We start from the raw sequence: 44,505 nt of genomic DNA on the forward strand, positions 1-44,505 counted from the left end.
ACGGATGGCGTAGGCCCCCGGTGCCTCCTGCTCGTCGAGGGCCAGCAACTGCCGGGGGCCTACGCCATCCGTCCCCTCACCCCGCTGTCCGAGACATCGCTACTGACGAACTCGCCCGAGGACTTGAGCCTCGGCGCCGAGCTGCGCGCCGAGCTCGCGACCGCGGACCGCATCGATCTGCTCTGCGCGTTCGTGAAGTGGTACGGCATACGGGTCCTGGAGGACGCTCTCCGCGCCGCCAAGGAACGGGGCGTACCCATCCGGGTCATCACGACCACGTACATGGGCGCAACCGACCGCGACGCCCTGGACCGCCTGGTCCGCGACTTCGGCGCGACCGTCAAGGTCAACTACGAGATCCGCTCGACCCGCCTGCACGCCAAGGCCTGGCTGTTCCGGCGCAGGACGGGCTTCGACACCGCCTACGTCGGCAGCTCGAACCTGTCCAGGGCCGCACTGCTCGACGGCGTGGAGTGGAACGTGCGCCTGTCGTCCATCGCCACGCCCGCGGTGCTGGACAAGTTCGAGGCGACCTTCGACGCCTACTGGAACGACACGGCCTTCGAGACGTACGACCCCGACCTGCACCGTGAGCGTCTGGACGGGGCGCTCGCCCAGGCGGGCGGCAGCACCCGGTCAACCGACCTGAAGATCAACCTCTCCGGGCTCGAGGTACGTCCCTTCCCACACCAGCGGGACATGCTCGAGCGGCTCAGGGTCGAGCGGGAGATCCGCGGGCGGCATCAGAACCTGCTGGTGGCCGCCACCGGTACGGGGAAGACGGTGATGGCCGCCCTCGACTACCGCAACCTGTGCGGGGAGTCGGCCACCGGGCGGCCGAGATTGCTGTTCGTGGCCCACCGCAAGGAGATCCTCAACCAGTCCCTGCGCACGTACCGGGAAGTGCTGGACGACGCCTCGTTCGGGGAGTTGCTGCACGCGGGAGAGGACCCACGCGACTGGAACCACGTCTTCGCCAGCGTCCAGTCACTCAACGTCCGACGGCTGGAGCAACTGGCCCCCGATCACTTCGACATCATCGTCATCGACGAGTTCCACCACGCCACGGCCACCACATACCGCCGGGTGATAGAGCACTTCGCGCCCAAGGAGTTGCTGGGCCTGACCGCGACTCCCGAGCGCATGGACGGGCTCAACGTCCAAGACGAGTTCTTCGAGGGGCGTATCGCGGCCGAGATGCGGCTGTGGGAGGCACTGGAGAACGACCTGCTCTGCCCCTTCCACTACTTCGGCATCCCTGACGGCACGGATCTGACGAACCTGGGCTGGCAGAGGGGCGCATACGCCGATCAGGACCTCGACAACCTCTACACGGGCAACGACGCCCGTGCCCGGATCGTGGTGAAGCAGATCAGGGACAAGGTCTCCAGCCCCGGGGGGATGCGGGCCTTGGGTTTTTGCGTGAGCAAGGCGCATGCCCGTTTCATGGCGGACTTCTTCCGCAGGGCCGGCTTCAAGGCCGTGGCACTCGACAGCGACTCAGCCCCCGACGTCCGTGTCCAAGCCCTGCGCGACCTGCGAGACCGCAGGCTCCAGGTGATCTTCTCCGTCGACCTGTTCAACGAGGGGCTCGACATTCCCGACGTCGACACCCTGCTCCTTCTCCGCCCCACCAGCAGTGCCACGATCTTCCTCCAGCAGCTCGGCCGAGGGCTGCGGCGCACCGAGACCAAGCCGGTGCTCACCGTGCTGGACTTCATCGGGCAGCACCGGGCGGAGTTCCGCTTCGAAGAGCAGTTCCGAGCTCTGACCAATCTGTCGCGGAACCGGCTGGTCGACCACATCGAGCGTGACTTCCCGCAACTGCCGTCCGGCTGCCAGATCCTCCTGGAGGGCAAGTCCAAGGAACTGGTCCTCGACAACATTCGCGCCCAACTGGGCGCCACGGTGAAGACGTTGGTGAACGAGGTCAGGGCGTACGGCACGCCGCGCCTCGCCGACTACCTCAGGGAGAGCCGCCGGGAGATCAAGGAGCTGTACAAGAGCGACAACTCCTGGACGACCGTCCTGCGCCGAGCCGGCCTCATCGAGGAGGCCGCGCCCTCGGGCGAGGCCTCACTGCTCAAGCGTGTCCACGCTTTCCTCCACGTGGACGATCCGGAGCGCGCCCAGGCGTACCTGCGCCTCCTCGGCGACGACGCACCGCCGTACGAGGCGCTGGACCCCGCCGACCAGGCCTACGCCCGCATGCTGTTCTTCAACCTGTGGGACAACGCCGGCGGATTCACGAGTTTCCAGCAGGGCCTCGCCTCACTGCGCTCACAGCGGGCGGTACGGGACGAATTGCGGCAGGTCCTGTCGTACGTCATCGAGCAGGCCGACCACTTCCCGATCCCTCTGTCCGGCAGCCTCAGCCACGTACCGCTGAAGATCCACAGCGCCTACAACCGTTCCGAGATCCTGGCCGCTCTCGGCGTCGCACGCTTCGGCGGCCAGATGCCCCGGTCCTTCGCGCAGGGCGTGCAGTGGGTCGAGGAACTCCGCACGGACGCCCTGCTCATCACGCTGGAGAAGAACGAGAAGGACTTCTCGCCCACCGTCCGGTACAAGGACTACGCGCTCAGCCCGACGCTCTTCCACTGGGAGTCCCAGAACTCGACAGCCGAGAACTCCCGCACGGGACTGCGCTACCAGCAGCACCGACGGCGCGGCAGCCACGTCGTGCTGTTCATGCGGCGCTACACGAACACCGACACAGGCAAGTCCCAGCCCTGGGTCCTCCTCGGCCCGGCAACCTACGAGACCCACACCGGCAGCAAGCCCATGGCCATCACCTGGCGCCTGGAACACCAGCTTCCGGCCGATGTGTGGACGTACTCGGCCATCACAGCGAGCTGACCGCCGACACCCCTCCAGCTACCGACTAAGGCGTGAGCCGGTTCGGGCCGCGGAAGAGGAAGGTGGCCTCGCGGATCGAGTCCAGGCCGAGCATCACCATCAGCACGCGTCCGAGGCCCTGCCAGCCGGCGGGGCATCGGAAAACGCCCTGCGGCAATTGGCGGATTTGAGCCAGGGCAGGCCGTCGTGACCAGGCACTCTGCGGCTGCCGCGTGGCGTCGGATCGGCCACTCGCACCTTGCCCTTCAGGGGACCGAAGGGCTCGGGGTGGCGCCCAAAAAGGCCTGCACCGCCTCGTACAGGCGCGTCGGCTGGTCCAAGTGGACGTCGTGCCCCGCGTCAGGGACGGTCACCAGGCGTGTCGTCCCGGGGCGGCGGGAGTGCATCTCGGTGAATTCCTCCTTCCGCATCGTGCCGTTCTCGCCGCGGACCACCAGGGTGGGACAGGTGAGTTCGGCCCACTCGGGCCAGTAGTCCCTCTTCGTCAGCTCCCGTATCGACGCGACCATGACGTCCTTGTCCACCCTTGGCCACCAGCCGTCCTCCCTCTCCTCCAGACCGCTCGCCCAGGCCTCGTGGCTGAGGAAGTCGGTGGCCGCCTCGAACGACGGGAACGGGGTCGGCCAGGAGTCCAGCCAGTTCTCGATGTCCTTGGGCACGTTCGGGGGTACGACGGCCGGGCCTGCCTCGATGAGGATCAGGGACTTCACGAGGTCGGGGTGGGCGGCGGCCAGGAGGAGGGCGGTGTGGCCGCCCATGGACTGGCCGATCACGGTGGCGGGGGCGAGGGAGAGGTCGTTGATGAGCGCTGCGGCGTCCGCCACGTGGGCCTCACGGGTCACGTCCCGGGGGCGGCGGGTGCTCTCGCCGTGGCCTCGGGCGTCGTAGGTCACCGCTCGGTGGCCGGCCGTCCGCAGTCGGGCGGCCAGGTCGTCCCATTCCCCCCTGTGGCCTGCCAGGCCGTGGAGGAGGAGAACGGGGCCGGGCGGGCCGGGCGGTGACGTAAGGCGTGGCGTGTGGTCCTCGTAGGCGAGGCTGGTGCCGTCCGCGCGGGTCACCCGGGTGGCGCCGCTGAGGGGTGCGGGGCGCCTTGTCGTCACGTTTCGCTCCGGTTGTCCTGGGGCCGGCCGCGGGCCCGGTCTGCTGCAGCCAGGATCTCGGATGGGCGCGGGTCACCGCCAGGGAGTTTCGGCTTCCTGACGGTGACCGGTGGCCGTTCGCCGGTGGCTCGTCCGGGCCGTCAGCTGACCGGGGACAGTTCCGCCCTGCCGAACAGCAGCGCGTAGCCCGGGGGGAGTTGGGCCAGGATGCGGTTCAGCAGGTCCGCGTCCAGCATGTCGGCCAGGACGCTCAGGACCGAGCTCACGTCCCAGCGGGCCGTGGCCGGCGTGGAGCCCTCGATGCGGGCTGCCGCCGCTTCGACGAACTCCGGTGCGGTGAGGGAGCGGGTGACCGGGATCTGGGAGGCGATCACCCGTGCCGCTTCCCTGGGGAGGGTTCGGGCCAGGTCCACTCGTTCCTCGCCGGTCACGTGGCCGCCCAGGGCCGAGAGGACGATGCGGGTGACTCGTTCGGCCTCCGATCTCGTCGCGTACTGGCCGGCTTCCCTCACCTTCCCGGTCAGTTCCTCCCAGCGCCGTCGTTCCGCCGCGTCGTCGCCGCGCGCGGCGCTCGCGACGCGCCTCGTCGTCTCGGCCGGTGCCGTCGTCGTGATCATTCTGCTGGTCTCCTCCGCGTGGGTCCGTCCGGACAGGGACACGTGGCTGCGTCCCGCGGGGAGTACCGAGCCCGCGGGACGCCTCTCGTGAGCCGCTTTCGCCGCGGCTGCCGGTTCAGGCGCTCAGCCGGTCAGCTGCCTGCGCCCGTTGCCGCCGCTGATCTGGATCTTGCGCGGCTTGGCCTGTTCGGCCACCGGGATGCGCAGTGTGAGGACGCCGGCCTCGTACGACGCGTCGATGCGTTCGGTGTCGAGGGTTTCGCCGAGGAACAACTGACGGGTGAAAGCGCCAGTGGGGCGTTCGGCGACGATCAGTTCGGCGCCCTCGGGGGCGGGTGACTTCCGCTCGGCACGGATGTTGAGCACGTTGCGTTCGACGTCGAGGTCGATGGTCTCGGGGTCGACCCCTGGGAGGTCGAAGTGGACGACGAAGTCGTCTCCGGAGCGGTACGCGTCCATGGCCATCGCGCCGGGTCGGGTGGGGCCGAAGACCTGCTGCGCGAGGCGGTCGAACTCGCGGAAGGGATCGGAGCGCATGAGCATCACAGGTCACTCCTCTCGTGCGGCACTGCTGTGCGATGCCCTACGACTCCTTATATAACTCGAGGACGAAAACTTGACAAGCCCAGGCTCATGTCAGAGCCGGCCTGAGCCGGAACCCGAACTCAGGCGCCAGGACCCGGTTGCCCCGGCCCCGGCTCCCCCTCCGTCCGGGCTCCGGTTCAGCCGAACATGCCCGGCTCGTAGTCGCCCGCCGGCTGCTGGACGATGACGTTCAGGCGGTTGTAGGCGTTGATGAGGGCGATCAGGGAGACCAGGGCCGCCAACTGGTCCTCGTCGTAGTGCTTGGCGGCGTTCTCCCAGGCCTCGTCGCTGACCCCGCCGGCCGCGTCCGCGATCCGGGTGCCCTGCTCGACCAGTTCCAGGGCCGCGCGCTCGGCCTCGGTGAAGACCTTGGCCTCCCTCCACGCGGCGATCAGGTTGAGACGCACCGACGTCTCACCGGCCGCCGTGGCGTCCTTGGTGTGCATGTCGGTGCAGAAACCGCAGCCGTTGATCTGGCTGGCGCGGATCTTCACCAGCTCCTGCGTCGCGGCCGGGAGGGTCGAGTCCGACAGGACCTTGCCCGCGGAGTTGATGTAGCGGAAGAACTTGTTCGCGACGGCGTTTCCGAAGAGGTTGATACGGGCTTCCATCGTGGGCTCCTTGCTCATCGTTCGTTCGTCGTTCCGGGGTTGCACAGGTACGACGGGGACCTGCCGCGGTGTGTGACAGCTCCACACGACCAGGTTGCGTGACCTGCATCACACCCCATGCACGCCGGGCTTCGCGTGCCCGAGGGCGGCCGACGGGCGTCCCGATGGGCGGGTTAGCCTCGGTTTGTTCTACGTCAACGGGAGGCCGAACGGCCTCTGGAGGCCGGGAGGCAGTGATGGCGAAGGTTGCGGCGAAGATCCCTACGGCAGTGGTAGCCGCCGGCGGGCTCGTCGGCGGGTACGGCGTGGCCCGGTGGACGAAGAAGCGGCAGCTGGGCGGAGCCGTGCTGGCCGTCGCCGGGGCGGCCGCCGCGCAGCAGTGGCGGCAGCGGGCGGGCGGGAAGGCGGCCGGGGCGCTCACCGCGGCCTACGTCGCCGCGTTCGCCGGGTCGCATCCGCTGGCCAAGAAGGTGGGCGCCTGGCCGTCCGTGTTCGGGGTCGCGGGCGCGGTCGCGCTCGCCTCCTGGGCCGTCGCCGACCGGCGCCACCCCTAGGGCCTCCCCTTCGCGCGGCTCAGACCCGCGCCGCCTGGAACGCCTTCCGGTACGCCCTCGGGCTCGTGCCCACGACGCGGCGGAAGCGTTCCCGGAAGGCGGTCGGGGAGCCGAAGCCCGCCTGCAGGGCGATGCGCTCCACGGGGTACGGCGTCGTCTCCAGCAGGTACTGGGCGCGCCGCACCCTCGCCCGGTGCAGCCACCGCAGCGGTGTCGTGCCGGTCTGCTCGCGGAAGCGGCGGTTGAGGGTCCGGGTGCTCATGCCCGCGTGGGCCGCGATCTCGTCCACGGTGAGGTCGCGGCCGCAGTTCGCCTCCAGCCACTGGAGGACCGGTTCCAGCGTGGCGCCGGCCGGTGCGGGGGGCAGGTCGTGCACGATGAACTGGGCCTGGCCGCCCTCCCGTTCCAGCGGCATGACCGACATCCGGGCCGCGTGCGCGGCGACCGCCGAACCGTGGTCCCCGCGGATCATGTGCAGGCACATGTCCAGCGCCGCCGCCGCGCCCGCGGAGGTCAGGAACTGACCGTTGTCGACGTAGAGCACGTTCGGGTCGACGCTCACCCCGGGGTACCGCTCTGCCAGGTCCCGCGCCGCCCTCCAGTGGGTCGTCGCGCGCAGGCCGTCCAGCAGGCCCGTGGCCGCGAGGACGAAGGCGCCCACGCAGATCGAGGCGATGCGGGTGCCGTTCGCCGCCGCCGCGCGCAGTGCCTCCGCGACGCCCGGCGGGAGAGGAGCCGTGGGATCGGCGACCCCGGGCACGATGATCGTGTCCGCCTCCGCCAGGGCCTTCAGCCCGTACGGCGCCCGGACCGTGAACGCGCCCGAGGCCGCTCGCACCTCCGGTGTCACCGCGCAGACCCGGACCTCGTACGCGTCCCGGCCGTCGAGGTGCGCGTCGGCGTACGCCGCCCCGCCCTCAGGCAGCTTCGCCCAGCCGAAGGTGTCGATGGGGGCGGAGAGGTCGAACGGAATCACCTGGTCCAGTGCCAGAACGGCCACGATGTGCATGAAGCCGGAGCGTAGGCGCAGCCCCCGCGGGACGGCACTGGGGGTAGCCGCAGTCTTCGGCGGCGGGACTCCGTCAGTGCTCGTCGGCGTTCGCGGCAGCCATCGGTGCTCTGCGGCGGGAATCCGTCAGTACCTGGCATTTTCGCCACTTCTTCGTGATCAGTGGTGCGCCTAGCGTCGCCGCGTGACCAAGTTCCTCCTCGCCGTGCACGTCCTGGCCGCGATCGTCGCGATCGGGCCCGTCACCGTCGCGGCCAGCATGTTCCCGCCCGCCGCCCGCCGCGCACTGGCCTCGCCGGACGATCCCGGGGCGGTGGAGACCGTGCGGCTGCTGCTGCGCATCTGCCGGGTGTACGCCGCCGTCGGCGTCGTCGTGCCCGTGTTCGGGTTCGCCACGGCGAGGAACATGGGGGTGCTCGGCGACACCTGGCTGATCGTGTCGATCGCGCTGACCGCGCTCGCCGCGCTCGTGCTCGTCGCCCTCGTGCTGCCACGGCAGGCCGCGATCGCGGAGGCGTTCGAGACCCGGGCAGCGCCGGAGGGCGGGAGCGGGGGCGTGACGGTCACCGCCGCCGCCCGCGCCACCGTCCGGCTCGCCATGGTCACCGGCCTGTTCAATCTGCTGTGGGCCGCCGTGACCGTGCTGATGATCGTCAGGCCGGGTTCGACGACGGGGGCGTGACGTCCGGGTGGCCGCCGCCCTTGCGGGCCGCCTTCGCCTTCTCCGCCACCGCCGTCAGCGGCTTGGCGATGTCCTCCAGGGAGCGCCGTTCGGCGCTGACCGCGAGGAAGGCGGCCACCAGGCCCGCGGCGCACATCAGCGCGGCGCCGATGGAGAAGGCGAGGACCGTGTCGCCGACCTTGCCGGTGCCGGTGAGGTCGGCGAAGAGCATCGGGCCGCTGATACCGCCGGCCGCGGTGCCGATGGCGTAGAAGAAGGCGATGGACATCGCCCTGGTCTCCATCGGGAAGATCTCGGAGACGGTCAGGTAGGCGCTGGAGGCGCCGGCCGAGGCGAAGAACAGCACCACGCACCAGCAGGCCGTCAGGGTTCCCGCGCTCAGCGAGCCGCCGCCGAACAGCCAGGCCGTGCCGAACAGGAGCAGACCGGACAGCAGGTAGGTGGAGGAGATCATCACCCGGCGGCCGACCGTGTCGAAGAGCTTGCCGAGCAGCAGCGGGCCCATGAAGTTGCCGACCGCGATGACGGCGAAGTAGTAGCCGGTGCGGTCGGAGGGGATGTTGAAGAACTTGGTCAGGATGGCGCCGAAGCCGAAGGTGATCGCGTTGTAGAGGAAGGCCTGGCCGATGAAGAGGGAGAAGCCGAGGACGGCCCTGCTGCGGTACTCGGCGAAGACCGTGCGGCCGATCTCGACGAAGCTCACGCTCCTGCGCTGGTGGATGGTGATCTCGCCGTGCGGCTCGGGCAGCGGCTGTCCCCTCTCCGCCGCGATCCGGCCCTCGATGTCGGCCACCACCTCCTCGGCCTCGCGGTCCCTGCCGTGGATCAGCAGCCAGCGCGGGCTCTCGGGGACGTGGCGGCGGACCAGGAGGATCACCAGCGCCAGGACCGCGCCCAGGGCGAACGTCGTCCGCCAGCCCACGTCGGCGGCCAGGATGCCGGTGTTCAGCGCGAGGATCGACAGGAGGGAGCCGCCGACCGCGCCCACCCAGAAGCTGCCGTTGATGATCAGGTCGACGCGGCCGCGGTAGTTCGCGGGGATCAGCTCGTCGATCGCGGAGTTGATCGCCGCGTACTCGCCGCCGATGCCGAAGCCGGTCAGGAAGCGGAAGAGGAAGAACCACCAGGCCTGGAAGGAGAGGGCCGTCAGGGCCGTCGCCGCGAGGTACACCGCAAGGGTGACCATGAAGAGCTTCTTGCGGCCGTAGCGGTCGGTCAGGCGGCCCCAGAACAGGGCGCCGACGCAGGCGCCCGCCACGTAGAGGGCCGCGGCCACGCCCGTGACCTGACCGGAGCTGATCGCGAGTCCGCTGCCGGGCTCCGACAGCCGGCTGGCGATGTTGCCCACGACCGTGACTTCCAGGCCGTCAAGGATCCATACGGTGCCGAGACCGATGACGATCGTCCAGTGCCAGCGCGACCAGGGAAGGCGGTCGAGCCGGGCGGGGATACTGGTGGTCACGGTACGGCCGGTGGCCGCGTCAGCGGTGGCCATGGGCTCCCTCCTCGTCGAGCGGAACGCCATGCGGGTTCCCTCTGATCGACGGGATCACGCCCGGGGCGGGGCCGACCGGCCCACCCGGTACCCAGCGACCGGCCGGCGGCCTACGCCCCCAGCACCCGCGACACCGTGTAGATCAGCAGCCCCGCCAGCGAGCCCACCACCGTGCCGTTGATGCGGATGAACTGCAGGTCGCGGCCGATGTGGGCCTCGATCTTGCGGGTGGTGTGCTCGGCGTCCCAGCTCGCCACCGTGTCGGTGATCAGGGAGGTGATCTCCTTGCGGTAGGTCGTCACCACGTACACCGCCGCGCCCTCCACCCAGCGGTCGACCTTGCCCTGCGCCTTGGAGTCCACGGCCATCCGGGCGCCCAGGGAGAGCAGGGAGGCCCGCACCCGCAGCCGCAGCTCGCTGCGCTCGTCCTCCGCCGCCGCGACGATCATGGACCGTACGGCCGTCCAGGCCGACGCGATCAGGTCCTGGACCTCGCCACGGCCCAGCACGTCGCCCTTGAGCCGCTCCACCCGCGCGCGTGTGTCGCTGTCGGACTGGAGGTCGGAGGCGAAGTCGGTGAGGAAGCGGTCCAGCGCCCCGCGCGCCGGGTGACTGGGCATGTCCCGCATCTCGGTGACGAAACGCAGCAGCTCCCTGTAGACGCGCTCCCCGACCTTGCGGTCGACGAACTTCGGCGTCCAGCCGGGCGCGCCGCCCTGCACGGCGTCCATCACGGAGTCGCCGTGCAGCACCAGCCAGTCGTGCGCACGCGTGACGACCAGGTCGACGACCCGTTTGTGGCCGCCGTCGGCGACGATCTTCTCCAGCATCTTGCCGAGGCCGGGCGCGATCTCCTGGGCGCCCGCCCGGCGAGTGATCGCCTCGCCGACCACCGCCTGCACGTCCGAGTCGCGCAGCACCGTCAGGGCGCCGCGCAGCGCGGTGGCCAGCTCGGCGGTCACCCGGTCCGCGTGCTCCGGGTGGGCGAGCCAGGCGCCCAGGCGGCTGCCGATCCCCACGGCGCGCAGCCGCTGGCGCACCACGTCCTCGGAGAGGAAGTTCTCGCCGACGAACTCACCCAGCGAGATGCCGAGCTGGTCCTTCTTGGTCGGGATGATCGCGGTGTGCGGGATGGGCAGGCCCAGGGGGTGGCGGAAGAGGGCGGTGACGGCGAACCAGTCGGCCAGGGCGCCCACCATGCCCGCCTCGGTGGCCGCGGCGACATAGCCCGCCCAGGCGCCGGCGCCCGCGTGCTCGGCCCACTTGGCGAGGACGTAGACCACGGCCACGAACAGCAGCATCGCGGTCGCTGTCAGCTTCATCCGGCGCACCCCGCGCCGGCGCTCCTCGTCGGCGGGGCTGAACACGGTCATCGCACGGTGCGAGACGGCGGCCTGCGCCTCTCCCGAGCCGGCCTGTGTCGTTTGTTCCATCCACCGTTCCATCCACTCGACCCGTCGGCTCCGCCCCGAGTCCTTCGGCTCCGTCCGAGCCGCTCGGCTCGCTCGACCCGTTCGGTTCCGCTCCGGTCCTCGGGTTCCGTTACAGTCCTTCGGCTCCGCCGCACCGGGCTTCGGGGCCACCCGTTCGATGATCGCCCACGAGTCCCGTACACAATTGTCCCTGCCTGACCGACTCCCGGAACGGAACAGAAGTTCCCGTCGTCTGTCGGAAGAGGACCGGAGCGCTGGGCTCCCGCCGCCGGAGGAGAACATCACCCGTATGACCAGGCGTCACGGCTACAGCCTGCTCGCCGCGATCGTCACGCTGATCGTGGCCGCTTCCGCCGTTCTCTACGGCGTGCTCACCTCCGACGACGGCACGTCCACCGGCGCCCTCGGCACCCGGCGCGGGAGCCACAACTCGGCCGCGCCCGCCTCCACAGGGCTCTGGGTGGGCGCCTGGGCCGCCGCCCCGGCCGCCGCCGAGCCCGGTACGGAGAGCCTCGGCATGGCGGGCCGCTCGGTGCGCAACGTCGTGCACACCGGCGTCGCGGGTACGAGTGCCCGTATCACGCTGTCCAATCTCTACGGCCAGTCGCCGCTGACGATCACGCACGCCACGATCGCGGTCGCCGCCTCCAGGGGCACCGGATCCGGCGGCACCGCCGCCGCCGCGCCGGACACGATGCGGCGGCTCACCTTCTCCGGCGCGCCGAGCGTCGTCGTCCCCGCGGGCGGCCATGTGGTGAGCGACGCCGTCCGAATAGCCGTGCCGCAGGACACGGACGTCCTGGTCACCACCTACTCCCCCACCCCCTCCGGCCCGGTCACCCTGCATCCGCACGCCCGCCAGGTCTCCTACGTCGCCCAGGGCGACCACACCGAGGACGTGACCGGCACGCCGTACACCGAGCGGACGCCGTCCTGGCGGTACCTGACCGCGCTGGACCTGCTCAGCGACCAGGCGGACGGGACCGTCGTCGTCCTCGGCGACTCGATCACCGACGGCATCACCTCGACCGTCGACGCCAACCGCCGCTGGACCGACGTCCTCTCGGAGCGGCTGCTGGCCGCCGGCGCGGAGCACCGGGACGTGCCCCGCTACAGCGTCGTCAACGAGGGCATCAGCGGGAACCAGGTGCTCGCCGACGGGCTCGGGCGGCCCGCGGACAACCCCAGCGGGCTGCACCGCTTCTCGCGGGACGTGCTCGATCGCACGAACGTGAAGGTCGTCGTCGTCGACCTCGGCATCAACGACATACTGCGCAACCGTCGGACGCCCGAGCCCGCGAAGATCGTCAACGGCCTGCGCTCACTGGTGCGGCAGGCCCACGCGCGCGGGCTGAAGGTCGTCGGCGCCACGCTGATGCCCGCCGCGGGCCACCCGGGGTGGTCGACGACGCGGGAGGCGGTACGGCAGCAGGTCAACGCCGCGATCCGGGCCGGGGACGTGTACGACGCCGTCGTCGACTTCGACCGGGCGCTGCGCGACCCGCACGACCCGCGGCGGCTGCGGGCCGCGTACGACTCCGGCGACCATCTGCACCCCAGCGACCTGGGGTTCCGCAAGATGGGCGAGGTGTTCGACCTGGGGAATCTGTGGGGGACGGTGCAGAGGGGGGTCTGAGCCGTCAGTAGTGCCGGTTCCTGCGGCGGTCGCGCTGCTCCCAGCGCTCCTCGCGGCGTGCCGCCTGCAGTTCGCGGCGCTCGGCCCTGCGGTCCAGCTTCTCCTGGCGGCGCTCCTCCTTCAGGCGGAGCCGTTCCGCCCTGGTGAGCTTGCGCTCCACTCCCACGCCGCCCCAGAAGGCGAAGCCCGTCACGATCACGCGCGGGGCGCCCGGCTCCCCGGGTACGCCCTCCTCGCGGTGGTCGAAGCCGCCCATGATGCCGATGCCGCGCACGACCACCTCGACGCCGGGCGGCACGATGATCTGCATCCCGCCCATGATGGCCACGCAGTTGATCTCGACCTCGCGGTCGGCGAAGTTCGCCTCGCGCAGGTCGATCTCCCCTCCGCCCCAGAAGGTGAAGCAGTTGAACCGCTTGGGCACGGTCCAGGTCCCCTTGCGCTGGAACCCGGACATGACGGCGACGGCCCACGACGAGGTGCCCTCGCCGCCGACCACCCGCCCCGGCCAACTTCCGTCTTCCTGAGGCGCCTTGTTCAGGGACACCGCCGGAGCGGCGGCCTGCGCGGCGGGCAGGTCACGGGTGAGCGGAGCCAGATCCCCGTACGTGCGCGCCTTGTAGGTCGCCTCCAGGCGCTCCTCGAACTCCGCCATGTCCAGCCGCCCTTCGGCGAGGGCGTCCCGCAGGACCTCGGCGACTCGTTCACGATCGGCGTCGGAGGCGCGCAGCTCCGGGGCATCGTCGGTCATGCGGAGCAGCCTACGAGTTCCCCGCTCGGGAGGCTACGAGGCCGCGCGTTCCGCACCGGCCGCCGACCCCGCGTACATCTTCGCGATCACCGCCTCGATGTCCGGCTCCCGCACCGACAGGTCCACCAGCGGGTACCCGTCCGCGATCCGCGCCACCAGCGGCGCCGCCGACTCGGCGGCCGGAAAGGCCAGCCACTGCCGCGGCCCCTCCACTCGCACCACGCGCGCGCCGGGCACCTCGATCGGCGGCAGCTCCCGCTCCAGGTCGACCACCAGGGTGCGTTCGCCCCCGCCCGCCTCGTGCAGCCCGGCCAGCGGGCCGTCGTACATCAGGCGCCCGTGGTCGATGACCATCACCCGCGAGCACAACTGCTCGATGTCCTGCAGGTCGTGCGTGGTCAGCAGCACCGTGGTGCCGCGCTCGGCGTTCAGGTCGCGCAGGAACCCGCGGACCCTGGCCTTGCTGATCACGTCCAGGCCGATGGTCGGCTCGTCGAGGTAGAGGACCTCCGGGTCGTGCAGCAGGGCAGCCGCGATGTCGCCGCGCATGCGCTGGCCCAGGGAGAGCTGGCGCACCGGGACGTCCAGCAGGTCGGCCAGTTCGAGGAGCTCGACGCAGCGGTCGAGATTCTCGCGGTAACGGGCGTCGGGGATGCGGTACATGCGGTGCATCAGCCGGTAGGAGTCGATCAGCGGCAGGTCCCACCACAGCGTCGTACGCTGCCCGAACACCACCCCGATGCGCTGCGCGAGCCGCGTCCGCTCACGGGAGGGGTCGATCCCGGCGACGCGCAGCCGGCCGCCGCTGGGGGTGAGGATGCCCGTGAGCATCTTGATCGTCGTCGACTTGCCGGCGCCGTTCGGGCCGATGTAGCCGACCATCTCGCCGCGCGCCACGGAGAAGGAGATCGCGTCGACCGCACGCACCTGCCGCCGTTCCCTCTTGAGGAACCCGGTCCTCTTGCGCACGTCGAAGACCTTCTCGACGCGGTCGAGTTCGATGAAACCCGGGTCCGCGGAGTCCGCGTCCGCGAAGCCGCCGTCCACTCCCATGACAACCATGTCCCTTCAGCTCCCCGTGCTCCGATACGACCGCAGCCCCACGCGCCAGGCCAGCCCCGCCAGCGCGCAGCAGCCCACCGCGACCAGCGGCGAGGCGAACGCCGTCCACCCCGGCAGCCCCAGCGGAAACGGCCGCCCGAGCACGTAGCTCGCGGGCAGCCAGTTGACGAACGCCAGCGGCAGGACGAAGGTCACCCCGCGCACCAGCTCCCGCCCGAAGACGGTGGGCGGGTACTGAAGCAGCGTGGCGCCGCCGTAAGTGAAGGCGTTCTGCACCTCGGAGGCGTCCTGCGCCACGAACTGGAAGGCCGCCCCCGCGACGAACACCGCGCAGAAGATCCCGCAGCCGCTCAGCAGCATCACCGGCATCAGCAGCACCTTCAGTGCGGTCCAGTGCAGGTGGTCGAGCGCGAGCAGTGCGTAACCCAGCACCAGCATCCCCTGCGTGACCCGGCCCAGGCGGCGCAGCGCGAAGCGGTCCGCGGCGACCTGGGCGAGCACCGGGGCCGGGCGGACCAGCAGCGTGTCCAGCGTCCCGTCCCGCACCCGCCGGCCCAGCCGGTCCATCGAGCCGATCGCGAGGTCGGCCAGCCCGAAGGAGGTGCTGGACAGCCCGTAGAGGAACGCGATCTCCGGCAGCGTGTAGCCGCCGAGCGCGTCCACGCGGGAGAACATCAGCAGGATCGCCACGAAGTCCAGCGCGGTCACCGCGAAGTTCCCGAACGTGGTCATGATGAAGGAGGCCCGGTAGGCCATCGTGGAGCGCAGCCACATCCCGGCGATCAGGCGGTACGCCCGCAGCCCTTCCGCGAGCCGGCTGCCGGATGCGGGCGCGGCGGCTTCGGACGAAGCAGCCGAAGCGGACGCGGACGACGCGGGCTCGGTGATCTCAGCCACCCTGCACCACCACCCGCCGTGTCGCCGCCGTCTGCACCAGCCGCCCCGCCGCCAGCAGCGCCACCGCCCAGGCGCCCTGGAAGGCGTACGTGCCGGGCGGGGCCGCCCGGCCCAGCAGAACGTCGGCCGGGGCCTGCAGCAGCGACGACCACGGCAGCGCCCGGACCACTTCGCCGAGGGCGCCCGGGAAGACGTTCAGCGGCAGCAGCATCCCCGAGCAGAAGATCCCGCCCAGCCACGCCATCTGCACCACGCCGGTCCCGTCCATCAGCCAGAACGCGCTCAGCGCGACCAGGAACCTGATCCCGAAGCTCACCAGCATCGCCAGCAGCACCGCGCCGAGGAACGCCGTCCAGGTCAGCGCGTCGGTGGGCAGCGCGACGGGGAAGAACAGCGCCCCGAACACGAAGGGCACCACCCCGCGGCCCAGCAGCTGGAACAGCGCCCGGCCCAGGTCTGCCGCCAGCCACCACAGCTGAAGATCGGCGGGCCGGTAGAGGTCGATCGCGATGTCACCCGTACGGATGCGCTCCAGCAGCTCGTCCTCGACGCCGCCCCCGCCGATCGCGAGCGTGGACAGAAAGGCCTGTCCCAGCCAGACGTACGTCACGGCCTGGCCGCGGTCGTAGCCGCCCAGGTGCGGACGCACGTCCCACAGCGCAAGGTACGTGTACACGAGGATCAGCCCGAACACCGTGTTCGTGAACACCCCGGCCGCCGTGGCCGCCCGATACGTCGCGTACCGTCTGAATCCCCCCGCCGCGACGGCCGCGTACAACCGCCCAGCGCCCACGTCACGCCCTCCAAGGTCCGCCGACACCGAAGCGCAGGAGCCTAGTGCGCGCGCGACGCGGCGTGCCACGCAATTTCCGCCCCGGACAAGTTCCCGAGACCGGGAACGGAACGCTTGGTGCGAGAGTCTTCATCTGGGGGCGCAGAAGGCGCATGAGGGCGTACGGGAACGTACGACGCGAAACAGGAGTCCGTGCACGAGATGAGCGACGAGCCGCAGCCGCAGGCCGGGGCGCAGCAGCCACAGGCCGAGACGCAGCCGCAGCCGCAGTCCGCCGAGTCAGAGGCGACAGCGCCGCAGTCCGGCCGAGTCCCGCCACCGAAGGCCGCAGCGCGGCCCCGGACCGACTCCGCAGAGCGGGGCTCCGCCGAGTCCGCCACATCCGGGTCCGAGTCCGCCGACGAGGACGCCGCCGGGTCCTCGTCCGCTGCGCAGGAGCCCGAGGGCTCCGCGGCACAGGGCTCTGCCGGGTCCGCGGATGAGCGCCGCGAGGGGGCTGCGGCGCGGGGCTCGGCCCGGGCTGCCGGGCAGCGCCCCGACGGGCCCGCGGCGCAGGGCCGCGCGGAGGGCGCCGCAGGTGGGCGTCCGAGCGCCGCCGCAGACGGTGACAGCGCCGCAACCGCGGCCGAGGGCGGGTCGGGAGGCGCGGGCGGGTCCGCGGTCGAGAGCGCGGACGGACCCGCGTCGGGAGTCGGCGGCGGACGAGGTGACGCGAGGGCTGCTGCGGGCGGCGCGGGTGCGCCCGCCCGAGGCGACGCGAGCACTTCCGGAGCAGACCGCACAGGGGCCGGTGACGCGAGCGCGGCGGGATCCGCCGCGGGCGGACACCGCGACGCCCCCACGGACGGCGACTCGGGCAACCACGATGCGGGCAACCACGGCATCCCCGCACAAGGCCACGGACACACCACCGGCACAGGCCCCTCATGGGCCGCCCGGTCGGGCGGCGCGGGCGCACCCGCGCAAGACGACGACGCCCCCGGAACAGCCCGCGATGCGGGCAACCCCGCACGCGGGCAAGGAGACACCACCGGCACAGGCCCCTCGTGGGCCGCCCGGTCGGGCGCCACGGGCGCACAGGGCAACGCCGACATTCCCGCCCCGCGCCACCCCGACACCGCCGCGGGACGTACCTCGGGCATCCCCGCGACCGGCCGGGCAACGACCACCGGCCAGGGCGGCGCTGCGGGCCGTCCGGGAGCCGTCGGCCCCACAGGAGCCCTCGGCCACGCGGGAGTTGTCGGCCAGGGACCCGCGGGCGGCACCTCGACAAGCCGTCCGGCCACCCCCGCGGCGGGCCACACGAGCGCCGCCATGAGCGGTGGCCGCCGCCCCGGGGCCGCCGCGGCCGGCGGAGCCGAAGGAACCGGCGGAGCCCGGGACGTCCCCGGCGAGGGTGAGGCCAAGCAGCCGAAGCGGGCCAAGCGGACCGGGTGGCGGCGGGTGTTCCCGACCTGGCGGATGCTGCTCGGTGGGTTCCTCACCGTCGTGCTGCTGGTGATCGGCGCGTTCATCCTCGGGTACTCCCTCGTCGAGATCCCGCCCGCCAACGCCCTGGCCATGAAGCAGGCCAACGTCTACCTCTACGACGACGGCACCGAGATCGCCCGCGACGGCGACATCAACCGCGAGAGCGTCGCCCTCGCGCAGATCTCCAAGGACGCCCAGCACGCCGTACTGGCCGCCGAGGACCGCGACTTCTACACCGAGTCCGCCGTCGACCCCAAGGCGATGGTCCGCGCCGGCTGGAACACCGCCACCGGCAAGGGCAAGCAGTCCGGCTCCACGATCACCCAGCAGTACGTCAAGAACTACTACCTGGGACAGGAACAGACCGTCACCCGCAAGGTGAAGGAGTTCTTCATCGCGATCAAGCTGGACCGCAACGAGCCCAAGGACAAGATCCTCGAGGGCTACCTCAACACCAGCTACTTCGGCCGCAACGCCTACGGCATCCAGGCCGCCGCCCAGGCCTACTACGGCATCAAGGCCAAGGACCTCGACCCGGCGCGCGCCGCCTACCTCGCCGCACTGGTCAACGCGCCCAGCGAGTACGACGTCGTCGCCCACCCCGAGAACAAGGCCGCCGCCGTCGCCCGCTGGAACTACGTCCTGGACGGCATGGTCAAGAAGCACTGGCTCAGCGCCTCCCAGCGGGCCGGCATGAAGTTCCCCATGCCGAAGGACGCCACCGTCCCCACCGGGATGGCCGGTCAGCGCGGCTACCTCGTCCGCGCGGTGAAGGACTACCTGGCCAAGAACAAGATCCTCAGCGAGGACGAGCTGGCCGCGGGCGGCTACCGCATCACCACCACCCTGCAGAGGAGCAAGCAGGACGCCTTCGTGAAGGCGGTCGACGACCAGCTGATGAAGAAGCTGGACAAGAACAACCCGGTCGACAAGTACGTCCGGGCCGGCGGCGCCGCCGTCGACCCGAAAACCGGCGAGATAGTCGCCATGTACGGCGGCATCGACTACGTCAAGCAGTTCACCAACAACGCCACCCGCCGGGACTTCCAGGTCGGCTCCACCTTCAAGCCGTTCGTCCTCGCCTCCGCCGTCCAGAACCACTCCGAGACCGCGGACGGCCGCCGCATCACCCCCAACACGATCTACGACGGCACCAACAAGCGGCCCGTCCAGGGCTGGAGCGGCTACTACGCCCCCGAGAACGAGGACCAGCGCTCCTACGGCGACATCACCGTCCGTGAGGCCACCGACAAGTCCGTCAACGCGGTGTACGCGCAGATGGCCGTCGACGTCGGCGCCGACAAGGTGAAGGACACCGCCGTCGCCCTCGGTCTGCCGACCGACACCCCGGAGCTGATCGGCGGCCCGTCCATCGCGCTCGGCGTGGCCCGGGCCAGCGTCCTCGACATGGCCGAGGCCTACGCGACCCTCGCCAACCACGGCAAGCACGGCGCGTACACGATCATCAAGAAGATCACCAAGGACGGCGCCGACGTGGTGGACCTGCCCGAGCAGACCACCTCGCAGGCCGTCAGCCGCGAGGCCGCCGACACCACCACCGCGGTCCTGCAGTCCGTCGTCCAGAACGGCACCGGCGCCCCGGCCCAGGCGATCGGCCGCCCGGCCGCCGCCAAGACCGGCACCGCCGAGAACGACCAGGCCGCCTGGTTCGCCGGCTACACCCCCGACCTGGCCACCGTCGTCTCCGTCATGGGCCAGGACCCGGTCACCGCCGCCCACAAGCCGCTGTACGGCGCCATGGGCCTGGACCGGATCAACGGCAGCGGCCCGCCCGGCAGCATCTGGGCCCAGTTCATGGGCGACGCCCTGAAGAACACCCTGGCCACCGACTTCGACCTGCAGATCCAGCCCGGCGCCGACCAGACCCAGCCGCCGCCGTCCAGTGGCACCGCCGAGACGCCGGGCACCGGCGGGCAGGACAACGGCGGCAGCACCGGCACGGACACCGGCGGCCAGGACACCCAGGGTCAGGGCCAGGACCAGGGGCAGACCGGAGGCACCCCGGGCGACACCGCCGGCGGCACCACGGGCGACACCCCGACCACCGGCGGCCAGGGCGGGAGCACCCCGACCACCGGCGGCGGCACCGGCGACACCACGGCCGGAGGAACCACGGGCGGCACCCCGACCACCGGCGGCCAGGACGGGGGCACACCGACCACCGGCGGCGGCACGACCGGCAGCACCAGCCCGAGCGGCGGCACGACGGGCGACGGCGGGACGACCACCGGCACGGACACGAGCACGGGAGGCGGCCAGAACGTCACCGCGCCGAGACCGTAGCGCTCATGTGGTGAGGGGGCGGCGGGTAGGGGGCCGACGGGGCACCGGTCCCCGACGGCCCCTAGTGACCGGAGGTCACCTTCAGCCCCACCACCGCCACCAGCAGCAGACACACGAAGAAGATCCGGGCGGCGGTCGCCGGCTCCCCCAGCACCACCATGCCCAGCACCGCCGCACCGGCCGCGCCGATGCCGACCCAGACGCCGTAGGCGGTACCGATGGGCAGGGAACGGGCGGCGTAGGACAGCAGCAGCATGCTCGCGACGATCCCGGCACCGGTGAGCACACTGGGAACCGGCCGGGTGAAGCCCTCGCTGTACTTCATCCCGATCGACCAGCCGACCTCCAGCAGACCGGCGACGACAAGCAGAACCCAGGCCACGACGAGCACCTCCGAGACGATTCACTGACGAACGGGGGTGCGTCGTCTTTGCCTGCATCCCGGTACGGCGCGTCTCGTCGGGCTCCCTTCCGAGGTTAGCAAAGCACAGGCAAAGGGGCCGGTGACCGACGACGAAGGGGCTGGTGACAACGGTCACCAGCCCCTCGCATCCGGCCCTCGGCCCTCACATCACCGCACTCACAGGTACAGGCCGGTGGAGTCCTCCGACCCCTCGAACCGGTCGGCGGCCACGGCGTGCAGATCACGCTCGCGCATCAGCACGTACGCGGTGCCCCGCACCTCCACCTCGGCCCGGTCCTCCGGGTCGAACAGGACCCGGTCGCCCGGCTCCACGGTCCGCACGTTCTGCCCGACCGCGACGACCTCCGCCCAGGCCAGCCGGCGTCCCACCGCCGCCGTGGCGGGAATCAGGATGCCGCCGCCCGAACGCCGCTCGCCCTCGCTCGTGTCCTGCCGGACGAGGACCCGGTCGTGCAGCATCCGGATCGGCAGCTTGTCGTGATGGGTGCTGTGCTCGTTTCTGTTGGCGCTCACGCCTCGAACCTACCTGCCTTCAGCATGTCCGTACCCGGGTGGGTCAGCCCCGGCGCCTGCGCGCGCCCAGGGTGAGCAGCCCGACGACGCCGACGGCGACGAGCGCGACCGGCACGATCCGCTCCAGGCGGGGCGCGCCGTCCCCGTCCACGAACTGGGCCCGCACATCGCTCACGACCCGGTTGACCTGCACATAGGCCCGTCCGAGAGTGTGGTCGATGTTGGCGGCGACCTTGGCCTTGGCGTCGCCGACGATGGTCTTCGGGTGCACGCGCACCCCGATCTCGTCGAGCGTCTCGGCCAGCACCTCGCGACGGCGCCTGATGTCCGCCTCGATCTCAGCCGGGGTCCTGGTGTCCGCCGTGTCCGCCACCGTACCGCCTCCGAAGTCCACTGATGCCTGTTCAGTACAGTCTGTCAGCTCCGGGCCGGACCGTACTGTCGGCACCCCCGGTTACCCTCGGACCGACACGGTATTGGCACGCACGAGGAGACGAGCTTCCATGACCGAGCGACTCCAGCCCGGGGATGTGGCCCCCGCCTTCACGCTCCCCGACGCCGACGGCAACGAGGTGTCGCTGGCCGACCACAAGGGCCGCAAGGTCATCGTCTACTTCTACCCGGCCGCCCTCACCCCGGGCTGCACCAAGCAGGCCTGCGACTTCACCGACAACCTCCAGCTCCTGGCCGGCGCGGGCTACGACGTGATCGGCATCTCCCCCGACAAGCCCGAGAAACTGGCGAAGTTCCGCGAGAAGGAGTCCCTGAAGGTCACCCTCCTCGCCGACCCCGACAAGAAGGTCCTGGACGCCTACGGCGCCTTCGGCGAGAAGATGAACTACGGCAGGACCTACATGGGCGTCATCCGCTCCACGATCATCGTGGACGAGGACGGCAAGGTCGAACGCGCCCTGTACAACGTCAGGGCCACCGGCCACGTGGCCAAGATCATCAAGGATCTTGGGATCTGAGGGCCACAGTGCAGGCCGCGAGCGGCCCGCGCCGGGTGACCGGTACGGGCCGCTTCTGCATTCCGTGCGTGACCGTCCGACAAACGGTTCGTTACTCCGTACGAGCTACGAACACGTGGCCGCATACGGAACCGGGAGGGCTCGATGGGGGCGATGCGTACGCCGAGGAACGACCGGAGAAGGCCGCGGACCCGTACAGCAGGGAACGGCTTGCGTGGACCGTCGCCGAAGCTCGCAACTGGGCAGACCTGATACGGCGGCTGGGACTTCGGGTAAACGGAGGCCAACGACGGGTGCTTCAGGAGAAAGTCGCCGCTCACGGGCTCGACACCAGCCACTTCGTCAAACGCAGCCCCTGGCGCAAGTACCCGGACGCCGCGATCGCAATGGCTGCCGCCTCCTCGTCCTCGCTCCGCGAAGTGGCCCTGAAGCTCGGCGCCACCCCGGCCACCGGGACGCTGTCCCATATCCGTCGCCGGATCAGCGCATCCGGAATCGACGTCAGCCATTTCCCTGGGTTGAACGAGCCCGAACCGGACCTGCCTTTCACGCCGCAGGAGTTGAGCGCCGCCGCAACGACGGCGACGAGCATCCGTGGTGTGGCCCGCGCCTTGGGCATACCGGACGACAGCTGCTCCCGCTCGGCCCTGAATCGCATGCTACGCGCCCAGGCCATCGACACAGAGCACTTCTCCCACCGCCGAGTCGCGATTCCCGAGGGCAGGTTGCGCGACGCAGTGGAGCGTTCCACGAGTTATGCCGAGGTGATGCGATGTCTCGACCTGGAAGTCAACGACACCAACCACCGGCGCGTCCGACGTGCATCAGCTCGGCTCGGTCTCGATACAAGCCACTTCAAGCGCAAGTCATGGGCTCGGCCGGAGCGCCCCGCACCGGCACCCATCGCTCGACGGGTGCTGGTAGTCCTGCCTCCCGACGCCGGGCGGACGAACAGGACTCAACTCCACCGGGCACTGACCGAGATCGGCGTGCCGTATGCATGCGAGACCTGTGGCAATGCCGGGGAGTGGCTGGGGCAGCCGATCACCTTGCAGATCGACCACGTCAACGGCAACTGGCGCGATAACCGCCGGGAGAATCTGAGGTACCTGTGTCCCAACTGCCACTCCTTGACGGAGACGTGGTGCCGCCAGAAGGGGAGGCCACCTCTCGCCGCGAAACGAGCGATGCCCGTACACTGAACGCTGCCGGTCGAGCACGATGACCGTTTTTGAGCGGCCGTGATGGAATTTGGCAGTCATGCTGGGTTTAGGTCCCAGTGGGCTATACGCCCGTGTGGGTTCGAGTCCCACCGGCCGCACCGCCCCCCGCCTTTTGAACAAAGGCGGGGGGCGTCTTCGTAGGTCAGCCCAACAACTCCCGCACCACCGGCACCAGTGCCCGGAACGCCTTGCCCCGGTGGCTGATCGCGTTCTTCTCCTCCGGGCTCAGCTCCGCGCATGTGCGGGTCTCGCCGTCCGGCTGGAGGATCGGGTCGTAGCCGAAGCCGTTCGTGCCGGCCGGGGCGTGGCGCAGCACGCCCCGCAGTTGGCCTTCCACCACCCGCTCCGTGCCGTCCGGCAGCGCCAGGGCCGCCGCGCAGGCGAAGTGCGCTGCCCTGTGGTCGTGGGCGATGTCCGAGAGCTGGGCGAGGAGCAGGTCGAGGTTGGCCTTGTCGTCGCCGTGCCTGCCGGACCAGCGGGCGGAGAAGATGCCGGGGGCGCCGCCGAGGACGTCGACGCAGAGGCCGGAGTCGTCCGCCACGGCCGGCAGGCCTGTCGCCTGGGCCAGGGCGTGGGCCTTGAGCAGGGCGTTCTCGGCGAAGGTGACGCCTGTTTCCTTGACGTCGGGGATGTCGGGGTAGGCCTCCGCCCCGACGAGTTCGTGGCTCAGGCCTGCGTCGGCGAGGATCGCCCTGAGTTCGGTGATCTTTCCGGCGTTGCGGGTGGCGAGGATCAAGCGGGTCATGCTCACCAGTATCAGGGGACGGTCAGGGCGTGCAGACCTTGGTCAGTTCGCCTGCGGCGTCGGTGACCGGGGTGACGTCGGGGCTCCTGTCGCCGTTCCTGATGGCGGTGCGGACGTTGTCCACGGCTCTGCCGAGGTCGTCCACGGCCTTGTTGACGTCGGCGTTGTCGGTCTTGTCGCCGATCTTCTCCAGGTCCTTCTCGATCGTGCCGAGGGATTCGTCGGCCTGTGCGGGGTCGTTCGCCGCGTTCTGCACCGCTTGCTGGAGGTCGGTGACTCTGTCGGCGATGGAGTCGGCGGTCTGGACGCAGTCCAGGGTCTTGTCGACCGCGTCGCAGCCGGTCAGGGCGGAGACGGTGAGCGCGACGGCGGCGATGGCGGTGGTGCGGCCCGGGCGTCGTCGGTGTCGGCTCGCGGCCATGGCTCGGTGTCCTCCCCTGTGGTGGCCGGGCGTACGGCGGTGGTGCCGTGCGCCCGTACCGGTAGGGACGCGGGCCGGGTGGCCGGGGTTGCCCTCGACGCTCGCCTGTCTTGAGGCTCCCTTTACTTTTGCTTCTCGAGTGCCGTGCTCTGGATCAAGGCGAGGTCGGCGCAGCCGGCCACGGCGAGGTCGAGCAGGGCGTTCAGTTCGTCGCGGGCGAAGGGCGCGGCCTCGGCGGTGCCCTGGACCTCGACGAAGCGTCCGTCGCCGGTGCAGACGACGTTCATGTCGGTGTCGGCGCGCACGTCCTCCTCGTAGCGGAGGTCGAGGAGCGGGACTCCGCCGACGATGCCCACGGACACCGCGCTCACCGTGCCGGTGAGCGGCTGGCGGCCGGGCTTGATGAGCTTCTTGGCCTGGGCCCAGGCGACCGCGTCGGCGAGGGCGACGTAGGCGCCGGTGATGGCCGCGGTGCGCGTGCCGCCGTCGGCCTGGAGGACGTCGCAGTCCAGGACGATGGTGTTCTCGCCGAGTGCCTTGTAGTCGATGACGGCGCGCAGGGACCGGCCGATGAGGCGGCTGATCTCGTGGGTGCGGCCGCCGATCCTGCCCTTGACGGACTCGCGGTCGCCGCGGGTGTTGGTGGCGCGGGGCAGCATGGCGTACTCGGCGGTGACCCAGCCTTCGCCGCTGCCCTTGCGCCAGCGCGGGACGCCTTCGGTGAGGGAGGCGGTGCAGAGGACCTTGGTGTCGCCGAAGGAGACGAGGACGGAGCCCTCGGCGTGCTTGCTCCAGCCGCGTTCGATGGTGACCGGGCGGAGTTGTTCGGCGGTGCGGCCGTCGATTCGAGACATGACGTCGAGCCTAGTCCTCCGCGCGGAAGGGGCTCCTCCCGCATCGGGAAGAGCCCCTTCCAGGTGAACCCTGCGGACCGTGCGGACCGCGGAGGGTCACATCATGTCTTCGATCTCCGCCGCGATGGGGTCGGCGTCGGTGCCGATGACGACCTGGATGGCGCTGCCCATCTTGACGACGCCGTGGGCGCCGGCGGCCTTCAGGGCGGCCTCGTCGACCAGCGAGGCGTCGTGGACCTCGGTGCGCAGCCGGGTGATGCAGCCTTCGATCTCGTCGATGTTGTCGATGCCGCCGAGCCCGGCAACGATCTTCTCAGCCTTGCTGGCCATGTTCCTTCTCCCTGATCCGAACCGCTTTGTCGCAGTAACCCACAGTTGGCCCATCTTCGCGAGCGGTCGTGCCGTGGGTACCGAAAGATGGCGTTCACGACAGCGGAACCGTTCGCCAACTGGTCTACACCACCGTTGGGACGGCAACCAAACGCGGGCCGGACGGGGTGCCGCACGGAGGAGCGGAGCCGGGGAGGACGCCCATGTGTGCCGACAGCGCCGACGCCGGAATCTCCCCCGTCCGCGATCGTTGGAACACCTTGTTCCAGGGGCTGCAGAAGATGGGCCGCAGTCTGCAGCTGCCGATCGCCGTGCTGCCGGCCGCGGGCATCCTGAACCGGCTGGGGCAGCCGGACGTGTTCGGCAAGGACGGGCTCGGCTGGACCGATGTCTCGAAGGTGATGGCGGGTGCGGGCGGCGCGCTGCTCGACGGCCAGCTGGGGCTGCCGTTGCTGTTCTGCGTCGGTGTGGCCATCGGCATGGCGAAGAAGTCGGACGGCTCCACCGCGCTGGCGGCGGTGGCGGGCTTCCTCGTCTATTACAACGTGCTGCATCAGTTCCCGGTCGCCTGCCCGGCCGGGGCGGAGGTGATCGCGACCGGCTGCCAGGCGGCGAGCGGGACGGTGACGGCGTTCACCTACCAGAATCCGGGGGTCTTCGGCGGGATCGTGATGGGGCTGCTGTCCGCCTTCTTCTGGCAGCGCTTCCACCGTACGAGGCTGGTGGACTGGCTGGGCTTCTTCAACGGCCGCCGCCTGGTGCCGATCATCATGGCGTTCGTGGCGATCCTCTTCGCCGCCCTGTGTCTGTGGATCTGGCCGCCGATCGGCAGCGGCCTGGAGAGCTTCAGCAACTGGCTGAGCGAGGCCGGGGCGTGGGGGGCCGGGATCTTCGGCCTGGCGAACCGGTCGCTGCTGGTGGTGGGCCTGCACCAGTTCCTGAACGTGCCGATCTGGTTCCAGTTCGGCAGTTACACCAAGCCCGACGGGACGGTGGTGCACGGCGACATCAACATGTTCCTCGCGGGGGATCCGAACGCGGGGCAGTTCACCTCGGGCTTCTTCCCGATCATGATGTTCGCGCTGCCGGCGGCGGCGCTGGCGATGACGCACACCGCCCGGCCGGAACGCCGCAAGGAGGTCGGCGGGCTGATGCTGTCGGTGGCGCTGACGTCGTTCGTCACGGGGATCACCGAGCCGCTCGAGTACTCGTTCCTGTTCATCGCCCCGGTGCTGTACGGGGTGCACGCGGTGCTGACCGGCGCGTCGATGGCGGCGACGTGGGCGCTGGGCGTGCACGACGGGTTCAGCTTCTCGGCGGGGCTGATCGACTACGTGATCAATTGGAATCTGGCGACCCGGCCGTGGGCGATCGTTCCGATCGGTCTGTGCTTCGCGGCGGTGTACTACCTGATCTTCCGTTTTGCGATCACGACGTTCGATCTGAAGACTCCGGGGCGGGAGCCTGAGGGGGAAGTGGAGGACACGACCAAGGCCTGAAGGCAGCCTGGCAACAGCTCGAACGCGGCCCGCACGGGGCGTAGCGGAGTGGTCGCAAGTTCGCGGGTTCCTTACCTCACCTTCATCGTGCTACAACAGGTCTACACCACTGAGTGGTGTAGACCACCACCCGATGGAGGACGGACGTATGAGCACCGCCACCGCCACAACGACGGCGGCACCCGCGAAGAAGCGGGGATCTGGCCTGTTCCAGGGCCTGCAGAAAGTTGGCCGAAGCCTGCAGCTTCCGATCGCCGTTCTGCCGGCGGCGGGCATCATGGTCCGCCTGGGCCAGGACGACATCTTCGGCAAGGACGGTCTGGGCTGGGACAAGGTCGCCGCCGTGTTCAACAACGCGGGTGGCGCGCTGACCGGGGCCCTGCCGATCCTGTTCTGCATCGGCGTCGCCATCGGCTTCGCCAAGAAGGCCGACGGCTCGACTGCGCTGGCCGCCGTGGTGGGCTTCCTCGTCTACAGCAAGGTCCTCGAGGCCTTCCCCCTGACCGAGCAGCACATCGAGAAGGGGAAGATAGTCGAGGCCACCTACAACAACCCAGGTGTGCTCGGCGGCATCATCATGGGCCTGCTCGCCGCCGTCCTGTGGCAACGCTTCCACCGCACGAAGCTGGTGGACTGGCTCGGCTTCTTCAACGGCCGCCGACTGGTGCCGATCATCATGGCCTTCGTCGGCATCGTGGTGGGTGTCGTCTTCGCCCTGATCTGGAAGCCGATCGGCACCGGCATCAGCGACTTCGGCGACTGGATGACCGGCCTCGGCTCGGGCGGTGCGGCCCTGTTCGGCGGCGTGAACCGCGCACTGATCCCGGTCGGCATGCACCAGTTCGTGAACACCGTCGCCTGGTTCCAGCTGGGCAGCTTCACCGACTCCGCCGGCCAGGTCTGGCAGGGCGACATCCCGCGCTTCCTGCACGGTGACGCATCCGCCGGCCTGTTCCAGTCCGGCTTCTTCCCGATCATGATGTTCGGCCTGCCGGCTGCCGCGCTCGCCATCGCGCACTGCGCCCGACCCGAGCGCCGCAAGGTCGTGCTCGGCATGATGATCTCCCTGGCGCTGACCTCCTTCGTCACCGGTGTCACGGAGCCGATCGAGTTCTCCTTCATGTTCATCGCGCCGATCCTGTACGTGCTGCACGCCGTGCTCACCGCCGCGTCGATGGCCGTCACATGGGGCCTGGGCGTGCACGACGGCTTCAACTTCTCGGCCGGCTTCATCGACTACGCGCTCAACTGGCACTTGGCGACCAAGCCATGGATGATCATCCCGATCGGCCTGGTGTTCGCGGTGATCTACTACGTGACCTTCCGCTTCGCCATCATCAAGTTCAACCTCCCCACCCCGGGCCGCGAGCCCGAGGAGGAGGTCGAGGACCTCACGAAGGCGTGAGCCCTCCCCGGTTGTGAGAAGGCCCCCGAGCGAACTGCTCGGGGGCCTTCTCGCGTCGTCGCGGCATCAGATCTCGTACGTGGCTCCGGGCGCCGCCAGTTCCACCGGGCCGGCGTAGACCGCGCGGGCGTCGGTGAGGTTGATGTGGGGGTCGGTCCACGGGGGGATGTGGGTGAGGACGAGGCGGCGGGCACGGGCGCGGGCGGCGGCCTCGCCCGCCTCACGGCCGTTGAGGTGCAGGTCGGGGATGGTCTCCTTGCCGTCCGTGAAGGCGGCCTCGCACAGGAACAGGTCGGACTCCCGGGCGAGTTCCTCCAGGGCCTCGCTGACGCCTGTGTCGCCGGAGTACGTCAGAGTCCGGCCGCCGTGCTCGAGCCGGATGGCGTACGCCTCCACCGGGTGGGCCATCAACTCGGTGTGCACGGAGAAGGGGCCGATGTCGAAGGTGCCCGGCTTGACCGTGTGGAAGTCGAAGACCTCGCTCATGGACGAGGCGGTGGGAGTGTCGGCGTAGGCCGTGGTCAGCCGGTGCTCGGTGCCCTCGGGGCCGTAGACCGGCAGAGGGTCGCAACGCCCGCCGTCGTGCCGGTAGTAGCGCGCGACGAAGTACGCGAGCATGTCGATGCAGTGGTCGGCGTGCAGATGGCTCAGGAAGATCGCGTCGAGGTCGTAGAGACCGCAGTGGCGCTGCAGCTCGCCCAGGGCGCCGTTGCCCATGTCGAGGAGCAGCCGGAAGCCGTCGGCCTCTACGAGGTAGCTCGAGCAGGCCGATTCCGCGGACGGGAACGACCCCGAGCAGCCGACGACGGTGAGCTTCATGGAGCAGAAACCTCCGCTGGCGGGATAGATACAGAAGGTGACGGGGGTCGTGCGGTCCGTCGAGCGTAAGGCGCGAAACGGCCGGTCGCTCCTCCGGCTAGGGCTGTTGTGGGCGAACTCACCTGTGGTGTCACCGGTTCGGCTGGACGTGGGGCGCATGAGGTGTGAAAGAGGGCGCGCGCTGAAGGTCGGGCGCCGGTAACGTCGTCCTTATGGACACGTCCTGGTGGCTGGCGCTCGCGGCAGTGGTGCTGCTCGCGCTCGTCGCCACGCTCGTCGACGGGTGGGGGCGCGGTCGCCGGCCCGCGGGGCGCAGGCTGCGGCCACCGGGACGTCCGCTGGAGCGGGGCGGTGCCGCCAGGCCGCAGCCGGCGGAGATCTGGTGGGCCAACGTGCCCTACGAGGAGGGCACGGGGGCGAGGGACCGGCCCTGTCTGGTGCTGTCCGTCCACGGCAAGCGCGCCCGGGTCGCCAAGATCACCAGCAGGTACCACGACGAGCGGGCCGGGGTGATTCCCCTGCCGCCCGGCTCGGTGGGGGACGCGCAGGGGCGGACCAGCTTCCTGGAGACCGACGAGGTGCGGGAGGTGCCGGTGTGGGACTTCCGGCGCCGGGTGGGGGTCGTGGATCCGGTGCTCTGGGACCAGGTGCGGTATCTGGCCGGATGAGCCGGTGGGGTCGGGTGAGCCGGTGGGGTCGCCCGCACCGGTCGAGCCGGGCGGACGCGCCGGGTCCGCAGGCGCTGCTCATGGCCGCGTCACCCTGACGGTGACGGTCCACTCCTGGATGCCCTGGCAGGAGATCTTGCCGGGTCCGGTGGCGCACAGCGGGCGGGAGGAGGTCAGCCGGGCCGTGCCGGGCGCGACCGCGGTGTAGGCGGCGAGGGCGTCGCCCGGCATGATCACGATGCCGGCGTCGGCGCCCTTGAGAGCGGTGCCGGTGGCCTTGACCGGGGTCCAGGGACGGTCCTTGGTGCCGTCCAGGGTGAGGCGCACGTACCCGCCGACGGTGAGGCAGATGGTGCGGCCGGAGTCGGCGGCGGTGAGCTGTGCCTGGTCGGTGCAGCCGGCGGGGGCCGTGGAGGCGGACGGGGTGCCGTCGCCCGCGGGGCTCGCCGAGCTCGCGGAGCCGCTGCCCTTGCCGCCGTGCTGCGTTCCGCAGCCGACGACGAGCAGGGCCGCTGCCGCCGCCGTGGCGGTGGCGACGGTGGTGCGGTGGAGCGTCGTACGGCGCATGGGGCGGCCGCCTTTCTGCTGTCCCGGTTTCGGGTGCCCAGTGCCCTGATGCCGATGTGACGTTTCTCCAGCACATCAGGATCCGCTCCCCCGCGCACACCGGAGCCCCGGCCGGTTCACCGCTCGCCCGGCCGGGGCCCCTTCGCGCTGGTGTACTGGTGTGCTCCCCGCGGTGTGCGGATCAGCTTGTCGTGATCGCGGTGTCGTCGACGACGAAGCTGGTCTGCAGGGAGGAGTCCTCGACGCCGCTGAACTTCAGCGTGACCGTGGATCCGGCCAGCGAGGACAGGTCGAAGGACTGCTGGGCGTAGCCGGAACCGGCGTTGAGGTTGGAGTAGGTCGCCAGCGTCTTGGACCCGGCGGTCACCGTCAGCTTGTCGTACTGGGTGGTGGTGGTGCCCTCCGACGTGTCGATGTGCAGGTAGAAGGTGAGGGTGGCCTTGCAGCCGGAGGGGATGGTCACCGACTGGGACAGGGTGTCGGTGTGGGTGGTCCCGTAGCCGTCGAGCCAGGCCTTGTAGGAGCCGCTGTGGGCGGGTTCACCGGTGTCGTTGGTGATGACGCCGCTGGTGGCGGTCCACGTGGTGTTGCCGGACTCGAAGCCCGGGTTGCCGAGCAGCTGCGCCGAGGTGCAGGTGCCGCCGGAGGAGCCGACCGTCCAGGTGAAGGCGGCCGAGCCGGACGCGCCGGTCGTGTCCTTGGCGGTGACGGTGACGCCGTAGGTGCCCGCGGTGGACGCCGTGCCGGAGATCAGGCCGGTGGAGCTGTTGATGGACAGGCCGGTCGGCAGGCCGGTCGCGCTGTAGGTGAGGGCGGCACCGGCGCTGTCGGAGGCGTGGATCTGCAGGCTGACGGAGCTTCCGGTCGCGGTTGACTGGTTGCCCGGGTTGGTGACGGTCACCGTGTTGCCGGTGGTGGTGCCGGAGGTGAAGGCGGCGGTGCCGTTGGGGGTGCCCCAGCCGGTCGGGCCGTCGTAGCCGGCGCGGGCGGTGCAGAAGTACGAGGTCGAGCAGGAGCCGTTGCTGCCGCTGGTGACGTCGTTCAGGTTGCCCGTGTGGGAGTACGGGTACTGCGCCGGGTAGTCGCCGCTGCCCGGGGTGCCCGCGAGGGCGTAGACGCCGGCGATGATCGGGGCGGAGGCGCTGGTGCCGCCGTAGACCGCCCAGCCGGAGCCGCCGTAGGTGTCGTAGACGGCCACGCCGGTGGCGGGGTCGGCCACCGCGGAGACGTCGGCCTCCATGCGCTTGGCGCAGCCGGTGTCGGTCTGCCAGCTGGGCTTGGGGTCGTAGGCGGAGCAGCCGGAGCCGGTGCCCTCGGTGCTGTTGGTGTGCCAGACGGACTCGCTCCAGCCGCGGGAGTTGGAGGCGGTGGTCAGCGCGGTGCCGCCGACGGCGGTCACGTACTGGGAGGTCGCCGGGTACTCGGCGCCGTAGCCGGAGTCACCCGCGGAGACGGTGATGGCGACGCCCGGGTGCTTGAAGTACTGGGAGTCCTCGGTGGTCTGGGAGGAGGCCTCGCCGCCGCCCCAGCTGTTGGAGACGAACTTGGCGCCGAGGGCGACGGCCTCGTTCTCGGCTATGCCGAGGTCGGTGTCGGTGGCCGAGTTCGCTTCTACGAGGATGATGTTGCAGTTGGGGCAGACGGCGCTGACCATGTCGATGTCGAGCGCCTCCTCGCCGGCCCATCCGGTGTCGCTGGAGGGCAGCGAGGTGGTGGAGCCGGTCTGGCTGACCTGCTTGAAGCAGCCGTTGGCCTTGGTGCACGACGACAGGCCGTAGGTCGAGCGGTAGGTGGCGAGGTCCGACTCGGCGTTGGGGTCGTTGTAGGCGTCGACGACGGCGACGGTCAGGCCGGAGCCGCCCGTGGAGGGCAGGTTGTAGGCGCTGTGCAGGTTGGCCGGGGAGAGGCCGGAGGGGGCGGCGGCGAGGGCCGCGGCCAGGCGCTGCTTGATGTCGGTGCGGCGCTGGGCGAAGCAGGCGGCGTGGCCCGGCTCGGCGGTGGAGCACAGGTGCTGGGTCGGCACCTTCTGGCCGGCCTTGCCGGTGGAGTGGAAGGTCTGCCGCCTCGGGTCGGTCAGGGCCTTGGCGTTCTGCACGGACTTGGTGGTGTGCGGCCCGGCTGCGGCGGCGGGCTGGGCGCCGGCCGTGGGGGCGGCGAAGAGTCCGGCGACGGTGAGGGCGAGGGCGGGAAAGGCGACGGACAGGAGTCTGCGCAGGCTCCGTCTCCGCCCGCTCGGGCGTGACTCACGCATGGGGTACTGCCTCCATCGGGAAGTGGGGTTTCTCGCACTGGTTGGGCAGGCCCGTGACGCGCGTAGCGGCGGCGAAACCGCGCAGTCATGAGCATGACACTCAGCACCCTGGAATGCCGGTGAGCGTGACATGACAGGGTGCGGGAGGAACGTAGTCCTCCCGAGGCACGGACAGGCAGTCCCCGAAGAAGATCTTTGCCGCTGGATGGGCAGCGTTTAGCCCCCTCATAGGAGGGGGCTGGCATGCGCTTGAGGCGGATTAGGGCCTGTCTGACAATTCGCGTCGGACCAGCCCGCGGCGTGTGGTGGTGGGGCTCCCTAAGCCCAGAGCTGGCCCTGGAGCGTCTCGATGGCCTCCTCCGTGGTGGCCGCGGTGTAGACGCCGGTGGAGAGGTACTTCCAGCCGCCGTCGGCCACGATGAACGCGATGTCGGCGCTCTGACCCGCCTTGACCGCCTTCCTGCCCACGCCGATGGCCGCGTGCAGGGCGGCACCGGTGGAGACGCCCGCGAAGATGCCCTCCTGCTGGAGGAGCTCCCGGGTGCGGGTCACCGCGTCGGCGGAACCGACCGAGAAGCGGGTGGTGAGGACGGAGGCGTCGTAGAGCTCGGGGACGAAGCCCTCGTCGAGGTTGCGCAGGCCGTACACCAGGTCGTCGTAGCGCGGCTCGGCGGCGACGATCTGCACGTCCGGCTTGTGCTCGCGCAGATAGCGGCCCACGCCCATCAGAGTGCCGGTGGTCCCCAGGCCCGCGACGAAGTGCGTGATCGAGGGCAGGTCGGCGAGGATCTCGGGGCCGGTGGTGGCGTAGTGCGCCCCGGCGTTGTCCGGGTTGCCGTACTGGTAGAGCATCACCCAGTCCGGATGCTCGGCGGCCAGCTCCTTGGCCACGCGCACGGCGGTGTTGGAGCCGCCCGCGGCCGGGGAGGAGATGATCTCCGCGCCCCACATGCCGAGCAGGTCCCGGCGCTCCTGCGAGGTGTTCTCGGGCATCACGCACACCATGCGGTAGCCCTTGAGCTTGGCCGCCATGGCCAGCGAGATGCCGGTGTTGCCGGAGGTGGGCTCGAGGATCGTGCAGCCCGGGGTGAGCCGGCCGTCCTTCTCCGCCTGCTCGATCATGTGCAGGGCGGGGCGGTCCTTGACCGAGCCGGTCGGGTTGCGGTCCTCCAGCTTGGCCCAGATCCGGACGTCGGCGGACGGCGAGAGCCGCGGCAGGCGCACCAGAGGGGTGTTGCCCACCGCGGCCAGCGGGGAGTCGTAGCGCATGCTGCTCAGCGACCGATCAGCGCATGCCGCCGGCCACGGCCGGCAGGATCGTCACGTTGTCGCCGTCGGCGAGCTTGGTGCTGATGCCGTCCAGGAAGCGGACGTCCTCGTCGTTCAGGTAGACGTTGACGAAGCGGCGCAGCTGGTCGCCGTCGACGATGCGGGCCTGGATGCCCGGGTGCCGGGCCTCGAGGTCGGCGAAGAGCTCGGCGAGGGTCTCCCCGTTCCCCTCCACCGCCTTCTGGCCGTCTGTGTAGGTGCGGAGGATGGTCGGGATGCGGACCTCGATGGCCATGGTTGCGGGCTCCTGTCGGAAGGTGTCGTCGAAGGGGTGCGGCGCGCGATGGGGTCCCCCCAGGCGTTCCGCGCTGAGGGAGCGCCGCGGCTCACGGCCGGACGGCGGCAGGGAACGTCAACAGATGGCGCTGTTCAACCTGCACAAGTCGACGTGCAGCCGCGCCACGAGCAGCATGCCCGGCGTCTTGTCGCTCACGTCGTTGAAAACCATGGGCTCATCGTATCGATTCCCGGTCCGGGCCCAGGAATGTGATCTCACGTCTCGGACAGTTTCCGTCCGTAGTGCGAGATCAGTAGGCCTCCACAACCTTGACCTCCTCCTCCGTGACCTCGCCCTCCACGATCCGGAACGAGCGGAACTGGAACTCGCCGGCCCCGTCGGTGTCGGCCGTGGACACCAGGACGTAGTGGGCGCCGGGCTCGTTGGCGTAGGAGATGTCGGTGCGGGAGGGGTAGGCCTCGGTCGCCGTGTGGGAGTGGTAGATGATCACCGGCTCTTCGTCGCGGTCGTCCATCTCGCGGTAGAGCTTGAGCAGGTCCTGCGAGTCGAACTCGTAGAAGGTGGGCGAGCGGGCCGCGTTCAGCATGGGGATGAACCGCTCGGGGCGGCCGGCGCCCACGGGACCGGCGACGACGCCGCACGCCTCGTCGGGGTGGTCCTCACGGGCGTGGGCGACGATCTGGTCGTGGAGCGACTGGGTGATGGTCAGCATGGGGCACAGGATAAGCAGACGAAAAAGGGGGGAGCCGCGCGATGGGGGTCCACCGGGAGTTCAGCCCCCGGAGCGCCGGGTAGGGCGGTGGCGGGCGACGGGTGGGCCCCTCCGTACCGGGGAGTGGTACGGAGGGGCCCACATGGCGGACGTCCTGAGCGGCAGCGGGAGCGGGTTCCACGAGTATCCGCTCCCGCTGGACGTCCGGGTCCCTCGGCCGGGCGCCGGGTCAGCCCACCTTCTCCAGCTGCGGCTCGCGGCGCTCGGTGACCTGCGGGTTGCGGGTCTTGAGGACCGCCCAGCCGATGGCGAGGGCGGCGGCCCACACCGCCATCACGTACAGGCAGATCCGGGAGTCGGCGTCGTAGGCGATCAGGCAGGTCACGAAGAGCAGGAACGCGATGGCGATGTAGGAGCACACCGCGCCGCCCGGCGCCGGGAAGGCGGAGGCGGGCAGCCGGCCCGCGGTCACCGCACGGCGGTACAGCACATGACTGACCAGGATCATCAGCCAGGTCCAGATGCCGGCCGCGGTGGCGACGGAGGTGACGTAGCCGAAGGCCTTCTCCGGGACGACGTAGTTCAGCACCACACCGATGGCCATGAAGGCGACCGAGACGGTGATGCCGAGCGCCGGGGTCTTGGAGGCCGACAGGCGGCTGAACGCCTTGGGCGCCTCGCCGTTGTCGGCGAGGGTGCGCAGCATGCGGCCCGTGGAGTACATGCCGGAGTTGCAGGAGGACAGCGCCGCGGTCAGCACGACGAAGTTGACGATGCCGGCGCCGGCCGGGATGCCGATGACCGCGAAGGCCTTCACGAAGGGGCTGACACCCGCGTCGAACTCGGTCCACTTCACCACGCACAGGATCACGGTGAGGGCACCGACGTAGAACAGGGCGATGCGCCAGGGCAGGGTGTTGATGGCCTTGGGGAGGGTCTTCTCCGGGTTCTCCGACTCACCGGCGGTGACACCGACCAGCTCGACGGCGAGGTAGGCGAACATCACGCCCTGCAGGGTCATCAGGGACGAGCCGATGCCGTGCGGGAAGAAGCCGTGGAAGTCCCAGAGGTTGGAGACCGAGGCGGTGTCGCCGGCCTGGCTGAAGCCGAAGGTCAGCACGCCCAGACCGATGACGATCATGCCGATCAGCGCGGTCACCTTGACCATGGAGAACCAGAACTCCAGCTCGCCGAAGAGCTTCACGGAGATCAGGTTGACCCCGAAGAGGATCACCAGGAAGACGAGTGCCGTCACCCACTGCGGGATGGCCGGGAACCAGAAGTGCACGTAGATCGCGGCGGCCGTCAGCTCGGCCATGCCGGTCACCACCCACATCAGCCAGTAGGTCCAGGCGGTGAAGTAGCCGAAGAACGGGCCGAGGAACTCGCGGGAGTACTCCGCGAAGGAACCCGAGACCGGGCGGTACAGGAGCAGCTCGCCGAGCGCCCGCATGATGAAGAAGATGATCACGCCGGCGAGGGCGTACATGACGATGAGACTGGGTCCGGCCTTGGCGATGTTCGCCCCGGCTCCCAGGAAGAGGCCGACGCCGATGGCGCCGCCGATCGCGATCATCTGGACCTGGCGGCTGCCGAGCCCTCGCTCGTACCCCTCTTCGGGGGTGTCGGTGACCTCCGAAGAGGTTGCGGTGACCTTCGAAGAGGTCATGTGTTGTGCGCCTTTCTCCATGCCGACCCCGGCCGTTGGTCGGCCGCGGATCGGGTCTCGATCCCCCCGGATTGAAATGGAGTTGTGCCTGGCCGACGGTTGGTCGGCTCGGTGGCGCACCCGGCCGAACATGGGTGGTGTTCGCCGGGCGGTCGTGAAGATTTATCACGCCCGCAACACTGATCGCAGGGTGACGTGTGGCACACGGCACAGCAATAAAACCGGACAAAACCCGACTGGGCGACCCATAATCAACCGCCATGGTGACGCGATCGTTATCCGGATTTGAGCGTCCGCTGAGCGAACACAAAATCCACACAAACCAGGATGATCAGAGCTCGGCGGTTCTGCGGTTCGGGCATGAGCGAGGAGGCTCGGGTCCGGCGGGAGCTCGCAGACGCGGGTCAGGGCAGGAGCGTGGAGACGAGGGTCTCCTGGAGCCCGCCCAGCCACAGGTACGCCATCACCATGGGCTTGCGCGGATCCTCGTCGGGAAGGGTGTAGAGGTCGTCGGCGTCGTCCTCGCCGGTGATGTCCAGCCGGGAGCCGATGGCCAGGCGCAGATCGTTCAGGGCGCCGAGCCAGCGCCGGGACTCCTGGGGCGACAGCTTCAGCACGGCCCCGCCCTCGCCCGCCTGGGACAGCTCGTTGAGGGAGTGGATCACCGCGAGCGCGTTCTCGCGCTTGCCGGCGCGCAGGTCGTTCTCGGTGTAGCGACGGAACTCCGCCGCGTGGGCGCGCTCCTCGGCCGCCTCCTGGGCATCGGCCGGGGCTCCCTCGGGATCCCCGTAGGCGTCCGGGAAGAGCCTCTTGAGGACCGGGTCGGTGGGCGGCTCGCTCGGACCCTCGGCGAAGAGTTCGGCGAGCGGGTCGGCGGGCGCGTCCTCCGCGGGGCCCGGGCCGATCAGCTCCAGGAGCTGCACGGCCAGCGAGCGGATGATGGAGATCTCGACGTCGTCGAGGGCGACGGCCGCGCCGCCGCCGGGGAGCGGTTCGAAGTGTCCTGGCATGGAAGGGATTCGCTGCTTCCGGTCGGTCCGGGCTGTCCTGCTGCTTACGGCTACTTGCGGTCCTGCTGGAGCGTGGCCCACAGGCCGTAGCCGTGCATGGCCTGAACGTCCCGCTCCATCTCCTCGCGGGTGCCGCTGGAGACGACCGCCCGGCCCTTGTGGTGGACGTCGAGCATGAGCTTGGTGGCCTTGTCCTTGGAGTAGCCGAAGTACGTCTGGAAGACATACGTGACATAGCTCATGAGATTGACGGGATCGTTGTGGACGATCGTCACCCAGGGGACGTCCGGTTCGGGTACGGCGAAGACCTCTTCCGCCGACTCGGTCTTCTCGATCTCGATGGGTGCGGCTGCCGTCACATGGCCCATGCTGCCACTACAGGGGGGTGGGAGTACAAACAGGCAGGGCGGTGACCGGGTGGCGGCGCATGGGGAATCCTTAAATCGTCAGACTGACGAAATGGGAGTACGATTCCTGGTCATGCCGCAAGCACCGGGGACGACCCCGGACCCCCGGCAGGCGCTCGGGGCACCGCGGATTCACAGCTAGGAGAGGTTTGGTGGACGTGGCGGATCTCGGGCTGCCGGTGGACGTTCCCTCGACGGCGCTCTTCACCGATCACTACGAGCTGACGATGCTGCAGGCCGCCCTGCGGTCCGGGACGGCCGCGCGGCGCAGTGTCTTCGAGGTCTTCACCAGGCGTCTGCCCGACGGGCGGCGCTACGGCGTCGTGGCCGGGACCGGACGGGTGCTGGACGCGGTGGAGAACTTCCGCTTCGACGCCGGCGTCCTCCGCTTCCTGCGCGAGCGCGAGGTGGTGGACGAGGCGACTCTTCAGTGGCTGGCCGACTACCGGTTCAGCGGCGACATCTGGGGCTATCCCGAGGGGGAGGTGTACTTCCCGGGCTCGCCGATCATGCGGGTCGAGGGCTCCTTCGCCGAGTGCGTGCTGCTGGAGACCGTGATCCTGTCGATCCTCAACCACGACTCGGCGATCGCGGCCGCCGCCTCCCGGATGTCCTCGGCCGCCGGTGACCGGCCGCTGATCGAGATGGGCGCCCGGCGCACCCACGAGCTGGCCGCCGTCGCCGCCTCCCGCGCCGCCTACATCGGCGGCTTCGCCTCCACCTCCGACCTGGCCGCCGGCTTCCGCTACAACATCCCCACCGTCGGGACCGCCGCGCACGCCTTCACCCTGCTGCACGACTCCGAGCGGGACGCCTTCCAGGCCCAGATCGACTCGCTCGGCCGGGACACGACGCTGCTGGTGGACACCTACGACGTCGCCGAGGCCGTCCGGACGGCGGTGGACATCGCGGGCCCCGAGCTGGGCGCGGTGCGCATCGACTCCGGCGACCTGCTGCTGGTCGCGCACCGGGTGCGGCAGCAGCTCGACGAGCTCGGTGCCCGGGACACGAAGATCATAGTGACCTCGGACCTCGACGAGTACGCCATCGCCTCGCTGGCGGCGGCGCCCGTGGACGCGTACGGCGTCGGCACCCAGCTGGTCACCGGGTCCGGCCACCCGACCTCCTCCATGGTCTACAAGCTGGTCGCCCGTGCCGAGTCCGCCGATCCCGACGCGCCGCTGACACCGGTGGCGAAGAAGTCCAGCGGCGGCAAGACCTCCATCGGCGGCCGCAAGTGGGCGGCGCGCCGGCTGGACGCCCACGGGGTCGCGGAGACGGAGGTGGTCGGCACCGGCCCGGTGCCCGCCCGGCTGGCCGACCGGCAGCTGCTGGTCCAGCTCGTCAAGGGCGGCCAGGTCGTCGGCCGGGAGCCGCTGGACGTCGTGCGGGACCGGCACGCCGCCGCCCGCGCCAATCTCCCGCTGTCCGCCACCCAGCTGTCGCGCGGGGAACCCGTCCTTCCGACGGAGTACGTCCACGAGCGCTCGGGTAATTAAAACTGGTGCCCGTTTCCGCCGCGCCGAGAGCCCGATCCGCCCACTGATCCCCAGAGCCGAAGGACACCCACCATGCGCCGCGCCTTGATCGTCGTCGATGTGCAGAACGACTTCTGCGAGGGGGGCAGCCTCGCGGTGGCCGGTGGGGCGGACGTCGCCGCCGCGATCACCGAGCTGATCGGTCAGGCGCCCGCCGGCTACCGGCACGTGGTGGCCACCCGTGACCACCACATCGCGCCCGGCGGGCACTTCGCCGACGACCCCGACTACGTCCGCTCCTGGCCGGCGCACTGCGTGGCCGGCACGGAGGGCGTGGGCTTCCACCCGAACTTCGCGCCCGTCGTCGCCTCCGGCGCGGTCGACGCCGTCTTCGACAAGGGCGCGTACGCGGCGGCGTACAGCGGCTTCGAGGGCGTCGACGAGAACGGCGTGTCCCTGGCCGACTGGCTGAAGGCCAGGGGGATCACCGAGGTCGACGTGGTCGGTATCGCCACGGACCACTGCGTGCGCGCCACCGCCCTGGACGCCGCGAAGGAAGGCTTCCGCACCCAGGTGCTGCTGGACCTCACCGCCGGGGTGGCCGCGGAGACCACCGACCGGGCCCTGGAGGAGCTGCGCCGCGCTGGCGTCGAGCTGACGGGCAAGCCGGTGGTCGCCTAGGTCCTCTCGTCCGGAGCACGCCGGGCTACGGCGCGGACGCGCGGCCCGGGCGCTGCGGACGCCGCAGTCCCGTCCGGACGCGCGGCCCGGGCGGGCGGGACGCCGCAGCTCCCGTGCGGACTCTTCGCCCCCGCGCGGCCCGGCGCGCGCCTGCCCGGCGCCCTGGGGCGGTCCTACGCCCGGGCGGGTGCGTGCCGGTGCAGGAGGCTCCTGATCGGGTGCCACAGCTCCGGGGGGCCCACGGCGACGCCGACAGCGCTGTCGGGAGACGTACGCCATATCAGGCCGTCGGGGTGGTGCAGGACCGCGGTGATCTCGTCCGGGGTGGGCGGGGCGGCGTTGCCGCGCAGATAGATCGCCCGCATGCCCAGATTGCGCAGACGCGTCAGGGCGCGGGCGCGGTTCTGGGCGTGGACCAGTACGCGCACCCCGGTCGAGCCGTCGGCGGCGGGGCTGGGCAGATTCAGCGCCACCACCACCGTGCCGTTCGGCAGCTTGCAGAAACCTCCTGCGGTCATGCAGTCACATCCCCGTTTCGGTCGGTGTCAATAAGCGAGTCACAGGACGCACCTAAACACGATCGGCGGCGACCCGCCAGGGGGTCACCGCCGATACGCTATTGACCTGCGACGATGCGGACTACTTCACCGCGGGCCCGACCTCGAGATCGATCGTGGAGCCATCCTTGGCCACCTTTTCGATCTTGATCTTGGTGTTGGTGTCAGTGATCTTGACACCGCCGGCCGGGTTCGACGCGTCGTAGTAGGTGCTCGTGTGGTCGTTGAAGACCGGCACCCCCTTCTGCGACGCGATCCGCACCGGCACGCCCGCCTTGTGCAGCGTGATGGCGTCGGTGGGCTCCAGGGTGAACGGCGAGTCGTAGGCCTGGAACCGGTTGCGCAGCAGCGTGCCGTCGGTCCACTTCAGCGGCGTCGGGTGCGAGTCGACCGGCAGGATCAGACCGGTGCCGGGGTGGTCGGCGGTGTTGTTGTCCGGCTGCGAGGTGTCCCACTTCCAGATCAACAGGCCGTTCTGGTACGGGATGTGCTCCACCCAGTCCGGACGGGTCGTCGAGAAGCCGAAGTTGTACGGGCCGACCTGCAGGGTCTTGTCGTACGAAACGTACTGCCGGTTCTCGGCGACGTAGTACTGCTTGTAGTCCTTGGTGAAGGACGCGCCGATGCGGGAGAAGCCGGCCGCCGTCCAGGCCGGGTCGGCGCTCTCCGCGTTGTCGGAGAAGACCGTCGAGCCGTCCGCGGTCAGCGTGATCTCGTCGGCCGCGAAGCCCTTGAGCGCCACACCGCCGTCGGTCTGGTAGCGGAAGCGCAGGTCGAACTTCTTGCCCGCGTAGGCGTCCAGCGGGTACGACAGCTTCGCGTACGCGTCGATCGAACCGGTCAGCCCCGGCTTGTCGCTGGCGTCGCGCGGGATCGGCTGACCGTTCACCGTGCCGTCCAGGGCGGTCCAGTTGGCGCCGCCGTCGGTCGACACCTCGGCGTAGAGGTAGTCGTACTCGGCCTCGATGTCGTACCAGCCGTCCAGGGACAGCGTGGCCGAGGACTTGCCGGTGAGGTCGACCGAGCGGGTCAGGGTGTTCTTCAGGTCGTTGCCGCTGCCGCTCCACCACTGGCTCGCGCCCTGGGCCGGGGCGACCACCTCGGTCTTGACGGCCTTGTCGGGCAGCGAGACGACCAGCGCCTGCTTGCGCTTGGTGTTGTACTCGGCCAGGCCCAGCTTGTGCGAGGAGTTCACGCCGGCCTTGGCCGTGTCGTAGTTGAGCCAGCCCAGCTGGAGCTTGTCCCAGGCGTTCAGGTCGCCGGGCAGGTTGCCGATGGCCTCCTTGCCCGTGCCCAGCCACGAACCGGACGACATCAGCGTCCAGAACCCGGTGGAGTTCTCACCGCCGTTGGTGTCGTACTCGTCCGGCAGACCGAGGTCGTGGCCGTACTCGTGGGCGAAGACGCCGAGTCCGCCGTTCTCCGGCTGGATGGTGTAGTCGCCGACCCAGATGCCGGTGTCGCCGATCTGGGTGCCGCCGAGCTTGTTGTCGTCCGGGCCGGTGGCGCCGGCGTCGGTGCCGAAGGCGTACCAGCGGTGGGCCCAGATGGCGTCCGTGCCCTGGGCGCCGCCGCCCGCGGACTCGTCCTCGCCGGCGTGCACGATCTGGAAGTGGTCGATGTAGCCGTCGGGCTCGTTGAAGTTCCCGTCGCCGTCGTGGTCGTAGCGGTCCCACTGGTCGAACTTGGCGAGCTCGGCGCGGATCTCGGCCGCGGTGTCGCCGGCGGCCTCACGCTGGGCGACCCAGGCGTTGACGCCGTCCCGGACCGCGTACCAGGCAGCGGCGTCGCCGGCCTTGTTGGAGCCGTAACGCGCCTCGTTGTAGGGGATCTTGACCCAGTCGGTCACTTCGCCGTCGACGGAGTAGCGGCCCGAGGACTGCGTCTCGTAGTACTTCTTCAGCGACTCGGTGTCCTTGCCGGTGCCGAAGTACAGGTCCTGGTAGTGCTTCTGGTTGTAGTCCGCCTGCCAGTCCGTACTGTTGTCCTTCGTACGGTCGGGCGCGGCTATCTCGTTGTGCCGCGGGCCGGGGGTGCCGCCGTAGCGGCTGTCGACCTGGTCGCCGAACTCGACCAGGATCGTGAAGATCTTGTCGGTCTTCTCGCGACCGAGTTCGACGTACTTGCTCTTGCCCTTCTTGTCCTTGAGCTGGACGACGTTCGAACCGTCGCGGTTGTTGACCTTGGCCTTGCCGGATATGACCTGGTTGAGCGCTTCCTGACGCTGAGCATCCTGGGTCTTGCTCAGCGGGCCGTCGAAGTCGTGTTCCCTCTGCTTCGACAGCGGGTCCTGCCGGTCCACGGATGCGGAGCTGTCCGTCGTGGCGGCCTCCGCAACGGCGAACGTCGAGAACGTGGCGGTGGCCGCCGCGAGCGCGACCCCGATCGCGGCCGTTCTGAACGTCCAGGTTCTGCCTGTCACTTGATGTCCTCCCCTGACGCGTCCGGACGCGCGGAAGGGGGGTCTCAGGCGACGAGAAGGTCCGCGCGCGATCAACGCGTGTAGTCAAGTGACGACATTTGACTAGAGGTTTACGAGAAAAGACAGACCTTGACTTGGACAGTTCAAGTGCACTATGCGGAGCAGGCGTTCGCTTTACGAACGGCCGGGGGCGGTGACCCGTGCGGGCCGGTGGTGCTGCCGGGCGGGAGTGGGCGGCGGGGGCCGGCCGGAGGCGCGCTCGGCCGTGCGCCTGGTGGATGATGTGATTCCGTGCGCCCCCTATGCATCGGCACCGTGGGTTAGGTCACGCTTACCAACCGTTCCCCCCGGGCATGCAGGGGATTAAAGTCGATCGGCGGAACGCCCGGAAGTCGGCGGAAAGCCAGGCCGTCACCCCGTCTCGCCCCCAAAATCTTCCGAGGACACGATTACCATGCCTCGTCCGACTGCCGCACAGCTCGCCTACGGTTCCTGCACCGTGATCCTCTCGACGCTCGCCATGCTGCTGCTGTCACAGACGAGTTCGGGCTTGGGCATCACGGTCGTCGCTCTGGCGGCACTTGCCCTGGGACTCCTGGTCGCCATGACGGTGCCCCTGCCGAAGGCACAGGCGGCACCCGCCGGAACGGCCCGGGACTCCGCGGCCGTCGGCCGGGCCCCCAGGCAGGAATGGCGAGAGCCCGTCTCCGCGGGCGCGGAGCCGGGCCAGGGCAGGTCGGCGAGGGACTCCTGACGCCGAGTCGGGCCGGGCAGGTCAGCGAGTCGTGCTGACCACCACCGTCTTGGCCGCCTTGTCGTGCAGTCCCTGCTTGTAGGGGCGGTCGAAGAAACTCCAGCCCCCGCAGATCGCCAGCCAGAAGCAGGCGCAGCAGAACCAGAACGGAATCCACAGCACCAACGCGCGCACCAACGCCGTCGCGACGGACGGGGTGGAGCCGTCGGCCAGGTCGGCCACGCGCATGCCCAGCCACTTCTTGCCGAAGGTCTGCCCCCATCTGGCGGTCATGAAGGTGTCGTAGGCGACGTAGAGCACCACGCCGACGGCCGACTGCCCGATGGACTTGCCGACTTCGACCTGATCGGCGTTCATCGTGTACTCGTTGACGTGGATCGCCCAGGTGATCACCCAGACGACGATGCCCACCAGGATCAGGTCGACGATCCGGGCGAGTGTGCGCTTGCCGCTGTCCGCGAGCGGGGGCATCCCGGAGAGCGGGTCCTCGGGGTACGGGCCGCCGCCGTACGGGCCGCCCGGGTAGGAACCGCCATCGTACGGGGAGCCGCCTCCGCCGTAGGGGGCACCACCGCCTCCGCCGTACGGGGAACCGCCCGCGCCGTACGTGGAGCCGCCGGTGCCGCCGGCCTGGTCACCGCCTCCCGTGCCGCCGCCGGGCTGGTCACCGCCGGGTGGCGGGGGCGACCCGCCGTGGGGC

At 70.2% G+C, this 44,505-nt stretch carries 45 protein-coding genes, 1 tRNA gene and 1 riboswitch; of the genes, 14 read left to right on the forward strand and 32 right to left on the reverse strand.

Going from position 1 to position 44,505, the window contains the following annotated elements; translation table 11 throughout:
- The coding region (locus tag BZY54_RS01220; protein ID WP_244216892.1) for a DEAD/DEAH box helicase at positions 1-2,859 on the forward strand (2,859 nt) is incomplete at its 5' end.
- Positions 2,860-2,884: 25 nt separating this feature from the next.
- On the opposite strand, the gene BZY54_RS54620 is transcribed toward BZY54_RS01220, so the two are convergent.
- The 5 genes from BZY54_RS54620 to BZY54_RS01240 form a co-directional block, all read right to left on the reverse strand.
- Positions 2,885-3,016: a hypothetical protein gene (locus tag BZY54_RS54620; protein ID WP_279634624.1), complete on the reverse strand. Its 132-nt coding sequence runs from the start codon at positions 3,014-3,016 to the stop codon at positions 2,885-2,887.
- 88 nt (positions 3,017-3,104) lie between these two features.
- Positions 3,105-3,959, reverse strand: coding sequence for an alpha/beta fold hydrolase (locus BZY54_RS01225; RefSeq protein ID WP_086722458.1), 855 nt, complete (start codon positions 3,957-3,959; stop codon positions 3,105-3,107).
- Between the two features lie 140 nt (positions 3,960-4,099).
- The gene (locus BZY54_RS01230) at positions 4,100-4,576 is read right to left on the reverse strand and encodes a DUF2267 domain-containing protein (protein ID WP_086722459.1); all 477 of its coding nucleotides are present in this window, start codon (positions 4,574-4,576) and stop codon (positions 4,100-4,102) included.
- 123 nt (positions 4,577-4,699) lie between these two features.
- Positions 4,700-5,119, reverse strand: a complete 420-nt coding sequence (locus BZY54_RS01235; protein WP_086722460.1) for an Hsp20/alpha crystallin family protein — start codon at positions 5,117-5,119, stop codon at positions 4,700-4,702.
- Between the two features lie 179 nt (positions 5,120-5,298).
- Positions 5,299-5,772, reverse strand: a complete 474-nt coding sequence (locus BZY54_RS01240; RefSeq protein WP_086722461.1) for a carboxymuconolactone decarboxylase family protein — start codon at positions 5,770-5,772, stop codon at positions 5,299-5,301.
- Between the two features lie 236 nt (positions 5,773-6,008).
- Between BZY54_RS01240 and BZY54_RS01245 the strand changes: the two genes are divergently transcribed.
- Positions 6,009-6,326 (forward strand): hypothetical protein, encoded by a 318-nt coding sequence (locus BZY54_RS01245; protein WP_086722462.1) that lies wholly within the window; start codon positions 6,009-6,011, stop codon positions 6,324-6,326.
- 19 nt (positions 6,327-6,345) lie between these two features.
- On the opposite strand, the gene BZY54_RS01250 is transcribed toward BZY54_RS01245, so the two are convergent.
- Positions 6,346-7,335: a GlxA family transcriptional regulator gene (locus tag BZY54_RS01250; protein WP_086722463.1), complete on the reverse strand. Its 990-nt coding sequence runs from the start codon at positions 7,333-7,335 to the stop codon at positions 6,346-6,348.
- Positions 7,336-7,519: 184 nt separating this feature from the next.
- Between BZY54_RS01250 and BZY54_RS01255 the strand changes: the two genes are divergently transcribed.
- A complete protein-coding gene (locus BZY54_RS01255; RefSeq protein ID WP_086722464.1) occupies positions 7,520-8,017 on the forward strand; it encodes a DUF2269 family protein in 498 nt (165 codons plus the stop codon).
- Here BZY54_RS01255 and BZY54_RS01260 read toward each other — a convergent pair.
- Entirely contained in the window at positions 7,989-9,512 is a 1,524-nt protein-coding gene (locus BZY54_RS01260) for an MFS transporter (RefSeq protein ID WP_086722465.1), read from the reverse strand. The genes BZY54_RS01255 and BZY54_RS01260 overlap by 29 nt on opposite strands.
- Before the next feature lie 110 nt (positions 9,513-9,622).
- The gene (locus BZY54_RS01265; RefSeq protein WP_244216893.1) at positions 9,623-10,945 is read right to left on the reverse strand and encodes a DUF445 domain-containing protein; all 1,323 of its coding nucleotides are present in this window, start codon (positions 10,943-10,945) and stop codon (positions 9,623-9,625) included.
- A 289-nt stretch (positions 10,946-11,234) separates the two neighbouring features.
- Here BZY54_RS01265 and BZY54_RS01270 point away from each other — a divergent pair, with 289 nt between their 5' ends.
- Positions 11,235-12,581 (forward strand): SGNH/GDSL hydrolase family protein, encoded by a 1,347-nt coding sequence (locus BZY54_RS01270; protein ID WP_086722466.1) that lies wholly within the window; start codon positions 11,235-11,237, stop codon positions 12,579-12,581.
- Between the two features lie 4 nt (positions 12,582-12,585).
- Here BZY54_RS01270 and BZY54_RS01275 read toward each other — a convergent pair whose 3' ends face one another.
- The 4 genes from BZY54_RS01275 to BZY54_RS01290 are packed head-to-tail and all read right to left on the reverse strand — an operon-like array spanning position 12,586 to position 16,084.
- Complete coding sequence (locus tag BZY54_RS01275) at positions 12,586-13,332, reverse strand: DUF1707 SHOCT-like domain-containing protein (protein ID WP_086722467.1); 747 nt, start codon at positions 13,330-13,332, stop codon at positions 12,586-12,588.
- Between the two features lie 33 nt (positions 13,333-13,365).
- A complete protein-coding gene (locus tag BZY54_RS01280) occupies positions 13,366-14,394 on the reverse strand; it encodes an ABC transporter ATP-binding protein (RefSeq protein ID WP_244216894.1) in 1,029 nt (342 codons plus the stop codon).
- 6 nt (positions 14,395-14,400) lie between these two features.
- Positions 14,401-15,291, reverse strand: a complete 891-nt coding sequence (locus tag BZY54_RS01285; RefSeq protein ID WP_086722469.1) for an ABC transporter permease — start codon at positions 15,289-15,291, stop codon at positions 14,401-14,403.
- Entirely contained in the window at positions 15,284-16,084 is an 801-nt protein-coding gene (locus BZY54_RS01290) for an ABC transporter permease (protein WP_086722470.1), read from the reverse strand. The genes BZY54_RS01285 and BZY54_RS01290 overlap by 8 nt, the downstream gene beginning before the upstream one ends.
- A 1,314-nt stretch (positions 16,085-17,398) precedes the next feature.
- On the opposite strand from BZY54_RS01290, the gene BZY54_RS01295 reads away from it, so the two are divergent.
- Entirely contained in the window at positions 17,399-19,858 is a 2,460-nt protein-coding gene (locus BZY54_RS01295; protein ID WP_208640510.1) for a transglycosylase domain-containing protein, read from the forward strand.
- A gap of 61 nt (positions 19,859-19,919) precedes the next feature.
- Here the strand turns inward: BZY54_RS01295 and BZY54_RS01300 are convergent, their stop codons facing one another.
- The 3 genes from BZY54_RS01300 to BZY54_RS01310 all read right to left on the reverse strand — a co-directional run bounded on the left by BZY54_RS01300 (position 19,920) and on the right by BZY54_RS01310 (position 21,168).
- A complete protein-coding gene (locus tag BZY54_RS01300) occupies positions 19,920-20,240 on the reverse strand; it encodes a DMT family transporter (protein ID WP_086722498.1) in 321 nt (106 codons plus the stop codon).
- 36 nt (positions 20,241-20,276) lie between these two features.
- Positions 20,277-20,340, reverse strand: a riboswitch (guanidine-III (ykkC-III) riboswitch).
- 98 nt (positions 20,341-20,438) lie between these two features.
- Positions 20,439-20,795 (reverse strand): GroES family chaperonin, encoded by a 357-nt coding sequence (locus tag BZY54_RS01305; protein ID WP_086722471.1) that lies wholly within the window; start codon positions 20,793-20,795, stop codon positions 20,439-20,441.
- Positions 20,796-20,838: 43 nt separating this feature from the next.
- The gene (locus BZY54_RS01310; protein WP_086722499.1) at positions 20,839-21,168 is read right to left on the reverse strand and encodes a DUF3618 domain-containing protein; all 330 of its coding nucleotides are present in this window, start codon (positions 21,166-21,168) and stop codon (positions 20,839-20,841) included.
- 130 nt (positions 21,169-21,298) lie between these two features.
- On the opposite strand from BZY54_RS01310, the gene bcp reads away from it, so the two are divergent.
- From bcp to BZY54_RS01325, 3 genes are all read left to right on the forward strand, one after another.
- The gene (gene bcp, locus BZY54_RS01315) at positions 21,299-21,766 is read left to right on the forward strand and encodes a thioredoxin-dependent thiol peroxidase (protein WP_086722472.1); all 468 of its coding nucleotides are present in this window, start codon (positions 21,299-21,301) and stop codon (positions 21,764-21,766) included.
- A 293-nt stretch (positions 21,767-22,059) separates the two neighbouring features.
- Positions 22,060-22,968 (forward strand): HNH endonuclease signature motif containing protein, encoded by a 909-nt coding sequence (locus tag BZY54_RS01320; protein WP_244216895.1) that lies wholly within the window; start codon positions 22,060-22,062, stop codon positions 22,966-22,968.
- Positions 22,969-23,001: 33 nt separating this feature from the next.
- Positions 23,002-23,087, forward strand: a tRNA-Leu gene (locus BZY54_RS01325).
- Positions 23,088-23,131: 44 nt separating this feature from the next.
- On the opposite strand, the gene rdgB is transcribed toward BZY54_RS01325, so the two are convergent.
- The 4 genes from rdgB to BZY54_RS01345 form a co-directional block, all read right to left on the reverse strand.
- Positions 23,132-23,734, reverse strand: a complete 603-nt coding sequence (rdgB, locus tag BZY54_RS01330) for an RdgB/HAM1 family non-canonical purine NTP pyrophosphatase (protein WP_086722473.1) — start codon at positions 23,732-23,734, stop codon at positions 23,132-23,134.
- A 22-nt stretch (positions 23,735-23,756) separates the two neighbouring features.
- Positions 23,757-24,155: a hypothetical protein gene (locus tag BZY54_RS01335; RefSeq protein WP_086722474.1), complete on the reverse strand. Its 399-nt coding sequence runs from the start codon at positions 24,153-24,155 to the stop codon at positions 23,757-23,759.
- 122 nt (positions 24,156-24,277) lie between these two features.
- Positions 24,278-25,009 carry a ribonuclease PH gene (gene rph, locus BZY54_RS01340; protein WP_086722475.1) on the reverse strand — a complete coding sequence of 244 codons (732 nt, stop codon included), beginning with the start codon at positions 25,007-25,009 and terminating at the stop codon, positions 24,278-24,280.
- A gap of 96 nt (positions 25,010-25,105) precedes the next feature.
- Positions 25,106-25,339: a PTS sugar transporter subunit IIB gene (locus tag BZY54_RS01345; protein ID WP_086722476.1), complete on the reverse strand. Its 234-nt coding sequence runs from the start codon at positions 25,337-25,339 to the stop codon at positions 25,106-25,108.
- A 203-nt stretch (positions 25,340-25,542) separates the two neighbouring features.
- Between BZY54_RS01345 and BZY54_RS01350 the strand changes: the two genes are divergently transcribed.
- Complete coding sequence (locus tag BZY54_RS01350; RefSeq protein ID WP_086722477.1) at positions 25,543-26,838, forward strand: PTS transporter subunit EIIC; 1,296 nt, start codon at positions 25,543-25,545, stop codon at positions 26,836-26,838.
- Between the two features lie 148 nt (positions 26,839-26,986).
- Positions 26,987-28,243 (forward strand): PTS transporter subunit EIIC, encoded by a 1,257-nt coding sequence (locus BZY54_RS01355; RefSeq protein WP_086722478.1) that lies wholly within the window; start codon positions 26,987-26,989, stop codon positions 28,241-28,243.
- A gap of 66 nt (positions 28,244-28,309) precedes the next feature.
- On the opposite strand, the gene BZY54_RS01360 is transcribed toward BZY54_RS01355, so the two are convergent.
- Positions 28,310-29,062, reverse strand: a complete 753-nt coding sequence (locus tag BZY54_RS01360) for an MBL fold metallo-hydrolase (protein ID WP_086722479.1) — start codon at positions 29,060-29,062, stop codon at positions 28,310-28,312.
- Positions 29,063-29,274: 212 nt separating this feature from the next.
- On the opposite strand from BZY54_RS01360, the gene BZY54_RS01365 reads away from it, so the two are divergent.
- Positions 29,275-29,730, forward strand: coding sequence for a type II toxin-antitoxin system PemK/MazF family toxin (locus tag BZY54_RS01365; protein WP_086722480.1), 456 nt, complete (start codon positions 29,275-29,277; stop codon positions 29,728-29,730).
- 78 nt (positions 29,731-29,808) lie between these two features.
- Here the strand turns inward: BZY54_RS01365 and BZY54_RS01370 are convergent, their stop codons facing one another.
- The 9 genes from BZY54_RS01370 to clpS all read right to left on the reverse strand — a co-directional run bounded on the left by BZY54_RS01370 (position 29,809) and on the right by clpS (position 37,874).
- On the reverse strand, positions 29,809-30,297 hold the full coding sequence (locus tag BZY54_RS01370; protein ID WP_086722481.1) for a hypothetical protein: 489 nt from the start codon (positions 30,295-30,297) through the stop codon (positions 29,809-29,811).
- A gap of 181 nt (positions 30,298-30,478) precedes the next feature.
- Positions 30,479-32,548 carry a putative Ig domain-containing protein gene (locus BZY54_RS01375; protein WP_086722482.1) on the reverse strand — a complete coding sequence of 690 codons (2,070 nt, stop codon included), beginning with the start codon at positions 32,546-32,548 and terminating at the stop codon, positions 30,479-30,481.
- 318 nt (positions 32,549-32,866) lie between these two features.
- On the reverse strand, positions 32,867-33,817 hold the full coding sequence (locus BZY54_RS01380; RefSeq protein WP_086722483.1) for a PLP-dependent cysteine synthase family protein: 951 nt from the start codon (positions 33,815-33,817) through the stop codon (positions 32,867-32,869).
- 16 nt (positions 33,818-33,833) lie between these two features.
- Entirely contained in the window at positions 33,834-34,112 is a 279-nt protein-coding gene (locus BZY54_RS01385; protein WP_086722484.1) for a MoaD/ThiS family protein, read from the reverse strand.
- Positions 34,113-34,229: 117 nt separating this feature from the next.
- Positions 34,230-34,325 carry a putative leader peptide gene (locus tag BZY54_RS54940; protein WP_341868654.1) on the reverse strand — a complete coding sequence of 32 codons (96 nt, stop codon included), beginning with the start codon at positions 34,323-34,325 and terminating at the stop codon, positions 34,230-34,232.
- A 79-nt stretch (positions 34,326-34,404) separates the two neighbouring features.
- Positions 34,405-34,827, reverse strand: a complete 423-nt coding sequence (locus tag BZY54_RS01395; RefSeq protein WP_086722486.1) for a M67 family metallopeptidase — start codon at positions 34,825-34,827, stop codon at positions 34,405-34,407.
- A 229-nt stretch (positions 34,828-35,056) separates the two neighbouring features.
- Complete coding sequence (locus BZY54_RS01400) at positions 35,057-36,496, reverse strand: amino acid permease (protein WP_086722487.1); 1,440 nt, start codon at positions 36,494-36,496, stop codon at positions 35,057-35,059.
- Between the two features lie 404 nt (positions 36,497-36,900).
- Positions 36,901-37,506 carry a DUF2017 domain-containing protein gene (locus tag BZY54_RS01405; protein ID WP_086722488.1) on the reverse strand — a complete coding sequence of 202 codons (606 nt, stop codon included), beginning with the start codon at positions 37,504-37,506 and terminating at the stop codon, positions 36,901-36,903.
- A 50-nt stretch (positions 37,507-37,556) separates the two neighbouring features.
- Positions 37,557-37,874, reverse strand: coding sequence for an ATP-dependent Clp protease adapter ClpS (gene clpS, locus BZY54_RS01410; protein WP_086722489.1), 318 nt, complete (start codon positions 37,872-37,874; stop codon positions 37,557-37,559).
- A gap of 191 nt (positions 37,875-38,065) precedes the next feature.
- On the opposite strand from clpS, the gene BZY54_RS01415 reads away from it, so the two are divergent.
- Together BZY54_RS01415 and BZY54_RS01420 are read left to right on the forward strand one after the other, a co-directional pair.
- On the forward strand, positions 38,066-39,412 hold the full coding sequence (locus tag BZY54_RS01415; protein WP_086722490.1) for a nicotinate phosphoribosyltransferase: 1,347 nt from the start codon (positions 38,066-38,068) through the stop codon (positions 39,410-39,412).
- Positions 39,413-39,484: 72 nt separating this feature from the next.
- Complete coding sequence (locus BZY54_RS01420) at positions 39,485-40,072, forward strand: isochorismatase family protein (protein WP_086722491.1); 588 nt, start codon at positions 39,485-39,487, stop codon at positions 40,070-40,072.
- 173 nt (positions 40,073-40,245) lie between these two features.
- On the opposite strand, the gene BZY54_RS01425 is transcribed toward BZY54_RS01420, so the two are convergent.
- Together BZY54_RS01425 and BZY54_RS01430 are read right to left on the reverse strand one after the other, a co-directional pair.
- On the reverse strand, positions 40,246-40,590 hold the full coding sequence (locus tag BZY54_RS01425; RefSeq protein WP_086722492.1) for a hypothetical protein: 345 nt from the start codon (positions 40,588-40,590) through the stop codon (positions 40,246-40,248).
- 121 nt (positions 40,591-40,711) lie between these two features.
- The gene (locus BZY54_RS01430) at positions 40,712-43,051 is read right to left on the reverse strand and encodes an immune inhibitor A domain-containing protein (protein WP_086722493.1); all 2,340 of its coding nucleotides are present in this window, start codon (positions 43,049-43,051) and stop codon (positions 40,712-40,714) included.
- Positions 43,052-43,505: 454 nt separating this feature from the next.
- On the opposite strand from BZY54_RS01430, the gene BZY54_RS01435 reads away from it, so the two are divergent.
- Entirely contained in the window at positions 43,506-43,805 is a 300-nt protein-coding gene (locus tag BZY54_RS01435; protein ID WP_086722494.1) for a hypothetical protein, read from the forward strand.
- A 21-nt stretch (positions 43,806-43,826) separates the two neighbouring features.
- On the opposite strand, the gene BZY54_RS01440 is transcribed toward BZY54_RS01435, so the two are convergent.
- Positions 43,827-44,505: RDD family protein (locus BZY54_RS01440; protein WP_244216896.1), on the reverse strand; the 679-nt coding region annotated here is incomplete at its 5' end.

The organism is Streptomyces carpinensis (assembly GCF_002154505.1).
In the GTDB taxonomy this organism is placed as follows: Bacteria; Actinomycetota; Actinomycetes; order Streptomycetales; family Streptomycetaceae; genus Streptomyces; species Streptomyces carpinensis.

Coding starts and splice junctions, on each gene's coding strand:
- BZY54_RS01365 (WP_086722480.1), top strand. CDS start 29,275: ATGGACACGTCCTGGTGGCTGGCGCTCGCGGCAGTGGTGCTGCTCGCG.
- BZY54_RS01385 (WP_086722484.1), bottom strand. CDS start 34,112: ATGGCCATCGAGGTCCGCATCCCGACCATCCTCCGCACCTACACAGAC.
- BZY54_RS01295 (WP_208640510.1), top strand. CDS start 17,399: ATGAGCGGTGGCCGCCGCCCCGGGGCCGCCGCGGCCGGCGGAGCCGAA.
- BZY54_RS01240 (WP_086722461.1), bottom strand. CDS start 5,772: ATGGAAGCCCGTATCAACCTCTTCGGAAACGCCGTCGCGAACAAGTTC.
- BZY54_RS01260 (WP_086722465.1), bottom strand. CDS start 9,512: ATGGCCACCGCTGACGCGGCCACCGGCCGTACCGTGACCACCAGTATC.
- BZY54_RS01425 (WP_086722492.1), bottom strand. CDS start 40,590: ATGACCGCAGGAGGTTTCTGCAAGCTGCCGAACGGCACGGTGGTGGTG.
- BZY54_RS01230 (WP_086722459.1), bottom strand. CDS start 4,576: ATGATCACGACGACGGCACCGGCCGAGACGACGAGGCGCGTCGCGAGC.
- BZY54_RS01350 (WP_086722477.1), top strand. CDS start 25,543: ATGTGTGCCGACAGCGCCGACGCCGGAATCTCCCCCGTCCGCGATCGT.
- BZY54_RS01345 (WP_086722476.1), bottom strand. CDS start 25,339: ATGGCCAGCAAGGCTGAGAAGATCGTTGCCGGGCTCGGCGGCATCGAC.
- BZY54_RS01235 (WP_086722460.1), bottom strand. CDS start 5,119: ATGCTCATGCGCTCCGATCCCTTCCGCGAGTTCGACCGCCTCGCGCAG.
- BZY54_RS01400 (WP_086722487.1), bottom strand. CDS start 36,496: ATGACCTCTTCGAAGGTCACCGCAACCTCTTCGGAGGTCACCGACACC.
- bcp (WP_086722472.1), top strand. CDS start 21,299: ATGACCGAGCGACTCCAGCCCGGGGATGTGGCCCCCGCCTTCACGCTC.
- BZY54_RS01265 (WP_244216893.1), bottom strand. CDS start 10,945: ATGGAACAAACGACACAGGCCGGCTCGGGAGAGGCGCAGGCCGCCGTC.
- BZY54_RS01420 (WP_086722491.1), top strand. CDS start 39,485: ATGCGCCGCGCCTTGATCGTCGTCGATGTGCAGAACGACTTCTGCGAG.
- BZY54_RS01380 (WP_086722483.1), bottom strand. CDS start 33,817: ATGCGCTACGACTCCCCGCTGGCCGCGGTGGGCAACACCCCTCTGGTG.
- BZY54_RS01405 (WP_086722488.1), bottom strand. CDS start 37,506: ATGCCAGGACACTTCGAACCGCTCCCCGGCGGCGGCGCGGCCGTCGCC.
- BZY54_RS01435 (WP_086722494.1), top strand. CDS start 43,506: ATGCCTCGTCCGACTGCCGCACAGCTCGCCTACGGTTCCTGCACCGTG.
- BZY54_RS54940 (WP_341868654.1), bottom strand. CDS start 34,325: ATGGTTTTCAACGACGTGAGCGACAAGACGCCGGGCATGCTGCTCGTG.
- BZY54_RS01335 (WP_086722474.1), bottom strand. CDS start 24,155: ATGGCCGCGAGCCGACACCGACGACGCCCGGGCCGCACCACCGCCATC.
- BZY54_RS01280 (WP_244216894.1), bottom strand. CDS start 14,394: ATGGTTGTCATGGGAGTGGACGGCGGCTTCGCGGACGCGGACTCCGCG.
- rdgB (WP_086722473.1), bottom strand. CDS start 23,734: ATGACCCGCTTGATCCTCGCCACCCGCAACGCCGGAAAGATCACCGAA.
- BZY54_RS01250 (WP_086722463.1), bottom strand. CDS start 7,335: ATGCACATCGTGGCCGTTCTGGCACTGGACCAGGTGATTCCGTTCGAC.
- BZY54_RS01245 (WP_086722462.1), top strand. CDS start 6,009: ATGGCGAAGGTTGCGGCGAAGATCCCTACGGCAGTGGTAGCCGCCGGC.
- BZY54_RS01270 (WP_086722466.1), top strand. CDS start 11,235: ATGACCAGGCGTCACGGCTACAGCCTGCTCGCCGCGATCGTCACGCTG.
- BZY54_RS01370 (WP_086722481.1), bottom strand. CDS start 30,297: ATGCGCCGTACGACGCTCCACCGCACCACCGTCGCCACCGCCACGGCG.
- rph (WP_086722475.1), bottom strand. CDS start 25,009: ATGTCTCGAATCGACGGCCGCACCGCCGAACAACTCCGCCCGGTCACC.
- BZY54_RS01395 (WP_086722486.1), bottom strand. CDS start 34,827: ATGCTGACCATCACCCAGTCGCTCCACGACCAGATCGTCGCCCACGCC.
- BZY54_RS01360 (WP_086722479.1), bottom strand. CDS start 29,062: ATGAAGCTCACCGTCGTCGGCTGCTCGGGGTCGTTCCCGTCCGCGGAA.
- BZY54_RS01355 (WP_086722478.1), top strand. CDS start 26,987: ATGAGCACCGCCACCGCCACAACGACGGCGGCACCCGCGAAGAAGCGG.
- BZY54_RS01275 (WP_086722467.1), bottom strand. CDS start 13,332: ATGACCGACGATGCCCCGGAGCTGCGCGCCTCCGACGCCGATCGTGAA.
- BZY54_RS01375 (WP_086722482.1), bottom strand. CDS start 32,548: ATGCGTGAGTCACGCCCGAGCGGGCGGAGACGGAGCCTGCGCAGACTC.
- clpS (WP_086722489.1), bottom strand. CDS start 37,874: ATGGGCCATGTGACGGCAGCCGCACCCATCGAGATCGAGAAGACCGAG.